Here is a 55,231-nt window from a genome sequence, read left to right on the forward strand (position 1 = left end):
TGTCGTGGGACGCGGTTGTCGAGGAAGCCCTGTGTTTTGGCTGGATCGACAGTCAGCCGCGCAAGCTGGATTCTGACCGGTCGATGATCCGGCTGTCACCCCGCAAGCCCGGCAGCGGCTGGTCCGGCGTCAACAAGGCACGGATCGAGCGGTTGATGGCGGCCGGGCAAATGGCCGCGCCGGGGCTGGCGAAGATCGAGGCGGCGCGGCAGGACGGAAGCTGGGCCGCCCTGGACGGGGCCAGTGATCTGACGGTTCCCGAAGACCTGGCGCAGGCCTTCGATCGCCATCCCGATGCCCGGAACAAATTTCAGGCTTTCCCGCCATCGGCGCGACGCTCGATCCTCGAATGGATCGCCCTGGCGAAACGTCCAGAGACGCGGGCCGGCCGCGTCAAAGAAACGGCAGAACGCGCAGCGCTTGGCCAGAGGGCCAATCAGTGGTCCAAGCGACCATCCGGCAAGGAGTGAGAGGTCGATGGAATTTCGCAAGGCAGGCGTGATCGGGGCAGGAGCCTGGGGTACGGCGCTGGCCCAGGTCACAGGCTGGGCCGGACTCGAGACCCTGCTGCACGCCCGGGAAGGCGATGTCGTGGACAGCATCCGCGACCACCGGATCAATGCCGCCTTTCTGCCCGACGTGGTGCTGGACGATCACGTGCAGGTCACAGCCGATCTGGCCGATCTGGCGGGATGCGACCTGATTCTGGCCGTCCCGCCCGCCCAGTTCATGCGGCCGACGCTCGAAGCCTTCGCGCCGTTCTGGCGGCCCGGCGTGCCGGTCGTGTTATGCTCCAAGGGGATCGAGCGCGGGTCCTTGAAGCTGATGACCGAGGTGCTGTCCGAGACGCTGCCGGACGCACCGCAGGCGGTCCTGTCCGGACCGAGCTTCGCCGCCGAGGTGGCGCGGGGCCTGCCGACGGCCGTGACCCTGGCCTGTAGCGACCCGGTGCTGGGCGAGGCCTTGATGCGGACGCTGTCGGCCCCCGGTTTCCGGCCCTATCTGGCGACCGACCTGATCGGCGCCGAGGCCGGCGGGGCGATGAAGAATGTGCTGGCGATCGCCTGCGGCATCGTCGAGGGCCGGGCGCTGGGCCGCAGCGCCCAGGCCGCCATGATCACCCGAGGCTTTGCGGAGATGACCCGGTTCGCCGTCGCGCTGGGAGCGGAGGCAACCACGGTGGCCGGCCTGTGCGGGCTGGGCGATCTGGTCCTGACCTGCTCGAGCCCCCAGTCGCGAAACATGAGCCTGGGTCTGGCGCTCGGCCAGGGCCAGTCCGTCGAACAGGCGCTGGCAGGCAAGCGCTCGGTCGCGGAAGGGTATGAGAGCGCCCCAGCGGTGCGCGACCTTGCCCGCTCGCTCGGGGTCGAGACGCCCATCTGCGAGGCCGTGGCAGCTGTTCTCAACGGGGAGATCACGGTCGACGTCGCCATCGACGGCCTGTTGTCGCGCCCGCTCAAGGTCGAACGGCATTGAGCGCGGCCCCGGTATCGACCGAGCGCAAGCGCGTCTGGGCGACCCCGGCGGGGGTGGCCCTCTGTGCCGAGACCGATCTCGCCGATCCCGGATCGCGCGGCTTCGTGCTCCAGATCGGCGAGGCCTTCTTCCACGGGTTTGTCGTCAGAAAGGGCGGGGTCGTTGCGGGCTGGGTGGATCGCTGTCCCCACGCCGGGTTTCCGATCGCCATCGAACTGGACCGCTATCTGACGCCGGACGGGTCGCAGATCCTGTGCGGCTGGCATGGGGCCGTCTTCGAGCCGATCACCGGATCCTGCGTCGGCGGCCCCTGTGCTGGCGGGAAACTGACGCCCTGGCCGGTCACGGTTGCGGACGGGATCGTGCGGACGGCCTAGCGTTTCAGGCGTTTGGCATTGGCCACGGCGGTGGCGTGGATCGGCTTCATCGCATCGGCCTGGGCCTTCAGCATTTCCGTGTTCAGGGTCAGCATCTGGCTGGCCGCGCGGCTCCACCAGCCGACCGCATAGTTGAACTGGACCTGGGCCACACCCGCTGGGGTTCCTGCTGTCGCCATCGACGAGGCCGCGCGCGACGCCAGCGCCAGTTCCTCCATGGCGTTCCGGGACAGTCGTCCGCCCAGTTCGCCCATGTTCGACGAGAGCGTCGCAGCCGAGGCGGACAGGGCCTCGACCTTTTCCGAGCTCATGAGAGACATTTCGGTGAGGTCTGCCTGACCCGGATTGGCTAGACCGGCCGCCATGATCTCCAGCCGTGCGGCGATAACGTCCGAGGCGGCCTTCATCATCTCGCCGCCATTCAAAGCCGAAAGCGCAGCGGAATGAGCGTTGCTGGTCATCTGCTGACTGTCGCGCAGGGCCTTGGAGAACTGGGTCATGGGGCTGCCTTGGGCCGTATTCACCGTCCCGGCAAGACCTCGGCGGCAAAGGCCGCCACATCCTTGAGAAGCGCCGGCACGGCGGCGTCGATGATTTGCTGGCCCTTTTCCGGACTGGCCTGCCCCGGGTCGGATCCGATCCGCCCATCCGGGAACCGTGCGCGATAGTCGAGCGCATCCCGGATCGGTCCCGACGGGGCAATCTTCGGGGCATAGTCCGCCGTCTTGATCCGGTCGGGGTAGGCCGCCTGGGTGACGGCGATTTCGGACGGGGTCGCGTGCATGCCGTGACCCGTCGGGAAGATCGCGTTGCACAGGGCGTTCACGCCCGGCAGGTCCCACCAGTTCTTCAGTTTCAGCACGAAGGGCGGGGCCTCCTCGACGAAACTCCATTCCGCATAGATCTCGGCGAACGTCGCCTCGATGGTGGCGACATTGCCACCGTGACCGTTCAGGAAATAGATCCGTTCGAACCCGTGCCGGCTCAGCGAAGACACCCAGTCGGTGATGGCCGCCATGAAGGTGGAGGGCCGCAGGCTGATGGTCCCCGCAAACGCGAGGTGATGCTGGGCCATACCGATGTTGAAGGTCGGAGCCACGGTCAGGCTTTCGTCGCGCCGCTCGGCCGCATGGGCGATGATTTCCGGACACAGCCAGTCGGTGCCCAGAAGGCCGGTCGGTCCGTGCTGTTCGTTAGAGCCGATCGGCACGACGATGGCCTTGTTTGTCTTTATCCGGGCATCGATTTCGGGCCAGGACGCAAAGGGGATCAGCATGGGAAGCTCCATCGGTTTGCGGTGGCAGATAGACCGAATTGCCGCGGCTCGCACCCCGAACCCCGCTGTCTCCTGGAAGCCGGTCGCCAAAACGTCGCAGCAGATCGCCGCAACGTCACCGCAAGGCGCGGGTTGATGACCCCATGATCCGCGCCCTCTCTCTCACGGCTGTTCTGCTGATGGCAGCCCCGGCCTGTTCCGAAACAAACCGGGCGGGAAACCCGCCCGTCCAGGCACGATCATCCACGACGGGCCTGGACGCCGGCCTGCTGGCAGAGGCGTTGTCCGAGGCCGAGACCCTGCCGCGTCTGCACAGCGTCATCGTGGCCCGGGACGGTGAGGTCGTGGCGGAACGGGTCTATCGCGGACCCTCACTGGACACCCCGGTCAACATCAAGTCTGCCTCCAAGTCCGTGCTCGCGGCCCTGGCCGGAATTGCCATCGGCCAGGGACTGATCGAGGGCCCGGATCAGCCGATCTCGGACTTCCTCGGCGAGCGCTTTCCGACCAATCCCGACCCACGACTCGCGACGATCACCGTCGGCCATCTGCTGTCGATGCAGGCCGGGCTGGGGTCAACCTCGGGGGGCAACTACGGGGCCTGGGTCTCGAGCCCGAACTGGGTCCGGTATGCGCTGGCCCAGCCGTTCGAGGCCGAGCCGGGCGGGCGAATGATCTATTCCAGCGGCACCTCGCACCTGCTGTCGGCGGTCCTGACCGAGGCCGCGGATCGTTCCACCCACGCCAGCGCCGTGGCATGGCTCGGCCAGCCGCTGGACATCGCCATCCCCCAATGGCCGGCAGACCCCCAGGGCATCTATTTCGGTGGCAACGACATGCTGATGTCGCCACGCGGCCTGCTGAAGTTCGGCGAACTTTACCGCAACGACGGCGTCCATGAGGGCCAGCGCGTCTTGCCTGAAGGCTGGGTCGAGGCGTCGTGGAACGGCCGCGGCACCTCGCGCTGGAGTGGCAACCCCTATGGCTATGGCTGGTGGATTAAGACGGTGGGTGATCGACCGGTCTATTTCGCCTGGGGGTATGGCGGCCAGATGGTCTTCGTCGTGCCGAGCCTGGACATGACCGTGGTCATGACGTCGGACCCGTCACCCGTCAGCGAGAGGACCGATCATGTCGACCGGCTGCACCAGTTGCTGGATCGGACCCTGATCCCTGCGGCCGAACGCGGAGCCTAGTTGCCGCGTCCGGCTTCCATGAAGGCCTTGATCGACGGGAACACAGGCGGATTGGCACGCTCGCCATCACACGCCACCTGCTTGACGAAGGCATCCAGGGTGTCGGGCCGGACCGTCTCCCAATCTCCGCCATCCTCGAACCGGCTGGTTTCGGTGCCGTCCTCGCCATACTCGACCGACGCCCCGGGCCGGACCTGATTGGAAGCGCAGCGGTAGGCGTATTCATCGGCCGTGTAGCTGAAATCGGTTGGCGACGCGGGCCTGCGCGAGACGCGTGCCACCATGATGGTGGTCACATCATCGACCACGCCCATCCCCCCGACGTCGGCCAGATAGACCCGCTCGGCATTGCGGGATATGGCATGCCACTCCTGGGCGGCCGCCACTCCGCCGGCTGCCAGGCTTGCCGCGACACCCCATAGAATTGCTGATCTGAATTTCACCCGCCAGTCCTCCCCGGAACAGCCCCATGCACGATGGCGCGATATCATCAGCGACCGGATGGCTTGGCAAGGGTGTGGAGCACCCTTGTGCGACTTCTGACATGATCATGCATTAGGTACGGATGATGTTGCGCTTTTTCGTTGTTCTGGCGGCGGTGTTCGCCTTCGCTCCCCTGGCACAAGCCCAGACTCCGACCGCATTCCGATCCGACCGGATCGTGGTCGAGACCCGCGGACGCGGCCCGGATGTGATCCTTATTCCGGGTCTGGCCTCGACCCCCGAAATCTGGAAACGGACCGCGGACCGGCTGGACGATCGTCACACCGTGCATCTGGTCAGCATTCGCGGGTTCGGAGACGTGCCGGTCGCAGCCAACGCCCAAGGCGAGATTGCCGGCCCTGCCGCTACGGAGCTGCGGCGCTACATCACCGCACGTCGGTTGTCTGCGCCTGCCGTGATCGGTCATTCGATGGGTGGGCTGATCGCCTTGCGCCTGGCAGCCGATGCGGGTTCGCAGGTCGGACGGGTGATGGTGGTCGACGCCTCGCCCTTCTTCCCGGCCCTGGTTTCGCCCGGGGCCACCGTCGGTGACGTCGAGCCGATCGCGCGCATCGCCTACCAGGCCATACTGTTCCTGGGAGACGAAGCCCTGCGCAGCCAGGGGACGATGCTGGGCCAGTCATTGGGCGGTGCCGCCGACAGCGTGTTCGGATCGCTGGGCTGGCAGGGCGGGGATCGCGGGACCCTGGCCCAGGGTCTGTACGAGGTCATGACGACCGATCTGCGCTGGCGCCTGCCCGAGATCACCGCTCCCGTCACCGTGGTCTATGGCTGGTCCGAAGACGCTGCGTCGCCGCGGGCGCGGATCGACCAGCTGTTCCGATCCAGCTTCGCCAGCCTTCGCGAGCCGGCCCGATTCGAGCCGATCGCAGGGGCCGAGCACATGGTCATGATCGATCAGCCCACGCGGTTCGAAGCCGCCGTGACCCGGTTCCTGTCCTAGCGCACTGAATTCCAGGCAAGGGCGTGAACCCGGTCCCGGCCCAGCGCTGCCAGCATGGGCGGCTCGGCAAACAACCCCGAAAACGCCGCGTGCCGCACATCGAGTCCGCCCGTGAAGGCGCCGAAGGCGGGCAGGATGATCCGCCGTCCGTCCGTGACGAAACACGCCCGCCGGACCCCGCGATTGTGCGCCACGACCGTTGCGCAGGGATGCAGGTGGCCGGCCACCTCGCCCGGACGATCGCCCGCTTCGGGTTCATGAACGAGTGTCAGCGCACCGATGTCCATCGCCTCGACCACCCTGCCCGGCAGCGGCCAGTCCGGATCAGCGGCCCCGTTGAGGGCTTCATGGTCGTGGTTGCCGGTCAGCCAGATCCAGTCGCAGGATGCGGTCAATGCCGCGATCTCGAGCCTGTCCGCCTGCGCCAATCGCGCCAGTGATCCCCGGTCATGAAAGCTGTCGCCCAGCAGAATGACCTGTCGGGGACGCAGATCTTCCACTTCCGCCCGCAGTTTGGCGAGCGTGACGCGGCTGTCGTAGGGGGGCAGCATCTGGCCGCGGCGCGCATAGGCAGACCCCTTTTCCAGATGCAGGTCCGCCGCGATCAGGGTTCCTGTCTCGGGCAGCCAGAGGGCCCCGGAGCAGCGCAGGACACAGGCCTCGCCCATGATGCGGACATTCAGCGACCCGCAGGCGCGCCGTGTGGGTGAAAGGGTCTGCTGCAACAGGGCATTCATGCCGCCACGACCCCGGGTTCGGCCTCGTTCATGACCTCGGCGATCAGGTCCTCGGCCGCGTTCTCGAGGATCATGTCGGCCGCATCGCCCCCCACGCGCTCCCGCCCGATCTGGACGAGAACCGGCACCGAGAAGGGAGAGGCCCGGCTCAGGGCAACAGGACGGATCTGGCCGGCGATCCGCGTCAGCAGCTGTCCCAGCCTTGCGACGTCCAGCAGGCCGGCCGCCGCATCGGCCCGGGCTGTCCTGAGCAGAAGATGGTCGGGCTGGTGGCGGCGAAGCACGTCGTAGATCAGGTCCGTGGAAAAGGTCACCTGCCGGCCTGACTTCTCGGCTCCTGGCTGGCGACGTTCGATCAAGCCCGAGATCAGGGCGCAATTGCGGAAGGTCCGCTTCATCATGAAGCTCTCTTCCAGCCAGGCTTCCAGGTCGTCGCCCAGCATGTCCGGCTGGAAAAGCGCCTCGAAATCCAGCCCGTCCATCGGCTTGATGGACCAGATGGCCAGGGAATAGTCGGTGCAGACGAAGCCAAGCGGTCCCACGCCCGCCCGGTCCAGCCTTCGGGTCAGCAGCATGCACAGCGTATTGTGCGCCAGCCCGCCCTCGAACGGATAGGCCACGAGGAAATGCCGGGTGCCGCGCTGGAAGGTCTCGACCAGCATCGAAGCCGCATCCGGTATGGCTGATCGCGCCTCCTGAAGTTCCAGCCATTCCTGGACGTCGGCCGGCAGAACCCGCCAGTGATCCCGGTCCTGGATCATGTCGCGGACCCGCGTGGCCAGCGACGTCGACATCGGGAATTTCGACCCGCCCCACGATGGGATCTTGGGATCCTTGTCCTGGGCATGAGTGACCAGGGCGTCGGTGCCGGTAATGCCCTGGAAGGCCCAGACCTGACCGGCGAAGACGAAGGTATCGCCCGGTGACATCTGCTCGAAATAGTTTTCCTCGGCCTCGCCCACCTTGCGGCCCGAGACCATCAGCTTGCCGCCGGCGCGACGAGACCCGACGCGCACGTTCAAGGTCGCCGCCGTGACGATCGTCCCGACATTCATTCGGTGGTGCTGGGCGATCTGCGCCGTGCGCACCTTCCAGCGCCCCTCCTTCGTCCGGACGATCCGGGCGAACCGGTCGTAGGTGCGGAGCGCATAGCCCCCCGTCGCCACCAGATCGACGACCTCCTCGAACGTCTCCCAGCTCAGGCCCCGATAGGGCGCGCAGCCCCGGATCTCTTCATAAAGGACCTCCATGTCGAAGGCCTCGGCACAGGCCACGCCCATGATGTGCTGGGCCAGGGTGTCCAGTGTCCCCGCATGATGTGGCTCCCAGTCGAAGGCATTGTCGGCCACGGCCTCGCGCGCCGCCTGGCATTCCAGCATCTCGAACCGGCTGGCCGGCACCATCAGGGCTCGGGAAGGCTCGTTCAGCCGGTGATTGGCCCGACCGATCCGCTGCACCAGCCGCGACGCCCCCTTCGGCGCGGCCATCTGGATCACCAAGTCGACATCCCCCCAGTCGATGCCGAGATCCAAAGTCGAGGTACAGACCACCGCCCGCAGATCGCCGCGCGCCATGGCCGCCTCGACCTTGCGGCGCTGTTCGGCGGCCAGCGACCCGTGATGCAGGGCGATCGGCAGGTCATCGTCATTGATGGCCCACAGGGACTGGAACACGAACTCGGCCTGCCAGCGGGTGTTGACGAAGATAAGCGACAGGCCGGCCTTCTTGATCGTGGCATAGACCTCGGGGATGGCATGCTGGCCGGTATGCCCGGCCCAGGGTACCTTGCCCTCACTGATCAGGACATCGACGATCGCGGGCGCTCCCGGGTCCCCCTTCACCAGCCGGACAGCCTCGGGCTCGACCGGGCTCAGCCACCCCCGGATCAGGTCCGGATCGTCGATCGTGGCCGAAAGCCCTACGCGTCTCAGGCCGGGCGAGAAACTCTGCAGCCGCGCCAGGCCGAGGTTCAGCAGATCGCCGCGCTTGCCGCTCCAGATGGCATGGACCTCGTCCAGGACGATGCATTTCAGGTCGGAAAAATAGGCCCGCGACCCTTCCCAGGCACAGAACAGGGCCAGCTGCTCCGGCGTGGTCAGCAGGATGTCGGGCGGAAACTCCCGTTGTCTCTGCTTCTTGGACTGTTTGGTGTCGCCCGTCCGGCTTTCGACATGGATGTTCAGCCCGATCTCGCGGATGGGCGTCATCAGATTGCGCTCGACGTCGGTGGTCAGGGCTTTCAGCGGCGAGACATAAAGGGTGTGGACCCCGCTGCCGGGTCCGAACTCCGGCCTCGTACCGCGTTCGGCCAGATCAATCAGCGAGGGCAGGAACCCCGCCAGCGTCTTGCCCCCGCCGGTCGGGGCGACAAGCAGGGCATGCGAGCCGGCTTCTGCCGCAACGATCATCTCGAGTTGATGCCGACGCGGGGCCCAGCCGCGCGATGCAAACCAGTCGGCAAAGAGGGGCGGCAGGGCGGTCAGGGAAAACTCCGGCACGTCCCCTTCGCACACAAAGGGGACAGGACAAGGATAGGGACGCCGGAGCCTGCTGACCAGATGTTCCCGTTCCGTTTCGGACCAGGACCCGCTATCTGTGATCCGTGTCCGATGAATCCCTTCTTGTAACGACGACGGTCCGGAGTGGTGCCGAGCCCTGGGCGGCCCTCCCGCCGGCCCTGGCCGTGCCGCCGGGCGCGGGCGCCGTGTGCGACGATGAAGGTCCGCGCAAGATCGGACGCGGTGCGGCGGAAGGAGTCTTCACGACCGGTCCCGTCATGGTGGCCCACGCCTCGCTGACGGCGCGGCGTCTCGGCCTGTCTCCCCCGGCCCGGTCGCCGGACCTGCTGGATGTGCTGGAACTGCATGCCTTCGTGCGACCCGCCCGGTTCTGCGCACCCTCGCCCAGTGGTCTTGCCCTGGCCCTCGGTCAGCCGGAGCCCAAGGGGGCGGAGGAACAGGCGGCGGCCCTGCGCCATGCGGCGGAGGCCCTGTTGCGTGAACTGACCGATCCGGCGTGGCCGGGTCGCGAGGAGGCCTATACCCTGGCGATGACGCTGCAACGCGGGGGCTGGGCCTGGGCCCCGCGCGTGGTCCAGGCCCTGGAGTCGCAACCGCTGAAACCGCGGCGCGAGCGGGGGTCGGGCCTCGATGCCTGGTCCCGTCTGCCAGAGTGGGAGGACGAGGCGCCGCGCGGTGAGGCCGGGTCATCCCCGGTCGATTCCGAGTCCGCCCGGATCCGGCTGGCCAAACTCCTGGAGGCCTCGGGCCTCGACGAGACCCGTCCGACCCAGTCGGATTATGCCGCCGAAGTCGCCTTTGCCTTCTCTCCACGCAACGAGGAAGGGCGACCGCGCGTCCTGCTGGCCGAGGCCGGCACGGGCACCGGCAAGACTCTGGGGTATCTGGCCCCTGCTTCGGTCTGGGCCGAGCGCAATCAGGGTGCGGCCTGGGTGTCGACCTACACCCGCGCCCTGCAGCGCCAGATCGACCGCGAGAGTCAGGCTCTTTGGCCCGATCCAGCTGTGCGCAAGGTCAAGACAGTGGTCCGAAAGGGGCGCGAAAACTACCTGTGCCTTCTGAACCTGCAGGACATGGTCCAGGCGGCACAACTGGGGAATGGCGACCTGATCGGCCTGGCCCTGACCAGCCGATGGGCCCTGCATTCGCGCGATGGCGACATGACGGGCGGCGACTTCCCTGGCTGGCTGCCCGGCCTGTTCGCGACCCCCGCCAGCCAGCAGGCATCGGCTGGCAATCTGGTCGATCGGCGCGGGGAGTGCGTCCATGCGGCCTGTCCCCACTACCGGACCTGTTTCGTCGAAAAGACCATTCGCGCCAGTCGTCGGGCCGATCTGGTCGTTGCCAACCATGCCCTGGTCATGACCCAGGCAGCCTTTGACGGGGCCCGCTCGGCGCGAGGGCTGAAACAGGATGGCGAGACCGCCGCCCTGAAACGGATCGTCTTCGACGAGGGTCACCATCTGTTCGACGCCGCTGACAGTGCCTTTTCGGCCTGTCTGTCGGGTCAGGAGGCCGCCGAACTGCGGCGCTGGATCCGGGGCCCGGAAGGCCGCGGCCGACGCGGGCGGGGACTGGAACAGAGACTGGGCGACCTGTGCGCCGACAACGAACCCGCGCAGAAAGCGCTGAACGACGCCATTCGCGCTGCCGCCGCCTTCCCGGGCGAGGGCATATCCGGACGGATCGCGCCGCCCTCGGGCGAGGTCAACCCGGTCGGGCCGATCGAACAGTTCCTGATGGCCGCACTGGAGCAGATCCGGGCGCGGACCTCGGAAGCCGCGTCATCGGCCAGTTCGGAATTCGGCACCGAATGCGCGGTCCGGCCGGCGACCGAGCCGCTGCTGGAGACGGCCCGGGCAGCGGCCCAGGCGATCGCATCGGTCGAGGCTCCGCTGCTGGCGCTCGCCCGGCATCTGGAAGACATTCTGGACGACGAGGCGTCGGAGCTCGACGGCTCCGCCCGGGCGCGGATTGAAGGCGCGCTCCGGGGCCTCGATCGCCGGGCCCGAATGACCCTGCCGGGCTGGCGGTCGATGCTGGCGGCGCTGCAGGACGGCGGCGACCAGCCGGATCCCGATTTCGTCGACTGGCTGTCGGTCGAGACGGCGTTCGGGCGGATTCACGATGTCGCCCTGCGTCGCCACTGGATCGACCCCACCGTGCCGCTGGAGGCCGCCGTCATCCTGCCCGCCCATGGCGTGCTGGTCACCAGCGCGACCCTGTCGGACCCGCTGTCCGAGGATTCCTTCGACATGGCCCGGATGCGGACCGGGTCCAGCCGGTTGATCGAACCGCCGCGCACCCTGAAGGTCGAGAGCCCCTTCGACTATGCCAACCACAGCCGGGTCATCGTGGTCACCGATGTCGGCAAGGACGATCCGCGCCAGACGGCCGCCGCCATGCGCGAGCTGTTTCTGGCGGCTGGCGGCGGTGGGCTGGGGCTGTTCACGGCCATCCGCAGGCTGAAGGCGGTCTATGAGCGGCTGGGACCGGATCTCGCCAAGGCGGGGTATCCGCTCTACGCCCAGCACGTCGATCCTCTGGAGGTCGGGGCCCTGGTCGACATCTTCCGGGCCGAACAGGACAGCTGTCTTCTCGGGACGGATGCGGTCCGCGATGGCGTGGACGTGCCGGGACGGTCCCTGCGGATGCTGGCCTTCGACCGGGTACCCTGGCCGCGACCCGACATCCTGCACCGGGCGCGGCGCGAGAAATTCGGAGGCACGGCGGCGGCAGGGCGCGGCTATGACGACAGCCTGGCCCGGGCCCGCATCGCACAGGCTTTCGGCCGGCTGATTCGCCGGGCCGACGACAAGGGGATTTTCGTGATGCTGGATGCCGCGACGCCAACCCGGCTGTTCGCCAGCCTGCCGCCGGGCGCCGAGGTCCAGCGGATGAGCCTGGTCGAGGCGATCGACCTGACCCGGGAATTTCTGGCGTAAAAAAGGGGTTCCGGCGACCGTGAACCGGACGCCGGAACCCCGTCTCGTTGGCCTAGCTGGCCAGGTTGCGCAGGACGTAGGGCATCACGCCCCCGGCCTTGAAGTAGTCGAGCTCGGTCTGGTTATCGATCCGGCAACGGACCGGGAAACGGGCCATCTTGCCGTCCGACGGACGGAACAGCTCGACCCAGAGGTCCTGACGGGGCCGCAGGCGACCGACGTTGACGTCGGACAGGCCGCGAATGGTGACGATTTCCTCACCCGTCAGGTTCAGCTTCTGCCAGCCGTCCGCCTTGAACTGCAGCGGCACCACGCCCATTCCGACGAGGTTGGAGCGGTGGATCCGCTCGTAGCTCTCGGCGATGACGGCGCGGACGCCCAGCAGGCGCGTGCCCTTGGCCGCCCAGTCGCGCGACGATCCCGTGCCGTATTCCTTGCCGGCGAAGACGACCAGCGGACGGCCTTCCGACTGGTAGCGCATCGCCGCGTCATAGATGGACATCGTGTCCTGCGACGGGAAATGCCGCGTCACGCCGCCTTCGATCTCGGGCGTGATCTTGTTGCGGATCCGGATGTTGGCGAAAGTGCCGCGCATCATCACCTCGTGGTGACCGCGACGGGCACCATAGGAGTTGAACTCGGCGGATTCGACACCCCGGCTGTTCAGATAGACCCCGGCGGGCGAGGTCGTCTTGATCGAGCCGGCCGGCGAGATGTGGTCGGTGGTGATCGAGTCCCCGAAGATCGCCAGCACGCGGCCCTCGACGATATCTGTGACCGGCGTCGGCTCCATCGACAGGCCCTCGAAATACGGGGGATTGGCGACATAGGTCGAGGTCTCGTCCCAGGCATAGGTCTGGCCGCCCGTGACCTGGATCGCCTGCCAGTGCGCATCGCCCTTGAAGACATCGGCATAGCGTTTGGCGAACATGGCCGGTGTGACCGACTTCTTCTGGATCTTGGCGATCTCGGCCGAGGTCGGCCAGATGTCCTTCAGGAAGACATCCTTGCCATCACGGTCCTGGCCGATCGGCTCCGAGGTGATGTCGATCCGCATCGATCCGGCCAAGGCATAGGCCACGACCAGCGGCGGTGAGGCCAGGTAGTTGGCCTGGACGTCCGGATTCACGCGGCCCTCGAAATTCCGGTTGCCGGACAGGACGCTGGTGGCGACGATGGCGTTATCGTTGATCGACTTCGAGATCGCCGGGTCCAGCGGACCCGAGTTACCGATACAGGTGGTGCAGCCATAGCCGACCAGGTTGAAGCCCAGTGCATCGAGATCGGCCTGAAGGCCGGCGTCCGTCAGATAGTCGGTGACGACCTGCGACCCCGGAGCCAGCGACGTCTTCACCCACGGCTTGACCGTCATGCCGAGCGCATGGGCCTTGCGGGCCACGAGGCCGGCCGCGATCAGGACCGAGGGGTTGGAGGTGTTGGTGCAGGAGGTGATGGCCGCGATCACGACATCACCGTCGCCGACCGTGAAGTCATGGCCTTCGACCGGGAAACGTCCGGCGTCAGACGCACGGTTGAAGACGTCGGTCAGGGCGGTTTCGAACTGCGGGGCCGCGGTGGTCAGCTCGACCTTGTCCTGCGGACGTTTCGGACCGGCCAGCGAGGGGACGACGGTCGAGATGTCCAGTTCCAGAACATCGGTGAAGACGGGGTCTTCCGAGTTGGCGTCGATCCACAGGCCCTGGGCCTCGGCATAGGCCTTGACCAGGGCGACACGCGCCTTGTCACGGCCGGTGGCGGTCAGATAGTCGATCGTGGCCTGGGACACGGGGAAGAAGCCGCAGGTCGCGCCGTATTCGGGGGCCATGTTGGCGATGGTCGCTTGGTCCTCGATGGTCATGTTCGGCAGAGCGTCGCCGAAGAACTCGACGAATTTGCCGACCACGCCCTTCTTGCGCAGCATCTGGGTGACCGTCAGCACCAGATCGGTCGCGGTCGTGCCTTCCGGCATGGAGCCCGTCAGCTTGAAGCCGATGACTTCGGGGATCAGCATCGGGATCGGTTGGCCCAGCATGGCCGCCTCCGCCTCGATGCCGCCGACGCCCCAGCCCAGAACAGCCAGGCCGTTGATCATTGTGGTGTGCGAATCGGTGCCGACCACCGTGTCCGGATAGGCGACGGTCTTCTTGCCCTCTTCCAGCGTCCAGACGGTCTGGGCCAGGTTCTCGAGGTTCACCTGGTGGCAGATGCCGGTGCCGGGGGGCACGACGCGGAAATTATTGAAGGCCGACGAGCCCCAGCGCAGGAAGTTGTAGCGCTCGATGTTGCGTTCGTACTCGCGCTCGACGTTCTGGCCGAAAGCGGCGGCCGTGCCGAAATTGTCGACCATGACCGAGTGGTCGATGACCAGATCGACGGGCACCAGCGGATTGATCTTGGCCGCGTCGGCACCGAGCGCCGACATGGCATCGCGCATGGCGGCGAGATCCACGACCGCAGGAACGCCGGTGAAATCCTGCATCAGGACGCGGGCCGGACGGAAGGCGATCTCGTGCTCGACCGAGCCCTTGTTCTCGATCCAGGCGGCGACCGCTTTCAGGTCATCCTCGGTGACGGAGACGCCGTCCTCGTTGCGCAGCAGGTTCTCCAGCAGCACCTTCATCGAACGGGGCAGACGGGAAATCCCGGTCAGGCCCGCTTCCTCGGCGGCCGGAAGGCTGTAGAAGGCGTATTTCTTGCGCCCGACGGAGAGATCCTGGCGGGTCTTGAGGCTGTCAATCGACGGCATGGGAGAGTCTTCCTCTGATGTACGCCGCCCGACCATCCGGTTGCGCCCTCGCGCGACGAACGCCAGGGCACACAGGTCCATGGCGCGCGCGCAGAGAGCCTGCTGCGGCTGCGGCGTTCATAGTGTGCCGCAGCGCTGGCGTCCATGTACCCGCATCGACCGTGGGGACATTGAGAACCGGTCGCATAACCCGATGATCCAGACGCTGGGCATTTCGGGTCTGAGACTCACCCGCGGGGAGCGCACCCTGTTCCGTGATCTGACGCTGGTGATCGAGGCCGGCGAGGTCCTGGCCCTGACCGGCGCGAACGGATCGGGAAAGACCAGCCTGCTTCGGGCGATCTCGGGATTTCTGACACCGGCGGCCGGGGACATCGTGTTTCACGACGCCGACGCCAATGTGATCGACCCGGGTCTCGCCCGCAGTCACCAGCTGCACCATCTCGGCCATCTCGATGCCCTGAAGGGTGCCCGCACCGCCCGAGAGGAACTGATGTTCCAGTCCGACTGGCTCGGCCATTCCGGACTCGATTCCGCGTCGGGTATCACCGAAGCGATCGAAACCCTGGGGCTCAAACCCTTGCTGGACCTCGAGGTCCGAAAGCTGTCGGCTGGCCAGCGCCGCCGCCTGGCCATGGCCCGGCTGATCGGAGCGCCCCGTGCCCTCTGGCTGCTGGACGAGCCGCTCAGCCCGCTGGACTCCCGCTGGCGTGAGGCTGTCGGCGCGATCATGCAGGCGCATCTGGCCAGTGGCGGACTGATCATTGCGGCCGTGCATGATCCCTTGCCGATCCCGACCCGGTCGCTCGATCTGGGTCTGGTCGGATGAAGGCTGTTCACATCCTGTTTCGCCGGGAGCTGGCCCTGGCCTGGGGCGGGGGCGGGGGCCCCCTGCTGGCCTGCGGATTTTTCGCCTGTCTGACGGCCATATTGCCGCTTGCCGCGGGCGGAGATCCGGCCGTGTTGAAGCCTGTGGCTTCAGGGGTGGCCTGGCTGGCCCTGGCCCTCGCCAGCCTGCTCTCGCTCGAACGGCTCTTCGAGCGTGATCTGGAGGATGGTGCGCTGGATCTGCTGGCGACAGGCCCGTTGCCGCTCGAAGCCGTGTTCGTCGTGAAGGCCATGAGCCAGTGGCTGGCAACCGGCCTGCCACTGGCGCTGACAGCCCCTGTTGCCGCCCTTGCGCTCGGACAACCTGTAGCCCTTCTGCCATTGACCACGGCCGGGGCCCTGATCGGAGGCCTCGGCTTTGCCTTTACCGGAGCGCTGGGCGCGGCTCTCGCCCTGGGCGCCAAGCGCGGCGGCCTGCTGATCGCCGTCGTGGTCCTGCCGCTGTTCATTCCGCCGGTCGTGTTCGGATCCGGTGCCCTGGACCGCGCCGCGGCCAGTCTGGACCCATTGCCCGCACTTGCGCTGCTCGGGGCCTATGTCCTGTTCGCCTGTGCCATCGCTCCCATTGCCGGCGCTGCAGCCATCCGCAACGCCCAGGGATGAAACAACGGGGCCGTTCGATGCCGGATGAGGCCGGTGGGGCGGGAACCGCTTGACGTCGCGGACGGCCCGCTCCAACGCTCAGCTTCGTATCGGAGCCGTTTCATGAAGCCGTCCCTCGCCATCCTGACCCTGCTACTGAGCAGCACAGCCTCTTTTGCTGTCGCCCAGGACCTCGTCATCCGGGGCGGCAGGATCCACACAGGGGTTGAAACGGCACCGTCGGCGGAGGTGATCGTCGTCATGGACGGCCGGATTGCCTATGTCGGCGAGGATCGACCTGATCTCGCCGCCCCGGAGATCCCGGTCGTTGATCTCGCCGGTGCCACCCTGTTCCCGGGGTTTACCGACGGACATGCGCATCTGGACGGAATCGGCCAGCGCGAGCTGACGCTGAACCTGGAAGGCTCGACCTCCGTGGCCGATGCCATGGCCCGGCTGAAGGCCTGGGCCGAGGCGCATCCAGAGGGCACGATCGTGGGACGGGGCTGGATCGAGACCCAGTGGCCAGAAGCCCGGTTTCTGAATGCCACGGATCTGGACACGGCTGCGCCTGGACGGATCGTCATGCTGGGCCGGTCGGATGGACATGCGGTCGTGGTTTCGACCCCGGCCCTGCGGGCTGCAGGCATTACGGGTGGTACCGAGGCTCCGTCAGGCGGTGAGATCCTGAAAGGGCCCGACGGTCAGCCAACGGGTCTGCTGGTCGATGCCGCCGAGCAGCTTGTCGCAACCCTGATGCCGCAGCAGGACCCGCAGGCCATCTATGATGCCTACCGCGCCGGCTTCCGGGTCGAGGCCGAGTATGGCTGGACGGGCCTGCACTTCATGAGCGCCCCCTGGTCGCACGTGCCCCTGATGGAGGCGATGGCCGAGGCCGGTCAGGCCCCGATAAGGGTCTACAACTCGATCACGCCGGACGGCGCGGCCCAGCTGATCGCCGGCGGTCCCCGCAATGCCTCGGACGGGCGGATCATCACCCGGGCCATCAAATACTATGCCGATGGGGCCCTGGGGTCCCGAGGGGCTGCGCTGTTCGACCCCTATTCCGACCGGCCCGACACGTCAGGCCTGATGCAGATCGACGAGGCGACGATCCTGCCCCTGTATGAAGCGGCCCTGCGGGGCGGGATCCAGGTCGCCACCCATGCCATTGGTGATCGCGGCAATGCCTCGGTGGCCCAGTGGTTCGAAAAGGCCTTCGCCGCCATCCCGGCCTCGGAACGTCCAAATGGCGAGGACGTGCGCTGGAGGATCGAGCATGCCCAGATCCTGAGGCCATCGGACTACCACTATTTCGAGGACCTGCCGATCATCGCCTCGATGCAGCCCAGCCATGCCATCGGCGACCTGTATTTCGCACCGGCCAGGCTCGGCGACGCGCGGCTCGACGGGGCGTACGCCTGGAAGAGTCTGGTCGATCGCGGGGTCATCGTGGTCGGGGGGTCGGATGCTCCGGTCGAGCGGGGTTCGCCCCTGATCGAATTCTATGCGGCTGTTGCCCGCCGCAGCCTGGACGGGTTCCAGGGCCCGGACTGGCGGCCTCGGGAGGCGGTCTCGCGGGAGACGGCGCTGAAGATGTTCACCCTCTGGCCCGCCTATGCCAGTTTCCGGGAGTCTGAACTGGGCACGATCGAGGTCGGGAAGCGGGCCGATTTCACGGCCTTCGACATCGACCTGATGACCGTCCCCGAGGCCGAGATCCTTGAGGGCAAGGCGGTTCTGACCATCGTGGATGGCGAGGTCGTTTACCGCGCCTCCGGAGCCTCGACCGAGACGCCATAGCCTTCCCAGAGCGACAGGTCCTTCAGCGTCGCCGTCAGGAAGGCCTGATGCGCAGCGCGCTCCGCATCGGTGGATCGGGGGGCCAGTGGCCTCGATCGCGGCCGGTGCCCCCCGGTGGCAGCAAAGGCGGCTGCGGCCTCGACACTGCGGCGGCTGGTCAGGTCCAGGACTCGCTCCTTGCCGCCGCGCAGTTCCAGATAGACTTCGGCCAGCAATCGGGCATCGATCAAGGCCCCGTGCAGACTCCGCTCGACCAGCGAGACCTTGAATCGCTTGCACAGGGCATCCAGCGAGTTCGGCATCCCCGGAAACCGGGTCTGGGCCAGTTTGAGCGTATCGATCCAGCGGGTTTCCGCCAGTAGCGGGTGACCACAGCGACCGCATTCGTGATCGATGAAATTGCGGTCGAACTGGGCATTGTGGGCAATCACCGGCGCATCACCGATGAATTCCATCAGATCGCCGACGATCGCCGAGAACAGCGGCGCATCCTTGACCTTGTCGTCGGTGATCCCGTGCACCCGGATGGCGTCTTCCGGGATCAGCCGCTCCGGATTGACGAAGCGGTGAAAGGTTCGTCCGGTCGGCAAGAGATCGTTGATCTCGATACAGCCGACTTCGATCAGCCGGTCGCCCGTCCTCGGGTCAAAGCCGGTGGTCTCAGTATCCAGAACGATTTCGCGAGCCATCCCGGACTATTGAAGCGCTTCGTCCGGTTGGGAAAGAGGCTTGCGAGGGGATACCCAGCCGGGTGACAGGACCGTCCGCACGATCTCGGCGACCCTGGACCGCGCCGTGGCGAGCCCATCCCCCGTCTCGACGATGAAGTCCGCCCGGCGGCGCTTCTCGGCATCGGGCATCTGGCGCGAAAGGATCGCCTCGAACCGCTCCCGGGTCATGCCCGGACGGGCCAGAACGCGCTCTGCCTGAAGGCCGGCAGGGGCACTGACGACAACAACGGCATCAACGCCCCTGTCTCCGCCCGTTTCAAACAGCAAGGGGACATCCAGAACCGCAAGCCGGGTCCCGGCAGCCTCGGCGCGAGCGAGGTCTTCGCGACGGCTCTTCGCCACCAGCGGATGAACGATCGCCTCCAGTCGCTGGAAGGCCGTCTCTTCACGGCCCAGAGCCTGCGCCAGACGCTCTCGGTTCACCGCCCCGTCAACCACGACGCCCGTGAAGGCTTCGCCGACCGGCCCGACGGCCGCGCCTCCATCAGCATACAGGGCATGCACCGCCTCGTCGGCGTTCCAGACCATCGCCCCGAGATCGGCGAACATCGCCGTCGTGGTGGACTTGCCCATGCCGATCGATCCGGTGAGGCCCAGCAGGATCATCCCGCTTCTCCGAGGCGGGCCAGAGCCAGGGCCCTGACGTCGATCGCGGGCGGGTCGATATCAAAAAAGGCTCTGAACGACGGTCGGGCCTGTCCGATCAGCATCGCCAGTCCATCGACTCCGATGAGGCCTCTGGCGCGTGCGGCGCGAAGAAACGCGGTTTCCAGGGGTCGGTAGGTCATGTCCATCACCACCGCATCATCGGGCAGTTGATCGAGATCGAGCGTTGGAGGCACACTGAGCGCATTGACCACCAGACTGGCGGACCTGAGGTCGCGGTCATCCCCCAGCCGCCCGCCAACATCCCTTACCAGGGCCTGTGCCCTCTCCCGCGTTCGGTTCAGAACCACGACGTCTGCGCCGCGAGCCAGCAAGGCAGCGACCGCCGCACGGGCAGCACCACCGGCCCCCAGAACGGCCACGACCCTGTCCGACACAGACATCTGAGGAGCCTGTTCATTGAGCGCACCGATCATGCCGAGACCGTCCGTGCAGTCGGCCATGACCCGGCCTTGCTGGAACACAATCAGATTCGCCGAGCCAGCCCGGGTCGCGGTTTCCGAAACGGAATCAGACAGTTCGAGGGCCAGTTCCTTGTAGGGCGCCGTGACATTGATCCCGCGCAGGCCGCCGCTTCGTCCTTGTTCGATCAGTTTCCGGAAAGCCGCCGGGTCCTCCGGCCCCATGGCTTCATAACGGGCGTCGAGCCCCAGGGCTTCGATCCAGGCGGTGTGCAGAACCGGACTGAGGGAATGGGCGATCGGCCAGCCGACGACCCCGGCCACCACGGTCATGTCAGCAGCACGCCTGCGCGCCTCAGTTCCTCCAGAACCGGCCACAGAGGCAGGCCCAGGACCGTGAAATGATCGCCATCCACCGCTTCGAACAGTTGTGAGCCCATCCCTTCGATCCTGTATGAGCCGACACAGGCCAGCAGGCTTTCGCCTTCGGACGCGAGATAGGCGTCGAGGAAGGGGTCGGAGAAATTCCGCATCCGCAGGGTGACACTGTCGACGCCGGACCAGACGACCTGACCGCGTCTTGCCAGGGCTGCCCCCGAGTGAAGCTGATGGGTCTGACCGCGCATGGACTTCAGCCGGTCCCGCGCCTCGTCCAGGGTTCGGGCCTTGGAGACGAGTCCACCGTCAAAGGCGAGGGTCTGGTCCGCACCAAGCACCCAGGAATCGTCATGGTGACGGGACACCGCCAAGGCCTTCATCCGGGCGAGATCCACGGCCAGTTCGGCCGGATTTGCGCCGGGCGTCTTCAGAGAGTCCTCGTCCACATCCGCGACCTGCACCGAAAATGGAACGCCGGCATCGGTGAGCATGGCCTGTCGCGCCGCGCTTTTTGACGCGAGAATCAGGATTTCGTCTCCCGGCTGCCCGTGAAGACGGCCGAGCAAAGGGTCGCCGGAGGCCCGCATCACCATGGAGCCCCCAGCCGCCGGGTGCGGCGCTCGCTCAGCAGGTTGACGATCGCTGCCGCCGTCTCCTCCACTGACCGGCGCGTCACATCGATGGTCGGCCAGCCGCGGCGCTCAAAGGCCCGGCGTGCCTTCACCGTCTCGTCGCGGACAGCGTCGTGGTCGACATAGGCCGAGGCCCGATCGGCATTCAGTCCATCGAGACGATTGCGCCGAATCTGGATCAAACGGTCCGGCGAGACGGTGAGCCCGACCACCAGCGGATTCTTCAGCGTCACCAGTCGCTCTCCGTCCTCCTGGCCCGGCACGAGGGGCACGTTGGCCGCCCTGATGCCGCGGTGCGCGAGATAGATGCAGGTCGGCGTCTTTGACGTCCGCGATACGCCGACCAGAACGACATCCGCCCCTTCCAGCTGCTCGGCCGTACCCTGTCCGTCGTCATGGGCCATGGCATAGTCGAGGGCCCCGATCCGGTTGAAGTAATCATGGTCGAGCGTGTGTTGTGCCCCCACACGGGTCGACAGCGCGGCACCCAGATAGCGCGACAAGGCGCCGACCAGAGGATCGAGCGCTCCGATCTGCGGCATATCCAGCGATCGGCATCCGTCCTCGAGCTGGGCCCGGAGATCGCGGTCGACGAGTGTATGCAGAACCACGCCCGGCGCGACGGCGATCTCCTCCAGAACCCGTTCCATCTGTTTCGGCGAGCGGACCAGGGCATAGATATGCTCGATCGGGATCACCCCATCGAACCGGGCGGTCACGGCCTTGGCCATGGCATTCAGGGTCTCACCGGTCGAGTCCGACACCAGGTGGACATGGAAATAGGTGGCCAGCCTGACTCCGGTAGGACGAGGGGGACTCATGGTTGGGAAACTCTCGATGACAGACTCATAACGACCGCTCCGCCTGGGGACAGACCTGGGCATCGACCCGGGCTGCTGGGCAGCAAAGGGTATAGCGACCGGTGTGAGCGTCGGCGAGTGGGGAGACAGAGGGACAATCGGGGCCGTTCGCCGGATGGCTGTCCATCGGTGGAAACGGCTGACTCGCGTGCCTGGGGAAATCCTTAACCAAACGTTAACAATCCCTCGGTCAGCCAAGACCATCAAAAGCGACAGAGCCTTGTCCGTTAGGGTCTTGTTAAGACTTATCCCCGGCATCTACAGGCTGTTGTCACCCCGGCGACACCGACCTGACAGCCCCGTGGAAAAGCCGTTTTTCACGCGGGATGACCGGTAATCTATCCCCGTCGTCCCGGGCCCTACCTGCCTTCTTCCAAAGACTTAATTCTTTTGAACAGAACAAGGTTGGATCGTGGGCTTGAGGCGAGACCGGTCCACCCGTAAAGCCAGTCCATGATCGAACCTTTGCTTCTCCAGGCCCTGAAGGGTCAGACCACAGCCCGCCCCCCTGTCTGGTTCATGCGACAGGCCGGTCGTTATCTGCCGGAGTACCGTGAACTCCGGAGCCGGGCACCGGACTTTATCGCCTTCTGCCTCAATCCGGAGATGGCCGCGGAAGCGACCCTTCAGCCCATGCGCCGGTATGGCTTCGATGCAGCCATCGTGTTCGCCGACATTCTCCTGATCCCCCAGGCCCTGGGACAGAAGGTGTGGTTCGAGACAGGGGAGGGACCACGTCTCGGAGCGCTCCCGTCCGTCGAAAGCATGTCTGCCCTGACATCCAATGCTGGCGACGCGCTCAGACAGGTGGGCGAAACCCTTTCGATCGTGCGCGCCCAACTCGAACCCGAGCGGGCCCTGATCGGGTTTGCCGGTGCTCCCTGGACGGTGGCAACCTATATGCTGGACGGGGAGGCCCGCACCATTGGAAAAGGCGAGCGTGCAACGGCCCGGACCTATGCCTATGCCGAGCCGGAGAAGGTCGATGCGGTTCTGGCGGTTCTGGTCGAGGCCACGGCGCATTATCTCAAGATGCAGGCGGATGCGGGTGCGCAGGTACTCAAGATCTTTGAGAGCTGGGCCGAGGGTCTGCCGGACGATCTGTTCGAACGTCTGGTTCTGAAACCGCATCAGGCCCTGGTCGCCCGCGTAAGGGAACTGGGCGTCACGGTACCCCTGATCGGCTTCCCGCGGGGTTCGGCAGCGCTGGCCGAACGCTATGCGGCCGAGTGCGATGTCCAGGGTGTGGCGCTGGATACGGCCTGTCCGCTGGCCGTCGGTCAGCGTGTGCAGGCGATCAAGCCCATCCAGGGAGCGCTTGACCCGCTTCTGCTCCGAGTTGGCGGTGCGGCGCTGGACCGCAGGGTCGATCAGCTTGTCGAGGCGTGGGGCAACGGTCCATGGATCTTCAACCTGGGTCACGGCATTCTGCCGGATGTGCCGATGGCGCACGTCGACCAGGTCTTGAAGCGGATCGGAGCCCAATGAGCCATCACGCAGCACCGTCCCCTGTCGGACGCCGGATTGCTGTCGTGCTGTTCAATCTGGGCGGGCCGGACGATCAGGCGACGGTCAAGCCCTTCCTTTTCAACCTTTTCAACGATCCGGCCATCATCGGTCTGCCGGGTCTGTTCCGGACACCCCTGGCCAATCTGATCTCCTCGCGCCGTGAGGCGAGCGCTCAGGCCAACTATGCCCTGATGGGAACGGATTATAACGGCGGCTCGCCGCTGCTGCCGGAGACCCGCAAACAGACGGACGCACTGGATGCCCGTCTGGCCGAGGCCTTGCCCGGAGATACAGTCCGGTCCTTCATTGCCATGCGGTACTGGCACCCCTTGACCGAAGAGGCCGCAACCGATGTCGCGGCCTTCGCGCCAGACGAGATCGTCGTGCTGCCGCTGTACCCGCAGTTTTCGACCACCACGACCCGCTCGTCCCTTCGGGCCTGGAACAAGGCCTATCGCGGTCCAGGACGGTCGCGAGTGGTGTGCTGCTATCCCCAGGCGGACGGTTGGGTGGAAGCTCAGGCCCAGCTTATCCGCAAGGGATTGGCGGAAATTGGGGACCACCCTGTTCGGGTCCTTTTCTCTGCCCACGGCATCCCGGAAAAGCTCGTCACCAAGGACGGCGACCCGTATCAGGAACAGGTCGAGGCCACGGTTGCCGCCGTTGCCGTTCGTGCGGGTCTGAAGGACCATGCCCTTTGCTATCAGAGCCGCGTCGGGCCGCTGAAATGGCTGGGGCCGTCGACGCCTGAAGCCATCGACCAGGCTGCCGAGGACAAGGTGGGTGTGCTGATCGTGCCCATCGCCTTTGTTTCGGAACATATCGAAACCCTGGTGGAACTCGACCAGGAGTATGCTGAGCTGGCCGAGGAGAAGGGTGTCCATCCCTATGTCCGCGTGCCGGCTGTTGGGACAGCGGAACCGTTCATCGCGACCTTGTCCGATGCGGTGGTGGACGCGCTCGGTCGCGACGGGATTCGCCCCTACGGCCCCGGCTGCCAGGGTCGCTGGAAAGCCTGTCCCTGCCAGAATCCGCGCATGGCCGCCTAGGAGGGCAAAGCGATGAACCTTTATGATCTGGCGCGCGGCCTTCATATCCTGGCCGTCATCGCCTGGATGGCAGGGTTGCTCTTCCTGCCTCGGCTCTATGCCTATGACGCCGAGCAACGCGACAAGGCCGAGCCCCTGCGCTCGGAGATGCAGGCGTTGCTGCGTGCCTGGCAGACGCGTCTGGTAAAGATCATCCTCAATCCGGCGATGATCCTGTCCTGGGTCTTCGGCCTTTGGCTGATCCATATCGACGTGCAGACACGGGGCGCGGCGTTCTTGGGCGAGCCCTGGATGATCGCCAAGCTGGTCGGAATCCTGCTGTTGAGTGGCTGGCACGGTTATCTGTCCGCAGAAAAAAAGCGGATCGCGGCCGGAGCTTCTGTTCGAACGGGCAAGTTCTGGCGCCTGACCAACGAAGTGCCGTTCGTGCTGGCGATTGTGATGGTGCTCTCCGTCACGACCGAATGGCAGCTCTAGGTCCAGAGGCAGGGTTATCCCGCTAGCGGTGGCTGGACAGTCACGCTTGACCTGAACTCCCCCATGTGGTTCCGCTGACAGCGAGGCGCGGTTTTTTCGCGCTGCCCTTCTCTCGCGGCGCCGGTCGCTGAGGACGTATCGTCCCGCACCGGATCCCGTCGCATCTCCATGCCGGTCGAAAGACCAAGACACGACCCATATCCACACGCCCGCGCGATCCACGATCGTGCGGCGATGACGCTGATTGTACGCCCATGACCGATCCGATCCACGATGCCGCCGAGGCCGACACTCAGGCACCTGACACCGATACCCATCTTCAGGAGCCGATCGATACCTCGATCGTCGATCAGGAGGCCGAGGGCGACGATGAAGAGTCGATTGTCCCGTCCGGCCGGATCACCCTGCAGGAACTGAACGACAAGACGCCGGTGGAACTGGTGGCCTTTGCCGAACAGCTCGAGATCGAGAACGCCTCCAATCTGCGCAAACAGGATCTGCTGTTCGCCATCCTCAAGACCCTGGCGGACGAGGAGGTGGAGATCATCGCCTCTGGGACGCTGGAAATGCTGCCCGACGGCTTTGGCTTCCTGCGCAGTCCGGACGCGAATTATCTGCCGGGTCCGGACGATGTTTATGTCTCGCCGTCACAGATTCGGCGGTTCGGGCTACGGTCCGGGGACACCGTTCACGGGGCTGTCCGGGGTCCTCGCGAAGGCGAGCGCTACTTCGCTTTGCTCAAGGTCGACACCATCAATTTCGAGGACCCCGAGACGGTCCGCACCAAGGTCAATTTCGACAACCTGACTCCGCTCTATCCCAATGAGCGGCTGATCATGGAGATCCAGGATCCGACCCTGAAGGATCGCTCGGGTCGGGTGATCGACATCGTGGCCCCGCTCGGCAAGGGTCAGCGGTGCCTGATCGTCGCGCCGCCGCGCGTCGGCAAGACCGTGATGCTGCAGAACATCGCCAAATCGATCGAGGCCAATCATCCCGAAGTCGTGCTGATCGTTCTCCTGATCGACGAACGTCCCGAAGAAGTGACGGACATGCAGCGCACGGTGAAGGGCGAAGTGGTCGCCTCGACCTTTGATGAGCCGGCGACCCGCCACGTCGCGGTGGCCGAGATGGTCATCGAGAAGGCCAAGCGTCTGGTCGAGCACAAGCGGGACGTCGTCATCCTGCTGGACTCAGTCACGCGTCTCGGTCGCGCCTATAACGCCACGGTCCCGTCATCGGGCAAGGTCCTCACCGGGGGCGTGGATGCCAATGCGCTGCAGCGGCCCAAACGCTTCTTTGGTGCGGCGCGGAACGTGGAGGAGGGCGGCAGCCTGACCATAATCGCCACGGCGCTGATCGACACCGGCAGCCGCATGGACGAGGTGATCTTCGAAGAGTTCAAGGGCACCGGCAACTCCGAGATCGTGCTGGACCGCAAGGTCGCCGACAAACGCATCTTCCCGGCCATCGATGTGCTGAAGTCCGGGACCCGGAAGGAAGAGCTGATCACGCCGAAGGATCAACTGACCAAGACCTATGTCCTGCGTCGCATCCTGAACCCCATGGGACCGCAGGATGCGATCGAGTTCCTCCTCGACAAGATGCGCCAGTCCAAGAACAATGGCGACTTCTTCCAGTCCATGAACACCTGACGCGCAGTTCGGATCGGCCTATGTTTCACGTGAAACAGGGAGAGCACCATGAAGGTCAATATCGAGATCGAATGCGAGCCGGCCGAAGCGCGAGCCTTCCTTGGCCTGCCGAACGTAGAGCCGTTGAACGATCACCTGGTCGCGGAAATGAAGCGGCGGATGGACGAGAACATGGCGCTCATGCAGCCGGAAGAACTGCTGAAGAACTGGACCAGTTTTGGTCTTCAGGCGCAGGACCAGTTTCGGCGTCTGATGGAAATGGCGGCGACCTCGACGAAGCCCTGAGACTCGCCGGATCCATCGGAGCGTTGATGCCACCCTGGCATCCGTTGCAGTGCCCGGCATGACGGAGACGATCTTCGCCCTCGCCACGCCCCCCGGTCGGGGTGCCATTGCCGTGATCCGGGTGTCGGGCCCCGGTTCGGCGGACGCCTTGGGCGCATTGGGTGTCAGGTCCATCGCGCCCCGGCAGGCGGCGCTCAGGACCTTGAGGCATGCGGGCCGAATTCTGGACCAGGCGCTTGTGCTGCGGTTCACCGCACCGAACAGTTATACCGGCGAGGACAGTGCGGAACTCCACTTGCACGGCGGTCGGGCGGTCATCGAAGGTGTGGTGGACGCATTGAGCGCGCTTGGGCTCCGTCCTGCCGAACCCGGAGAGTTCACGCGACGGGCTTTTGAAAATGGCCAGATGGATCTCGCCCAGGCCGAGGCCGTGGCGGATCTGATCGACTCCGAGACCGCTGCACAGGCCTCTCAGGCCCTGGGGCAACTGGGCGGCACCCTTTCTCAGGCCTATGCCGGGTTTCGGCGGGACCTACTGACGGCGCTGGCGCTGGTCGAGGCCGAGATTGATTTTGCGGATGAGGACATCCCCGACCAACTGGCCCGGGCGGCCGGGCCGATCCTCGACAGGCTTGCCCGGGACCTGAACGTGGCCCTGTCCGATGCCGATCGCGGCCAACGGGTGCGTGAAGGGTACCGGATTGTCCTGATCGGGGAAACGAACGCGGGCAAGAGCACGCTGTTCAATGCTCTTGTAGCGCGCGAAGCGGCCATTGTGACCCCGATCGCCGGGACAACACGGGACGTCCTCGATGCCGAGCTGGTCATCGGCGGCTTTGCCGTAACCCTGTCCGATACGGCTGGGCTGCGCGAGAGCGATGATCCCATCGAGGCTGAGGGCATCCGCCGAGCCAGGATGCGAGCGAAGGACGCGGACCTCAGGATCTGGGTTCGGGCTCCAGGTGACGATGGGGGAGCGGCCGCAGAGTTCATTCGGCCGACGGACCTCGTCATCCTGAGCAAGGGTGATCTCGGACGTGCGACACCTCCCGAGGACATGATGGCCATCGCCACAAGCACCTCCGAAGGGACGGGCCTCGCTGAGGTTCGGGCGTGGATCGAGCGTCGGATATCCGAAGATCTGTCCGGCGCAGACTTTCCAGCCGTCACGCGCGAGCGGCACAGGCGACGGCTCACGGAAGCCCTTGGGTCGGTGGAGGCGGCGCGCTTTGCCCTTTCTACGGCACCCGAGATGGCTGGTGACGATTTGCGGCGGGCAGCAGAGGCTCTGGGCCGCGTCACTGGGGCCATTGGCGTGGAAGACATTCTCGGCGAGGTCTTCGCGACGTTCTGCATCGGGAAATAGTCGCGCCCGCGCGGTCACGTGTTTCCCGTGAAACATCGATGGCGTGGAAATCTTCCCGCCTTTCGACTATGACCCCCCGATGCAATCTCCCCAGGCCTTTGATGTCATCGTGATCGGCGGCGGCCACGCCGGCTGCGAAGCTGCAGCTTCTTCGGCCCGTGCCGGTGCACGAACGCTTCTCCTGACGCAGACGCTCGAGACCGTGGGCGAGATGTCCTGCAATCCCGCTATCGGTGGTTTGGGCAAGGGCCACCTCGTGCGGGAGATCGATGCCATGGACGGCATCATGGGTCGGCTTGCGGATCAGTCCGGTATCCAGTTCCGACTGCTGAACCGCTCCAAGGGGGCAGCCGTCCGCGGTCCCCGCAGCCAGATCGATCGCCGACTGTACCGTGAGGCGATGCAGGCCGAGTTGGCGCAGACACCCAATCTGACCCTGATGGCGGGGACAGCCGAGGGTCTGGTCTTGTCCGGCGATCGGGTTTCTGGGGTAACGACCGGAGACGGAAAAATCCTGCGAGCGGCGGCCGTCGTCCTGACGACGGGCACGTTCCTCAACGGTGTGATCCACCGGGGGGATGAGCGCACGCCTGCGGGTCGGCACGGCGAGGCACCGTCGACCGGGATGGCCTCCGACCTCTATGGAGCCGGGCTCGGCATGGGTCGGCTCAAGACAGGCACGCCGGCGCGGCTGGATGGCCGGACGATTTCCTGGGACCAGCTGGAGATGCAGGCCGCCGACGCCGAGCCGGTCCCTTTCAGCTTCCTGACCGATCGCATTGATGTGCCCCAGATTGCCTGTGGAATCACGGCGACCAATGCGGAAACCCATCGGATCATCGCAGAGAATATTGGCGAGAGCGCCGTCTATGGCGGGCATTTGACCGGCAAGGGTCCGCGCTACTGTCCTTCGATCGAGGACAAGGTTGTCCGCTTTGCCGACAAGACCTCACACCAGGTGTTTCTGGAGCCCGAGGGGCTGGATGATCCAACGGTCTATCCCAATGGGATTTCGACCTCGGTGTCCGCAGAGACCCAGATGGCCTTCCTCCGCACCATGCCGGGCCTTGGGGCGGTCGAGGTTTTCCGATTCGGCTACGCGATCGAGTACGACTACGTCGATCCGCGCGAACTGACCCTTGCTCTGGAGGTCAAGAAGCGTCCCGGGCTTTATCTCGCGGGCCAGATCAACGGCACGACGGGCTACGAGGAGGCCGCGGCACAAGGCCTGATGGCCGGACTCAATGCCGCCCGGGCCGCAGCGGGCATGGACCCGATCATCCTCAGACGCGATCAGGCGTATATCGGCGTGATGATCGACGATCTGGTCACACGTGGTGTGACCGAGCCCTACCGGGTGTTTACCAGCCGCGCGGAATACCGACTGATCCTGCGCGCGGACAATGCGGATCAGCGGTTGACGCCCCTGGCATCGACCGCCGGGATCGTCTCGCCCGAGCGGCAGGCGCGGTTTGCGAAAAAAGCCACCCAACTTGCCGCGGCCGCCACGCTTGTGCGCGAGACGCGTTTCACGCCCAAGGAGGCCGCCGCGCTGGGCATACCCGTCAATGCAGATGGTCAGCGGCGCTCCATGCGGGACCTTCTGGCCTATCCGGACGTGGATCTCAGGACCTTTTTGCCCGCCTATCCGGTGATCCAAACCTGGGCTGCGGATGTTCGTGAGCAGGTGGAAATCGACGCTGGGTATGCGGGCTATCTCGATCGCCAGACGGCCGATGCCGAGGGGTTGCGGCGCGAGGAAGATCTGCAACTCCCGCAGGACCTCGACTTCACGCGGATTGGAGGGCTGTCGAACGAGGCCCGTGAGAAGCTCGCCCTGGTCAGGCCTTCGACGCTTGGACAGGCGGGCAGGATTGAAGGGATCACGCCGGGGGCCCTGACAGCCTTGCTGGCGCATGTGAAGCGGAACCGACCGACGGCGGTCGCTGCCTGATGTCGCTCGACGACGCAAAGGCAGCGTTCCAGACAGAGAGCGGCACGTCCCCCGCCCAGATGGCGGATCTTCAGGCCCTTCTGGAGCGGCTCACAGAAACGAATGCGGTGATGAATCTGGTGGGACCCGACAGTCTGCCTGAGTACTGGACGCGCCATGTCCTCGACTCGGCGCAGCTTCTCGATCACGCACCGGCCGCCCGGACGTGGGCCGATCTGGGGGCGGGAGCCGGTTTCCCGGGTCTGGTTCTCGCGATCCTGCTGAAGGGTCAGCCCGATGCTCACATCTGGCTGATCGACAGTCTTGGGAAACGATGCCGGTTTCTGCAGGGGATTGTCGACCTTCTGTCCCTGCCGGCCACCGTGATTCATGGGCGGGCGGAGGACCAGAAGCTTCGGGTCGACATCGTTACAGCCCGGGCGCTCGCGCCTATGGATAAGTTGCTGGGTTACGCACAGCCGTATTTTACACGGGGCGCGCAGGGGCTGTTCCTCAAGGGTGAAAAAGCCGAAATGGAACTGCAGACGGCCTGGGCCTCCTGGTCGTTTGAGGCTGATCTTTCCATTTCGCGCAGCGACCCGCGTGGGCGCATCGTGTCCGTCCGGAGCCTTCATGCCCGCTGAGAAGCCCACACGCATTCTTGCCGTCTCCAACCAGAAGGGCGGAGTGGGAAAGACGACGACGGCGATCAACCTCGGCACTGCCCTGGCCGCCATCGGCGAGCGTGTCCTGCTGGTCGATATGGATCCCCAAGGTAATGCCTCGACAGGTTTGGGTGTTCCACGTGAAACACGTCGTATCACCATCTACGACGTCATCGTCGATGGGCGTTCCGTGGATGATGCCGCCGTCGAAACAGCCGTACCCGGCCTTCATATCATTCCCGCAGATGCCGATATGTCCGGCGTCGAAATCGAGCTCAGTCAGGCGGACAGGCGCTCCTATCGCTTGCGCGACGCCCTGGCCCTTCAGGGCAGCACCGGTAAGCCCCGGTATGACTACGTCCTGATCGATTGCCCGCCGTCGCTCAACCTTCTGACCCTCAATGCCATGAGCGCCGCAGACGGCGTTCTGGTCCCCCTGCAGTGCGAATTCTTTGCGCTGGAAGGCCTGACACAGTTGATGAAGACGATCGACATGGTCCGGCAGAGCCTGAACCCGGCGCTCGAGATCCAGGGTCTTGTTCTGACCATGTATGATCGTCGGAACGCCCTGTCCGGCCAGGTTTCGGCCGATGTTCGCCAGCATTTCGGCGACAAGGTCTACGAGGCCGTAATTCCCCGCAACGTCAGGGTTTCCGAAGCCCCGTCGTTCGGAAAACCTGTCCTGATCTATGATCTGAAATGTACTGGCAGCCAGGCCTATCTGCGGCTTGCCAAGGAAGTGGTCGCGCGCGAACGCCATCGCCGCGCCAAGATTGCCGCCTGAAGGAATACGCATGTCGGAACGTCAAAGAGGTCTGGGTCGCGGTCTTTCGGCGTTGCTTGGAGAACAGGTGGATGCCGCGCCCGTCGTCGCAACCGGATCCATGCCCGCTGGCGTGATGCTGGTTCCGATCGAGACCGTCAAACCCAATCCGGACCAGCCCCGAAAGATCTTCCTGCGAGAGGACCTGGAGGAACTGGCAACCTCGATCCGGGACAAGGGTGTCCTTCAGCCCATCCTTGTCCGGTCGCAGCCCGGCGGTGACGGCACCTGGCAGATCATCGCTGGCGAACGTCGCTGGCGTGCGTCACAGATCGCGCGCCTGACCGAAGTGCCGGTGATCGTCAACGAGATGGACGACCTGGCCGTCTTCGAAGTCGCCATCATCGAGAATGTCCAGCGCGCCGACCTCAATCCTCTCGAGGAAGCGGACGCCTACCGGATGCTGATGGAGCGGTTCGGGCGGACCCAGGACGCGGTTGCCGGCATCGTAGGCAAGTCGCGCAGTCATGTGGCCAATACCCTGCGACTGCTGCAACTGCCTGAAGAGGTGCTGTGGTTCGTCCGGCATGGCAAGCTGAGCGCAGGCCACGCCCGGGCGATGATCACCGCCCCTGATCCCGTCGCCCTCGCCCAGCAGGCCGAACGCGAAGGCCTGAACGTGCGTCAGGTCGAGCGTCTGGCGCGTCAGGCCGCCGAAGGACAGGGCAAGGCGCAGGCTCGCCCGAAGGGTCGCCTCGATGCCGGAACATCGCCCGATATCGCGGCGCTCGAACAGGATCTGGCGGACGCGCTCGGCCTGAAGGTTTCGCTGGTCGATCGGAGCGGGAAGGGGGAGCTGACCCTGTCCTACGCTTCGCTGGAGCAATTGGATGACCTCTGTCACCGGCTGATGAAGCTCTGAGGGCTTTGCTGTGCTAGGGTGCAGGAATGACAGACAAGACCGAAACTGCCGCTGAAGCCCTGAAACGCGTCCTCGCGGCCAAGAAGGCGGCATCGCCCGCCCATTCCGGCATGGGTGGCGGCAAGACCGAGGAGCGTGCGGTTGCGGCCAAAAGCGCTGCGCTGGCCAAGCCCGCGTTTCGTAAGGCCTCGAAACGCGGCTGATCGACGACTGGCGCGCTCAAAGGCCCAGTCTTCGGGCCCTTGCAGAAATCTCCAGGATCAATCGCTCGGCAATCAACTGGTCGGGCATGCCGGTCGTCTTCGTCGCGACGTCGGCCGTGTTCACACTGTCCAGAACGGTGTCGAGATCTTCGAGCCGCCAGGCCCGGGCCTGCCGCAGCATTTCGGTCTCCTGCTTCCAGAATACCCCGGCCGCCTTTGCCGCTTCCTTGGCTCCGGCTCCACTGGCCTGTAGGATATTGATTCGTTTCAGCTTTCCGAGGTGAATCGAGGCCTGGCGAACGGCCATGACCGAAGATTCCCCCTCTGCAAACGCGCGTCTCAGCCCGGCCTGGGCGGGGGCCGCGCGACCCCCGAAGGCCTGGAGCGCGGCATCCTGCAGCGAGGCATCGGGCTCGACTCCGAGATGCTGCTCCAGCTCCTCGACATCGATCGAACGGCCCGATCCGGGACCGATATAGAGGGCCAGCCGCTCGATCTCCTGTCGCATCAAGCCGCGCTCGCGCGGCAGGCGGGACACGAAACGGTCCAGTGCGTCCGATGTCAGCCCGACCTTGTCAGCCGCAAGAGCATCGCGGGTCATGCGCGCGACGTCGCCGGTCTCGTCCTCATAGCAGACGATGGCGGCAGAGCCCTTTCCAGCTTCGGCGGCCTTTCGCAGAGCAGAATCCCGTCCGAGGGCTCCCGCCTCGATCACGAGCATGGCGTCCGGGTTGTAGCCGCCGTCGCCGTGAACCTTCACGGCAGCGGCCAGCATCTTGTCGATCGACAGTTTCTCGGAGGTCAGCCGGATCCGCACCAGTCGCCGGCCCCCGATCATGCTGAGTGCGGTCAAGGCCTCTTCGAGCCTCGCGGGGTCACCGTCGATGTCGCTGTCGGTGAGGGATGAGACATTGAACGGGTCGTTCAGGTCCGGCGTGATGGTCTTGCACAGCATCACGGCACGCTCGGAAACACCGGACCGATCCTTGCCGTGGATGACGACTGCACGGATGCCCGGATCAGGCCGGGCCAGGAAGCGGTCGATCTCGGGACGCTTGGCCAGGATCATCCCGTGCTCACGACGCCGAAAGCGCCCGCAGAATATCGATGCGGATCAGACGCGAAAGCTCCGCTGCTGCCCGATCCTCGCCGTCCTGCTGGGCCGCGATCGCCGCATAGGGCTGATCGGCGGCAGCATAGGTCAGGATGGCGGTCTCGACACCGGAGAGCGGGGCACCACCGGCCACCGGCGTGAGCACCCAGGCCGCCTTGACGGTCAGTTCGTAGCGGGTCGCGGTATCATCGATCCGACGCCCCAGTGGACGGCGGTTCTGCTCGATCTGAGTCTGAAGGCGATAGAGCGGAGCTGTACCGCGATCCCAGCCGAGCGAGTCTTCAAGCTGTTCGCGCAGGCGATAGCCCAGACGATCGTCCTGGGTCTGGACCGCAATCCGGGACAGGGCCGGAGAGCCCGCGGCCGTTCCGTACAGGGGGGTAAAGCCGCACCCGGCCAGCAAGGTTACAGACATGACCGCGCCTGCACGTAAGAGCCCGGTCCATGTCCGCATCATCAGTTGGCCACCAGATTGACGATTCGATCGGTCACGACGATCACCTTGCGAACCGTCAGGCCGTTGGCCGACAGATAGGCCTGAACCTGAGCATTGGCGAGGGCAGCGTCTTCGACGGTCTTCGGATCCGAACCGCGGGGCAGGGTGACCTCGCCACGTCGCTTGCCGCTGATCTGGATGGGCAGGACGATCTCGTCGTCGGCCGCGAGGGCGGGATCCCACTCCGGCCAGGGCGCATCGAGGATAAGCCCGCTGTGACCCAGGGCGGCCCAGCACTCCTCGGCCAGATGGGGTGTAAAGGGGGCAATCAGCCGCGCCAGAGCCGACAGGGCCTCGGTCCGGGCCGCGCTGCCGGCCTGTTCGTGATCCCGGACGGTGGCGACGAAGGCATACAGTTTGGCAATGGCCGAGTTGAAACGGAAACCGGCCACACCTTCGGTCACGGCCTTGATGGCCTTGTGGGTTTCCCGGATCAGGGCTGTGTCGATGTCCGGGTTTGCCGGCGCCGAGGCCTCGAACCCGTCGAACAGGGCCCAGACGCGCTGGACGAAACGGCTGGCGCCCTCGACGCCCCCGGGCGTCCACTGCACGTCGCGCTCGGGCGGGCTGTCGGAAAGCACGAACAGGCGACCGGCGTCCACACCGTGGGTCGACAGGATTTCCTGCGGGGCCACGACGTTCTTCTTGGACTTCGACATCTTCTCGATGTCTCCGATCACCAGGGTTTCCCCCGTGGACAGCTGGCGGGCGCTCCGCTTGCCGGCATCGTTCGTCAGATCGACGTCCGTGGGTTCGACCCACTGGCCGTCCGCACGGCGATAGGTTTCGTGAACCACCATCCCCTGGGTGAACAGACCGGCGAAAGGCTCGCGGACGGACATCAGCCCGGCATCGGACAGGGCGCGGCTGATGAAGCGGGCATACAGCAGGTGCAGCACGGCATGCTCGACCCCGCCGATATACTGGTCGACGGGCAGCCAGCGATCGGCGGCAGCGGAATTGATGGGCGTCGCTGATGTCGGATCGGTGAAACGCGCGAAATACCAGCTCGAATCCACGAAGGTATCCAGCGTGTCTGTCTCCCGGACCGCGTCCGTGTCGCACGTCGGGCATCTGACGTGTTTCCAGGTCGGGTGCCGGGCCAGGGGGTTGCCCGGCACGTCAAAGGTCACGTCCTCGGGCAGGACGACCGGCAGCTGATCGCCCGGGACCTCCTGTGGCCCACATTTCGGGCAGTGGATGATCGGGATCGGGCAACCCCAGTACCTTTGACGGCTGACGCCCCAGTCGCGCAGGCGATAGATGGTGGCCCCGACACCCTGTTCGGCGGCCTCCAGTCGGCGGATGGCCTCGGCCTTGGCGTCCTCGATCGACAGACCGTCCAGGAATTCCGAATGGAAGGCGGTGCCGGGTCCGACATAGGCTTCGGTCCCGACCTCGAAGGTCTCGTCGGCCCCTTCGGGTCTGACGACGGGGATGACGGGCAGGTCGTATTTGCGGGCGAAGTCCAGGTCGCGCTGGTCATGGGCCGGGCAGCCGAAGATGGCCCCCGAGCCATAGGTCGACAGCACGAAATTGGCGCTCCAGACCGGGAGGGTCCGCGCCGGATCGAACGGATGGCGAACGCGCATGCCCAGATCGACACCGTGCTTTTCTGCCTTCTCGATCTCGGCCTCGCTGGTCCCGAGGCTGGCGCAGGCCTCCATGAACGCCGCCACCTTCGGCTCTTGGGCGGCGATGGTCTTCGTCAGGGGATGATCCGGCGCGAGCGCAATGAAACTGGCTCCGAACAGGGTGTCGGGGCGGGTCGTATAGACCTCGATCGGATCGCGCGCGTGATTGGGCTCGCCTTCAGGCGAAGCGGAAAGATAGGCCGGTGCCTCGGCGATGTCCCACCAGACGGTGGCACCGCGGCTCTTGCCGATCCAGTTTTCCTGCATCAGCCGGACCTTGTCGGGCCAGCGGCCTTCCAATTCCTTGAGCCCGTCGATCAGGTCGTCCGCATAGTCGGTGATCCGCAGGAACCACTGGTTCAGCTTGCGCTTCTCGACCGGGGCCCCGGATCGCCAGCCCTTGCCGTCGATGACCTGTTCATTGGCCAAGACGGTGTTGTCCACCGGGTCCCAGTTGACGACCCCGTCCTTGCGATAGACCAGGCCGCGCCGGTACAGCTCCAGGAACCAGGCCTGCTGCTGGCCATAGTATTCCGGGTCGCAGGTGGCGAACTCGCGCGACCAGTCCAGCGAGAGACCCAGCAGCTTCAGCTGCTCGCGCATGTTGGCAATATTGTCGTAGGTCCAGCCCTTGGGGTGGATGCCGCGCTCCATGGCAGCGTTCTCGGCCGGCATGCCAAAGGCGTCCCAGCCCATCGGATGCAGGACGTCAAAGCCTTGGGCGCGTTTGGAACGCGCCACCACATCGCCCATTACATAGTTGCGGGCGTGGCCCATGTGGATGTTGCCGGACGGGTAGGGAAACATCTCGAGGACGTAGTATTTCGGACGTCCCGTATCCTTCGTCACAAAGGCGTCGGCATCCGCCCAGCGGGCCTGCTGGCGAGGTTCGGCGGTCTTGGGTTCGTAACGAGCCACGGCGGTACTTTCTTGGCGCTGATGCCCTTCGGGCTACTTGAGCGCGGGCCTGGCGCCAAGGCCAGCGTCAGTGGTTTGGAGCGGTCAGACGATGACCGGCCGCCGCAGGGGCGGCCTGGCCACCTAGCCGGCGTTGGACAGATTCAGCTGGCGAGCACGGGTCAGGATGGCATTCTCCAGATCCGTCTCGGTCTGGGCAGCCACCGGTGCTGCCGTCCAGCCCCCTGTCGCGTCCCGCATTTCCTTGGTGACCGTCACGTTCAGGGCGTCGGCGCGAAGGCGGGTATCCAGGATGAAGACGGTTGCCTTGAAGCGCTCGTTCGGCGTCTGGGGGTTGGTATACCAGTCGTAATTGATCACCCCGCCCCAGGGGTCGGCGGTCGTCAGCGGCATGAAGCTGAGTGTGTCGAGTGTGGCACGCCAGAGGTAACCATTCACGCCGATGCCCTGCTGGACGTCGACCTTGCGGGCCTCGTCGCGTCCGCCAACGAACGGCAGGCTGCTGCAGGCCGAAAGCATCAGACCGGATGCGATGGTGAGGATCGCAACACCGCGAACTGACGCACTCTTGAGGGCCATCTTGGAATTCTCCGTATCCATTCGGGACGCGCACCTCACACATGCCGCCGTGCTTCGGGCACGGTTATCGATGCGCGAGCGTATACGCCGCATAAACCCTATAACACGGTGAAAAGGGGCGATGACAAGGCGAAGCATGATGCAGGTGCCCTTGTCAGGTCTTCATACCGGAACGGTGTGATGCGGCCTCGCAAGCCGCCCGACCGTCATGAGAGCATTTTCGCCCCAATCCCGTGACGCCTGCGCCACAGGCAACGCGCAGAGTCGAAGGAACCGGGGTCAGCGGACGACGTTGCGTTGACCTCGCGATCGATGGGTGTCTTATCGCTGTGTTCATCGGTGCATACACCGGGTTGGGTATTGAGGCAGGGCCGGAAGGGTCTGCGAAGGGTTGGAAATGACGTTGCGTCTCCACATCGCCGGACTGATCGGGGCGGTTGCCCTGACGGGCGTGGCTGCTGAAGCCTCCGCCCAGACGACGCGCGCGCGTGCGCCTGTCATTTCGCTGTCCGAAGCCTCTGCCGCCCAACGCAATGCTGCCGTGCCCCAGACCCCACGTCGCGGGTTGCGCTGGAACGAGAACGGGCGTTGGGGTCTCAACTTCAACGCCAACGAGCCGGTCGGACGCGACGCCGACTGGGGCGACGTCGAAGCCGGAGCCTATTACCGACTGAACCCGCGCCTCAGCGTCGGAGCCGCCGCCGGTCTGGGACGCGTCGAACAGGATCCCGCCCGCGCACCGGAAACAGAACGCCGCGCGCAACCGCGTATCCGGCTGGAATCCATCTTCAAATTCTGACCGGGTTCGGGCTGAAGGCTCTGGCGAAGGCACCGATTCCGGCCATGCCACAGGCACCGCTGTCGATCAGGCTTTCGCCGGCGTCCGCGTCGATCCCTCCAAGCGCATAGACGGGTGCTGCAGACAGTCGGCAGGCCTCGACCAGGCGCTGCAGACCGAGCGGTGGTTTCGTTGCGGAGGCTCCACCGGCCTGAAAGATGGGCGACAGGACCACGGCATCCAGATCGCGAGCCGTTGCGGCCGCCTCCAGTGAATGAGCCGCGCCGGTGATCAGCCAGTCGGGTCGACGACCACCCAGGGCATAGGCGGCCGACAGGGCCCGCTCGGGCAGATGCACGCCATCAGCGCCAACGCCATCCGCCAGGTCTGCATCCTGTCCGATCAAAAGCACGACCCCGCGTTCTCGCGTAATGGCCCTCAGACGGGAGGCGACCTCGAAGGACTCCGGAGCCCCGAAGGCCCTGTAGACCAGCCCCGCCCCTGCAGGCAGACACGACGCCACCTCCCACGGTCGGGACAGGCGTTCCGAATCGGTAAAGAGCAGCAGCGGCGGCAGCGCGGCCTTGCGCCACGCGCCGGATGCCCTGACATCCAGAGCGGCGCGCGATAGAGCGTGGGCCTTCATCTGCCGGGCGGCGTTCCAAAGCCGCCGTGCGTCGCTGGACAGGATCATGACCCTCTCATCCACCGCTTCTGCTGACGCGTCCATATCCGAGCGCTTCGCCGCAGTGCGTGCCAGCATCGAGACAGCCGCGCATGCTGTCGGACGCGATCCCGCGTCGGTGACCCTGGTGGCGGTGTCGAAAACCCAGGAGCCTGTCGCGATCGATGCCGCTCTGGCGACAGGTCAGAGAATATTCGGCGAAAACCGGGTTCAGGAGGCGCAGGGCCGCTGGACCCCGCGCCTTGGCGATTTGCCAGGCCTGCAACTGCGCCTGATCGGACCGCTTCAGACCAACAAGGCTGCGGACGCCGTCGCCCTTTTCGATGTCATCGAGACGCTCGACCGGCCCAAACTGGCCCGTGCTCTTGCCGAGGCCATCCAGAGGACGGGTCGCGACCCCTCGGTCCTGATCCAGGTCAACACGGGGGCCGAGCCCCAGAAGGCCGGGGTCCTGATGGCGGATCTGTCGGGCCTGCTGACGCTGGCGCGAAACGTCCTTGGGCTCCGGGTCGAGGGACTGATGGCCATTCCGCCCGTCGACGAGCCGGCGGCCCCCCATTTCCAGCGACTTCGCCGCCTTGCCGCCGATGAGGGTCTCAGCGTTCTCTCGATGGGCATGAGCAGCGACTATGCTGCGGCGATTGCCGAGGGCGCGACGCACGTCCGCGTTGGATCCGCGCTGTTCGGGGAACGAAAAGCTTGGCAGGGGCCTCTATAAGGCCCAGCCCGGCACGTTTTTTCGGGCGCGCGCCTTGGCGCGGAGCCCAAGCCCCATCATTCTGTACCCATGGCCACTTCCAAGACAATCCTGATCATCGATGACGATGACGACCTGCGTGAAGCCCTGGCAGAGCAACTGGCGCTGCACGAGGAGTTTCGCCCGGTGCAGGCTGCGACGGCGACCGAGGGGCTCAGGCTGGGCCGGGAGATCCGGGCCGAGCTGATCCTGCTCGACGTCGATCTGCCCGACATGGATGGTCGCGAGGCGTGTCGCCTGCTCCGTCAGTCGGGGATCACCACGCCCGTCATCATGCTGACCGGACAGGGATCGGATGCCGACACGGTTCTGGGGCTCGATGCGGGGGCCAACGATTATGTGACCAAACCCTTCCGGTTCGCCGTCCTGCTGGCCCGCATCCGTGCGCACCTGCGCAGTCACGAACAGTCAGAGGACGCGGTCTTCCAGATCGGCCCCTATGAGTTCCGGCCGGCCACCAAGTCGCTCGCCGACGAAAAGGGCAAACGGGTCCGGCTGACGGAAAAGGAAACCAGCATCCTCAAATACCTTTTCCGCTCCGGCGGAAAGGCGGTGTCGCGCGAGGAACTGCTGACCGAGGTCTGGGGCTACAATGCCGGTGTGACGACCCATACCCTGGAGACCCACATCTATCGTCTCCGCCAGAAGATCGAGCTGGAGCCGGGGCAGGCGCGCCTGCTGCTGACCGATGCCGGGGGATACCGGCTTCAGGCCTGATCGAGGACTACGGAGCGAGACGCGATCGGCTTCGTTGCGGCGCTATTCGACGACGTTGAAGCGGCGGCTGTCGAAGACGCGCAGGACCTGTGCCAGATCGCGACCGCGTTTCAGGACGATGCCGCCCTCGCCGATCACGGCCCACTGACCCTGCCGCGCCTGCAGCGCCGGGCGTTTTTCGATCCGGTAGGCCGGTGCATCGCCGTGACGGCGGAAGACCGCGAACTCTGCGAGGTCCTTGTGACCGACCATCGCATAGTCGCGCCACTCGCCCTGGGCGACCATCCGCCCGTAGACCCGCAGGATCAGGTCCAGGTCGCGGCGATCAAAGAAGATCGGACCCGCAAGGGGTAAGGGGCCTGCGGGTGAGGAAGGGTCCATCGACATCGTGGCCAAAACCTAGGCGCGCTGTGAAAAATAGCCAGCCAATAGCCAGCCTCCGGTCGAAATTGATCACGACACGAAATGGCCCCGTTTCGGTCCTTTGCCCGCCCGGTTGGGGCAGGAAAACATCACCTGTCGGCCTTTCGGAGTTCGGACGCGTCCGGGACCCTGAACAGCCCCCCCAGCCCCCCTGGATGTGTCCAGTACGGGCTTCGACGGGCCGGCGCTTCCTCCAAGCGAGACGCCCGCCTGCCACCCTCCCCCTCCCGGCATGCGGGCGTTTTGCTGTCTGGAGCGGACGTCAGGCTCTGGAGCTTGGGCTCAGTCTCCCAGGGTCACGACCAGCATTTCCCCGTTGCGTTCTGCGCCGAGTTCGAAAGCTTCTGACGACGTCCCGAGCGCCAGTCCGAGCGCCGCGAGATCGGCAACAGGGGTCTTGTCGACGGACCGGACGCGATCGCCGGCTCTCAATCTCTGTACGGCGGCCTGCGACCCCGCTTCGACCGACGCCACGATCACGCCGTCGGCGTCGTCACGGAACTGGGCACCGGAAACCTGGATGGCAGCGGGACCGACAACCAGACGCGGCACCGAAGGATCGGCCACGATCATCGATGTGGTCAGGTCTCGGCCGTCGCGCATGAAGGTCAGCTCAAGCCGTGTTCCGGGCGGGGCGATGCCGACTGTGGCCAGCACGGATCCGGCATTGGCGACGGGCCGGTTCTGGATACGGGCGATGATATCGCCGCTGCGCAATCCGGCGCCCTCGGCGGGCGAGCCGGGCGCGACATCCTCGACAATGGCACCCCGGACGATGCCGAGGCTTAGATCCCGCGCGCGTTCGGCCGTCAGCGACCCCAGGATCGCGCCGATCTGGCCCCGGCTGACCGCACCGTTCTCACGGATCTGGTCGACGACAAAGGTCATGATCCGGGTCGGCACGGCAAAGGCGATCCCATCGTTGCCACCGCTTCCGCCCAGAAGGCCGCCCCCGCCGGAAAGGATTGCCGTATTGATGCCGATCAGTCGTCCGCGACTGTCCAGCAACGGCCCGCCCGAGTTGCCCGAGTTCACGGCGGCGTCGGTCTGGATATAGTCCTCGACCGCATCGCCGAGGCCGGATCGCCCAAGGCCCGAGATCACGCCCATCGTCAGCGTCTGGTCCAGGCCCAGGGGATAGCCGACGGCAAAGGCCAGGTCGCCGGTCCTCAGTGTGTCCGAATTGACGGTCTCGACCTGCGACAGGCCCTCGGCCTCGATCTTCAGCACGGCGATGTCGGTCGCCTTGTCCGTACCGACCAGGACCGCATCGAACAGCCGGCCATTGGTCAGATCGACGGTGAATTTCGTCCCGTTCTCGACCACGTGATTGTTGGTGACGATGATGCCCTGGGCCGCGTCGATGATGACGCCCGACCCCCCGGAGATCGGCTTGGGCTCGGTCTCGCCGGTCGTCGGTCCGCGTGACTGGCCCAGGGTGGTGACCTGAACCACAGCGGGAAGGGACCGTTCCAGCCCGGCGGCAAAGGTGAATACGCCCCGCTGGGCGTCATAGGGGAAGGGGGCCGGAGGCGTCTGCGCCGCCACCGTCCCGGACTGGGCCAGCAGCAGGACAACGCCGGCCGCGCCGCTCAGGAGATGGAAAGCCCGCATGGTCTGCTCCCGGATCATTCCGCCGGGCAACGAGCCCGGTGTCGACCAAGCCTAGCGGTAGAATTCGTCGATGACGACGGTGAAGATGAACTGTGCGATCCTTTCTGCCCCAGATGCGTTGTGAGACGCTGGATCACGGATAGCCTCCGGCCAGATCACACTCAAAGGAACAACCATGAAGGCTCTTGTGCCCCTCGTGCTGGCCGGAACGGCCATGGCAGCCTGCCAGACCGCACCCGCCGCCAATGCGGGATTTCTAAGCCAGTACGACGGCCTGGCCGTTCGCGAGGGCACGCTGCGCGCATCGATCCGGGAACGGCGCGACGACGCGGCTGCCGCCCGGATCGATCGGGTCTATCTCGAGCCGGCGGTTCTTGTCGGCCCGGTTGGCGCCGACCTGTCTGACATGGAAAGACAGGCCGTATTGCGCGAGGTTGATCGCCAGGTCTGCTATGAAGTCAGCGAGCGTTTTGGTCTGAGTACAGTCGCCAATGGCGCGGCACGGGTGCGGGTCGGCGTGGTCGGGATCGATGCGACCGGACAGGCGGGATCCGGCGTTGCAGCCGTGGCCAATATCCTGATCCCCGGTCCGGGGACGCTGCGGGTCCCCGGGACGACCGGCGGCCTTGCGGCGGAGGCGGAGCTGGTGAGCGCTCAGGGGCAACAGGTCGCCGCTCTCGCCTGGGCCCGAAACGCCAATGTTGTCGGGACGGACTCGCCCTCCCTTTCGCGCGTCGGCGATGCGCTTCAGATGGCCGAGCCGTTTGGTGACGCCGTGGGGGATGCGATCTCTACGGCAGACCGACCTGTGCGCCCGATCGGAGAGCCCGACCCGTGCGCCGTCTATGGTCCACGCACCCAGGCAGCCGGGTTCCTGACCCGCCTGGTGACCGGGGTCTATGTGCCGGAGGTCAATACCGGCAGCCGGCCGGCGCCCGAGCCAAAATAGACATCGCCAACGGGCGGTCGGCCGGCGTCAGCCAAGGTCGGCCGCCATGCGTCTGGCCATCTGTGCGCCTGATTGCCAGGCATCCTCCACCCTCGGTCCGATCAGCCAGTCCCCGCAAGCCCCCAGACCGATGTCCGGTTTCCAGAGCGAGCCCCTGCCGGCATGTCCCGACCGGGCGAAACGCCAGCGGTGGGTCATCCGGATGGAAGGTTCGGGCAAGGCGATCCCGAGCCGTGCGGACAGCGCCGCCATCATGCGGGTTCCAACCCCGTCGGGCAGGGCCTCCAGATGTTCGGCTGACCAGGTCGCACCGGCCTGAATGACCCAGGTTTCTGTCTCGCCACGCCCCGGTTTGCTGCTGTTGCGGGCGGCCCATCCGAGCGCATCCTCATCCCTGCCCCGGATACAGTCCTCTCCCGTTGCCAGCGGCTCCGAAAAGGCCAGCATCAGGGTCCAGCACGGTGCGCTGAGTGTGGCGCGGGCGAGGGCGGCGAAAGGATCGTTGACCGCGTCAAGCAGGTCCGCTGTCTGCTCGGCGGGCAGGGCCGTGACGACGGCATCGGCGGAGACGACACTGTCATCGTCCAGCCCGGCGGCCCAGCCCGTCGCCGTGCGTGATAGGGCCGTGACCCGGGTACCCCAGTGGACCTCCAGGTCACTGGCCATGGCCTTCAGCGGGGCGTTCATCGCGGGCATCCCGACCCACGCCTCTTCGCCCGCTGCGGCCCAGGGTGCGACGATGCCTGCATCCGCCCATCGCCGGACCTGCGCCTGAAAGTCGGGGTCTCTTGCGGAGAAATACTGGGCACCGTGGTCGAAGGTGACGTCGCCCATCGGCGTGGTGATCCGGCGCGCCGCCATCCGTCCACCCGCACCACGGCCCTTGTCCAGCAGGACCACCTTGTGGCCTGCCGACTGAAGCCCCTGCCCGCAGGCCAGCCCGGCCATTCCGGCCCCGATGATGATGACTGATGCCAAGGCGGGTTCCTGCACCGATGCCAGGAGACGGGCGTTCTATTGGGTAGAGGCTGTGCAGGAAATGGCGCACCCGAGAGGATTCGAACCTCTGACCCCTGCCTTCGGAGGGCAGTACTCTATCCAGCTGAGCTACGGGTGCGTCGGCCGACCGCAAGGCCGGGACGGAGGTTCCTACAGCAGGACGACCCCCGTCTCAATCCGGATCGGCAAGAATCCTTCCTGTGCCGCGGTCTACTGGACGGCGAGGCGGACCAGCTTGCCGTCTTCCTCGTCCGTGATGGCCCAGACGGCTCCATCGGCGCCGACGGCGACGTCGCGGATGCGCGATCCGAGACCGACCAGCAGCCGCTCCTCGCCGACCACCCGGTCATTCTCGATCACCAGCCGGGCGATATGCTTTTCCTTGAGCCCGGCGACCAGCAGATTGCCGGACCAGGCGGGGAACATCGAACCCGTGTAGAAGGTCATTCCGCCGGGCGCGATCACCGGATCCCAGTAATAGACCGGCTGTTCGGTGCCTTCCTTGGCCGTCACGCCGGCATTGATGGCACCGCCGCGATACTCGATCCCGTAGGCGACGTCCGGCCAGCCGTAGTTGGCCCCGGCCTTGTCGAGATTGACCTCGTCGCCGCCGCGTGTGCCATGCTCGACCGTCCAGGCCGCACCGGTCCCGGGCTGGATCGCGACGCCCTGCGCATTCCTGTGCCCGAGCGACCAGATTTCCGGCAGGGCCCCGGCCTGGCCGACGAAGGGATTGTCACGCGGCACGGAGCCATCGGCATTGATCCGGATCGTCTTGCCCATGTGCGAGCCGAGATCCTGGGCCTGCGGGCGCATCGGGGCATCGGAGCGTTCGCCCAGGGTGATGAACAGGTGCCCGGCCGGGTCGAAGGCCAGCGAGGATCCGAAATGCTTGTCCCCGTCATAGGCCGGCAGGGCGCGGAAGATGACGCTTGCGTTCTGGACGCTGCGGCCGTCGGCCGACAGGACCCCGCGTGCTACCGAGGTCGCATTGCCGCCCGTGCGGGGCTCGGAGAAGCTCCAGTAGATCATCCGGTCCTGGGCGAAGTCAGGGCCGATGACGACGTCCAGAAGCCCGCCCTGCCCGCGGGCCACAACCGGCGGCAAGCCCGTCACGGGCTCGCTGATCTGGCCCTGGGCCGTGACGATTCGAAGCCGTCCGGGTTTTTCGGTCACCAGCCAGGATCCGTCCGGCATCTGGGCCAGGCCCCAGGGATCGACGAGGCCCGAAGCCACGATGCTGTGAGCCATGGAGACGTCCGACTGGACCGAAGGTGCCCGGGTCTGGTTCGCGAAGGCCGGAGACTGGCCTGCCCCCTCGGGCGGACGGGTTTCGAGCGGGGCACCGGTGGATCCACCGCGTGCGTCCTGAGGGGCACTGCTGGCACCGCAGGCGCTTGCCAGAACCAGGAGGGAGGCGGAGGCGGCGAGGATGATCGGGCGCATGAAAGCTCCAGGGGTCAGGGTCGAAACCGGTTCGTGCGAAAACGCGACAGTGCGGGTTACCGTTCCCGCTGGCGGTCGTCCAGCTTGCGCGCCATCAGACGGGGATTGGTGCGACTTGAACCCGGGCCCCAGCCTCTGTATAGGCACGCCTCTCTTGCGCGCAGGTCCGTATGGCCGCGTGCCGGGGCTGGGTAGCTCAGATGGTTAGAGCGGTGGATTCATAACCCACAGGTCGGCGGTTCGATCCCGCCTCCAGCCACCAAAAACTTCCGATAATTCATCAGTCTGAACGACCCCGCTGGGCGAGCGCAGATCTCGAGCGATCCGGGTGAGACGCCGGTACAGACGGCCTTCAAGGTCTCGATCAAGCCCGTCTCCCTGACTTCGATCCTGACCGTCATCGATCTGATCGTGGGAACGGCGCAGGGCGATGACGCTGTTGCTTTGCCCCGGACCTTTTACGCCGCCGGACAAGCTTGCGCGCAAGATGGCCTGGTGTCGACGGAGCAGCGACTTTCTACCTATTCCGCCGGTAAGGATTTTTTACCGCATCTCGACCCAAAATGGGGACGTTGGCACCGCTTCGTTCGGGTCGACCTTTAAGCTGGGCATCGTCCTGTCCGACCGCCCGACCAGTACGCTTGCGTTTGAAAATCAAAACCGCCGTTTGTGAGGTCTTTGCCGTGAAGCTGCTCGAAGACTCGAAGATTGCCGCCAAGATCCTGACCCTGATCGTCATGGTATCCCTGATCGGCTTGGCCGGGGTGGCCTACTGCGCCCTGAAGATGAAGGAAATTGACGCGCAGTATACGGTGCTGCTCGACAACAATGCCGGGTCGCAGATCGCGATGGCCAGGGTCGCAGGCAACCTCGCGGGAATGAGCTACGCGACATACAAGGCGCTGAACTACGAAGGTGACAGCCCACAGGCGCGGGCGTCGGCAGAGTGGTTCAACAACATGAAGTCGCTCACGGACGAAAGAATTGCGACGGCGAAAGAGCTCCGCCCCGAACTGGCGAGCGAGATCGAGGGCTTCTCGGATCGGGTAACGAAGATCGAGGCCCTGCTGGTCCCCGCCATGGCCGCCGGTCTTCGCAACGAGAACGATGCTGCGTTCAGCCTGCTGCAACAATCGGATCCGGAAGTCGTCAAATTCGACTCGGACATACGCGCCTGGATCAATGAACAGGTCACCGTGAACCAGGCTGCCTCCGATGCCATGACGGCCGACATCAACACCACGATCATGACCACGATGATCGGCATGCTCGCTGCGCTCGCTACGGGCATCGCCGGAGGAATCCTGGTCTCGTCCAAGGGCATCACGGGCCCGCTGAACCGGCTGGGCGAGCGGATGAAGGCCCTCGCGGCCGGCGATCTGACCGTTGAGGTCGAAGGCCAGCACCGCAAGGACGAGGTCGGGATCATGGCCAAGGCCGTACAGGTGTTCAAGGACGCCGGCATCCGCGCCCGCGCGGTCGAAGCCGAAGCCAAGGCCACCCGTGAAGCCGCCGAAGCCGAGCGTCTGCAGAACCAGCTTCTGTCCGAGGAAAGCGCCGAACGTCAGGCCGCCGTGGTCGAAGCCCTGGCCGTCGGTCTGGACGGCGTGTCCAAGGGCGATCTGACGGTTCAGCTGACCCAGGCCTTCCCCGCCGACTATGTGAAGCTGCAGCAGGACTTCAACGGTGCCATCGGCCAGCTGCGCGAAGCCATGGCGGCGGTGGTGACCAATGTCTCGGCCATCCGCGCCGGTTCAGAAGAGATCGCCTCGGCCTCGGACGACCTGTCCAAGCGGACCGAACAGCAGGCCGCAAGCCTGGAGGAGACGGCCGCCGCGCTGGAACAGATCACGGTGACCGTCAAACGCACGGCCTCGGGCTCGCAACAGGCGGCCCAGGCCGTGGCCTCCGCCAAGGGCGACGCCCAGTCGTCCGGAGAGGTGGTGCAGCGTGCCATCGCGGCCATGGGCCAGATCGAGAAATCCTCGTCCGAGATCAACCAGATCATCGGGGTGATCGACGAGATCGCCTTCCAGACCAATCTTCTGGCGCTCAACGCCGGTGTGGAGGCGGCCCGGGCAGGCGATGCCGGTCGCGGCTTTGCGGTGGTGGCCCAGGAAGTGCGGGCGCTGGCCCAGCGCTCGGCAGAAGCCGCCAAGGAGATCAAGGGCCTGATCTCGACGTCGGGTCAGCAGGTCAGCCAGGGCGTGTCGCTCGTCGGTGAAACCGGACAGAGCCTCAACCGCATCATGGAACAGGTCGTAGCGATCGATGGACTGGTCTCCGAAATCAGCGCCTCGGCCCAGGAACAGGCGTCGAGCCTCAGCCAGGTCAATACCGCCGTCAACCAGATGGACCAGATGGTCCAGCAGAACGCGGCCATGGTCGAGGAATCCACCGCTGCCTCCCATTCGCTCAAGAGCGAGGCCGGAGAACTCGACGCGCTGGTGTCGCGCTTCAAGGTCGGCAACGCCAGCGTCGCCGGACGGTCGAACCCGGTGCACGCTGCCCAGGCCCGTATCGCGGCCTATGCCCGGCCGGCCGGCAATGCAGCCGCTGCGTCCCGCCCGGCTCTGCGCTCGGTCGGAAACGCTGCCGTCAAGGCTGACGAATGGGAGGAATTCTGACCATGACGCCTTTTGAAACCGAGGTCGCTGGTCCGGGAACGGGCGGCATGCTGGAGCTGATTTCGTTCGAGATCGGGGGGCAGGAATACTGCATCGACGTTCGCTCGGTGCGCGAGATCCGGGGCTGGACCGCGACCACGCCCATGCCTCAGACGCCGGATTACATCCTCGGGGTCATCAACCTGCGCGGCGCAGTGATGCCGGTCCTTGATCTGCGCTGCCGCCTGGGTCTGGGCCGGACCGAGCCCTCAAGCCGCCACGTCATCGTCGTGATCCAGCACGGCCCCCGCATGGCCGGTGTTCTGGTCGACGGCGTGCAGGAGACCTTCCAGCTGGACGCAAGTCTGCTCCAGGCCCCGCCCGCCATGGATTCCGATGCCAACGACCGCTTTGTCGATGCGATCATCCCCCTCGAAGGCCGCATGCTGAGCCGCCTGGTCGTCGGATCGCTCTTGCCGCTGGAAGCCCACGCCGAAGCGGCCTGACGATCGAAGGGCATGTTCGCCCGAACATCAGCGAGGTCGCATGTCTGCCGGAGCCAAACGCCTCGCGGGCCTGCGTCTGATTTCTGCCCGCTCTGCCGACGGCTATCAAATACCGGCGTACCACTCGTAACCGCGGTCGGGCCAGTAGCCGCCATTGCCGCCCTGGATGTCGGCGAAACTGTCGACCACCTCGATCCGGCGGATGTATTTGGCCTGTTTGTAGCCGAGCTGGCGCTCGACCCGCAGGCGCAGCGGGGCCCCGTGGGGGACGCCCAGGGTCTGGCCGTTCATGTCATAGGCCAGCAGGGTCTGCGGATGCCGCGCGTCGATCAGGTCGATGCTCTCGTAGTAGCGCGGGCCATCCTCGGTCTGGGTCAGGGCGTCGAAGCAGTGGAAGACGACGTACCGCGCTTCGGGCCTCATCCCCGCCTCGTCCAGCAAGGTCTCCAGCCGGACACCGGTCCATTCCCCGATGGCAGTCCAGCCTTCGACGCAATCGTGTTTGGTGATCTGGGTCCGGCTCGGGCGGGTGCGTAGCTCGTCCAGCGAAAGCGACAGGGGCCGCTCAACGAGACCGTCGACCACCAGCCGGTAGTCGGCAAAGTCACCGTCACGCAAGGCCACATAGTCGGCAGCAGCGGGCGAGATCGACCCGTTCGGCTTGAAGTCCGGCGAGATCTCGGCCCGACTGTATTCGGGGGCCAGGGCGTCGCGGGGCAGGATGAGCCTTTGTGCGCGATAGGTCAGGGCCTCGGCCGAAATCTTGAGGCGTTCGCCAAACGCGATGCCGCGTTCGCAGCCCGCGAGGGCCAGGACGCCGGCCGTGGCCATGGCGCGACCCAGCCAGGACCGGCGCGAGAGCAGGGCGTCTGTCATGACTGGCCTCCATCATGGGGTCGGTTGGGCTCGATCACGAACCAGCCGGTGATCATCGCCCGCATGTTGTTGAACAGCCCGGTCCAGATCACCAGGCCCACGTGGATGACGATGAAGCCGACGATCAAGGCCGCTGATATGAAATGCAGGGTGCGGGCGGACTGTCGGCCCCCCATGAGGTCGAGGAGCACCCCGCCGATCGCGTTGAAGCCCGGTGACATCGACAGACCGGTGATCAGCATCATCGGCAGGATGACGAGGATCATCGTCACATAGGTCAGCTTCTGGATGACATTATAGGTCCGGGCGTGGTCGTCCTTGGGGAAGTCGAAGCGGGCATGTTCGACGACCGAGGGCCAGAACCCCTTGAGATCGGACAGGGTCGGCCAGAGCCGACGTCCGAAACGGCCTGTGACGAAGCCATAGATCAGGTAGGCGAGGCCGTTCAGCACGAACAGCCAGGCGAAGAAGAAGTGCCAATGGCGGGCCTCTGCCAGGTTGCGACCCTGGGGGATCAGCAGCCAGTTCGGGATGGTCGGGATGCTGACCCAGGGATCGGCAAAGGTGGACCGGATGCCCCAGTAGAGATGTGGATGGGCCAGCAGGATGTTCAGCCCGCTCATGATCAGGATGACGACGGCGATGACGTTCAGCCAGTGGCTGACACGAACCAGCGGCGGATGACGATAGGTCAGGCTGCGCCCGCCTGGCAGGGGCTTGTCCGCGCGCCGTCCGGTATCGGGGACGGAATTCGGCGTCTGGTCTGCTGCCTGGTCGGTCATGCCCGTTCCCCCCGGTTCGCCCACGGTCTCATGTCAGAGCCCCGTCTTCAATAACGCTCCAGCGACGGATACGGTTACAGACCTGATGCATTGATCCGATGACACCGATCGACAGGAGAGGCCTTGGCCCAGCAGACCCCCATCAATGTCGGCCTCATCGGCTTTGGCTATGCCGGACGCACCTTCCATGCCCCGCTGATCGCGGCGACCGAGGGGCTGCGACTGCATTCGATCGTCTCGTCTCAGCCCGAGGCCGTCGGCCGTGCCTGGCCCGGGGCGCGTGTGATCGCGGACATCGAGCGCCTGTTTGGCGATGGAGGCGTCGATCTGGTGGTGATCGCGACGCCCAATGACCTCCATGCTCCCCTGGCGCGACGGGCACTGCAGGCGGGCCGGCATGTGGTGGTGGACAAGCCCTTCACTCTGACCGTCGCCGAGGGCCGGGACCTCGCAGCCCTCGCCCGATCGGCAGACCGCCTTCTGTCGGTCTTTCACAATCGCCGATGGGATGCCGATTTTATCGCCGTTCGGGCCCTGGTGGAGGCCGGTACGCTCGGAACGATCGGGCGGATGGAAAGCCGGTTCGACCGGTTCCGACCCGAGCGCCGTGACCGATGGCGCGAGCGAGACACGCCAGGGGCGGGCCTCTGGTACGATCTCGGCCCGCATCTGATCGACCAGGCGCTGGTCCTGTTCGGTCGGCCGCTGGCCATCACCGCCGACATCCAGACCCAGCGGGCTGGCGTCGGGGCCGACGACTATGCCCATGCCGTTCTGCGCTATGCGCGTCGTCGGGTCGTCCTCCACGCGGACATGCTGAGTGCGGTCCAGCCGTTCCGGTTTGCGCTCCATGGCGACCAGGGCAGTTTCCTCATCACCGGCCTCGACCCTCAGGAAGATGCCCTGAAGGCGGGTGAAATGCCCGGTGGTGAAGGATGGGGCGTGGATCCGACGCCGGGCACTCTGACGCGCGCAGACGGTAACGCGGCCTTGCAGCCCGGTCCGCCGGGCGACTATCTGGCCTATTACCGCGCGATCGAGCGGGCCATCCGGGGTCTTGGCCCCAACCCTGTGCCGCCGGATCAGGCCGTCGCGGTGATGGAGGTGCTGGAGGCCGGCTTCCGGTCGAGCCGGCTGCGCATGGAAATTCGCCTGTCGTGATTCCCGGCTTTCCGGATCAACAGGCCTGACATAGGGTTGCCCCCATGATCCTGACCACGTCCGCCGGTGACTACCCGATCCCGCCCGAGGTTGCGCAGAAGCTGCCGACCGTGCCGCCCCTGCCTGACCAGGGTGCGTCGGACTATCGCCAGCAGGTCAGGGATTTCGAACACTGGCTGGACGCCGAGCCCTCGCATACGATCGATTTCGAACGGCTGCGCCGGTGGCATACGGTGCAGGAAGAGCGGGCCGTTTCAGCCCGGACCGAAGGGCGTCCGTTTGTCGTGACTGATGACGGTCTGGAATAGGGTCACGTCCCTGCGTCATCGTCCCGTCGTCATGGCCGGGCATGGAGCGCCGATGCGCATTCGCCTGTCGATCTTGATGCTTGGATCAGTTGCGGTCTTCGCCGTGTCAGACGGCTCGCACGCCCGGGCCGCAGCCACGGTCGCGCCTGCGCCGGTGGTCACACCTGCAGCCCAGTTCTACGTGCTCAGCTTTAACGAGGCCCCCATCGCCGAGGTCGCAGAGGCGGTTGTGGGCGGCGCGCTTTCGCAAGATCTGGCCATCGACCCGGCACTCGACGGCACGATGAGCTTTTCGGCAGAGGGGCGCTTTACGCCGGACGCCCTGTTGCAAGAGTTCGGCACGGCCGCGCTCGACCAGGACGTCGCCCTGATGCGATCCCGAGCCGGGGCCTTGTCCCTTGTTCCGAGATCCAACATGGCGGCCGAACTGGCGCGCGGGTCGCTTCTGGTCGCCCTTCCGCCATCCGGACCCGCACCCGCAACCCCGGCGTTGCCGGCCGTCACGCCGCCCGTCATCTATGGCGCGGCGCGATGGTGGGAAGGACCGGTCGGCGGGCTGCTGATCTTCCTGACCGGAGCCGCATCCGGAGCCGCCGCGCTGTTCGCCGCTCAGCGTCTGCTGCAGCCGGCCGGACCGGCTTCGTCCACGCTGGTGAGGATCTCGCACGCGGTAACGGTTCCTGATCCGGCCGCAAACCGCTCAGCTCCGGAGGATACCGAGCTGACCATCCCGCGTTTCGAGCCCCGCTCGAGGGACGAACAGGTCTGAAGGCGCTAGGGTGCCCAGTCCTCGTAGCTGACGAAGGCACGGCCTTCCTCGTCGATTTCGCCACGGGTCTTGCGGACCTCCTGCCAAGCGGCGCGCAGCAACTCAGGCACGCCCTCGCCCGAGACCCCGGAAACCAGCATCGGCGTCTTGCCTGAGGCTTTTGCCAGGACCGCAGTCTTCTCGATGCGCAGTTCGGGCGACAGGGCGTCGATCTTGTTGAGGGCAACGATCTCGTGCTTGTCGGCAAGGCCCTCGCCATAGGCGTCCAGCTCATGGCGGATGATGCGATAGGCCTCGGCAACGTCGTCCTGCGTGCCATCGACAAGGTGGATCAGCGACGCTGACCGTTCCACGTGGCCCAGAAACCGCGTTCCCAGTCCGGCACCGTCCGAGGCCCCTTCGATCAGCCCGGGGATATCGGCGATGACGAACCGCTCGCCAGGGCTGAGGTCCACCATGCCCAGATTGGGGGCCAGGGTGGTGAAGGGATAGTCGGCGATCTTGGGCCGGGCGGCCGAGGCGGCGGCCAGGAAGGTCGACTTGCCGGCATTCGGCAGGCCCGCCAGTCCAATATCGGCGATCAGCTTGAGCCGGAGCCAGATCCATTTTTCCTGGCCTTCCTGGCCGGGATTGGCGTGTCGGGGGGCCTGGTTGATCGGGCCCTTGAACCGGACATTGCCCCAGCCGCCGTTACCGCCGCTGAGCAGAAGCTCCTTCTGGCCGACCTCGACCATGTCCAGCACGACGGTTTCCTTGTCCTCGGACAGGACCTGGGTACCGACCGGAACCTTGAGGACGACGTCCTCGCCCTTGGCTCCGTGCATCTGGCGGCCTTGCCCGTGGGCACCGGTCGGGGCCTTGAAATGCTGCTGATACCGATAGTCGATCAGGGTGTTCAGCCCTTCGACCGCCTCGATCCAGACGTTCCCGCCATGGCCGCCGTCACCCCCGTCCGGCCCGCCGTTGGGAATGAATTTCTCGCGCCGGAACGAGACGGAGCCCGCCCCGCCGTTTCCGGAACGAATGTAGATCTTGGCCTGGTCGAGAAACTTCATCGCGGGCTTATGCCGCAAGAGGCGTCAAAGTGCGAGCGTTGCGGGCTTCACGGTGGATTAAGCCAGGCTGTGGCAGGGTTCTCGATCCTGTTCTGGAAGAGGATTCATGTCCCTCGCCGTTGCCTCAACACGCCTCGCGCCGGTCGAGCTTCGCGATGCCGGAGTGCGTCGTCTGGAGTCGCGCGACGCTGAAAAGCTGAAAGCGATGAAGGCGGCTGTGGCTGTGGTGAAGAGCCAGCCCCAGGAAGCCGCGGCAGCCCGCAAGGCGGCAGCCCGCGCGAAAGTCGAGCAGATCCGGGAACGCATCCGCCTGCTGGCCGTGTCTGCCGGGATCGACCCCAGGGCCACGGCGCGCCAGGCGGCCCAGCTGGCGCGCGAGCTCGGCCAAGCGGTCAAGGATTATGTCGCCGCTGGCGGCAAGGAAAAGCTGGCATCATCAGTGGCCGTGCCGGCGCAGGCCTCAGGAGTGATGGAAGAGACGACGCCCGCCAACGATGGCAGGACGGCGGATGATCCAGACGCTGCTGCAGCGGACGCTGAAACGGACACGCCGCCGGCAGCCGCGTCCGCATCGCTTGATCCCTATCGAAAGACCCTGTCCAGCCTTCAGGATCAGGGCCGCGACCTGCGCGCCCTGCGCGAGGCCCAGGACACGGACGGGCGGCAGAACAAGGATTTCCTGGATCAGGTGCGAGGTCTGGCTCGCAAACTCAAGGACATCCTCCTGGAATCGCGCCTGAAGAATCCCCAGGGCCGCGATGCCCGGCTCGACGAAGAGGCCGATGTAGAGATCAAGGCGATGGACGCCGAGATCAGCCAGGCCACCCGGAGCCTGAACACCTTCACCGGCGCGAGCGTCTCGGCCTGACCGTGGGCTGGCGTCCGGTCAGGCCTGCTCGCCCGTCCCATGGCCGTATCGCAACGGAGGAAGGATCTCAGTCCTGATCCTCGATCGAGTCGATATCGTCGTCTGTGAGACCGAAATGATGGCCGATCTCATGGATCAGCACATGGGCGATCAGGTCCGACAGGGTCACGTCCCCGCGTTCGCACCATTCGTCCAGAATGGGTCGGCGGTACAGAAAGATGCGCGAGGGCTCCGCGGCAGGACCGAGGCTGTCACGACTTCCAAGGTCGACTCCCTGATAGAGGCCCGTGAGCTCGAACGGATCCTCCAACCCGAATTCGGCCAGGATGTCGTCGGCGGCGAAGTCGTCGATACGGATGACGACCTCCCCGGAAGCAGCGCGGAATTCGGAGGGCAGCGCGTCGAAGGCAGCCCGTGCCAGTGCCGCGAAGTCATCCAGTGAAGGCGCCAGCGTGGCGGTCCAGTCAGTCATGCCGGGTTTGTACCAAAGCCATTCATGAAAGTTGCCTCCTATCTGGCCCGATCCTGTGGGCAGATGTTGCTGCGAGACAATGCGGACCATCATGGGATTCAGGCGAATACGACAACCCAAAGACGCAAGCGCATTCGCTTGGCGAGGCGTCGAGGCCCAGCAAAATTCTTAGCGGGCGGTTGTGCCCTTGTCCCGTGTGGCTGTATCGATGACCGTCAAGGGATCGTATTGG

Annotated in this window: 55 protein-coding genes and 2 tRNA genes (1 of these 57 cut by a window edge); 32 read left to right on the forward strand and 25 right to left on the reverse strand. The window is 65.7% G+C overall.

Features of this window, described 5'->3' with window-relative positions; genetic code table 11:
- The 3 genes in view from GGR13_RS04085 to GGR13_RS04095 are tightly spaced (at most 7 nt apart) and all read left to right on the forward strand, a layout consistent with a single transcriptional unit that may run on beyond the window.
- Positions 1 to 470, forward strand: partial view of a YdeI/OmpD-associated family protein gene (locus GGR13_RS04085; RefSeq protein WP_183212149.1) — the 3' portion only. Its footprint begins 127 nt before the window's first position; 470 of the gene's 597 nt are visible here — the last part of the coding sequence; its start codon lies off the left edge, out of view; it ends in the stop codon at positions 468 to 470.
- Between the two features lie 7 nt (positions 471 to 477).
- Positions 478 to 1,476, forward strand: coding sequence for an NAD(P)H-dependent glycerol-3-phosphate dehydrogenase (locus GGR13_RS04090; RefSeq protein ID WP_183212150.1), 999 nt, complete (start codon positions 478 to 480; stop codon positions 1,474 to 1,476).
- Positions 1,473 to 1,853: a Rieske (2Fe-2S) protein gene (locus tag GGR13_RS04095; protein ID WP_183212151.1), complete on the forward strand. Its 381-nt coding sequence runs from the start codon at positions 1,473 to 1,475 to the stop codon at positions 1,851 to 1,853. Before GGR13_RS04090 ends, GGR13_RS04095 begins: the two co-directional genes overlap by 4 nt.
- On the opposite strand, the gene GGR13_RS04100 is transcribed toward GGR13_RS04095, so the two are convergent.
- Both GGR13_RS04100 and GGR13_RS04105 read right to left on the reverse strand, forming a co-directional pair.
- Positions 1,850 to 2,353, reverse strand: coding sequence for a phasin family protein (locus GGR13_RS04100; RefSeq protein WP_246347652.1), 504 nt, complete (start codon positions 2,351 to 2,353; stop codon positions 1,850 to 1,852). The two genes, GGR13_RS04095 and GGR13_RS04100, sit on opposite strands and share 4 nt — an antisense overlap.
- A 20-nt stretch (positions 2,354 to 2,373) precedes the next feature.
- On the reverse strand, positions 2,374 to 3,129 hold the full coding sequence (locus tag GGR13_RS04105; protein WP_183212152.1) for a creatininase family protein: 756 nt from the start codon (positions 3,127 to 3,129) through the stop codon (positions 2,374 to 2,376).
- Between the two features lie 143 nt (positions 3,130 to 3,272).
- Here GGR13_RS04105 and GGR13_RS04110 point away from each other — a divergent pair, with 143 nt between their 5' ends.
- Positions 3,273 to 4,325, forward strand: a complete 1,053-nt coding sequence (locus GGR13_RS04110; protein WP_183212153.1) for a serine hydrolase domain-containing protein — start codon at positions 3,273 to 3,275, stop codon at positions 4,323 to 4,325.
- Here the strand turns inward: GGR13_RS04110 and GGR13_RS04115 are convergent.
- Complete coding sequence (locus GGR13_RS04115) at positions 4,322 to 4,768, reverse strand: surface-adhesin E family protein (protein WP_183212154.1); 447 nt, start codon at positions 4,766 to 4,768, stop codon at positions 4,322 to 4,324. The two genes, GGR13_RS04110 and GGR13_RS04115, sit on opposite strands and share 4 nt — an antisense overlap.
- Positions 4,769 to 4,890: 122 nt before the next feature.
- Between GGR13_RS04115 and GGR13_RS04120 the strand changes: the two genes are divergently transcribed.
- Entirely contained in the window at positions 4,891 to 5,772 is an 882-nt protein-coding gene (locus GGR13_RS04120) for an alpha/beta fold hydrolase (protein WP_246347653.1), read from the forward strand.
- Here GGR13_RS04120 and pdeM read toward each other — a convergent pair.
- Together pdeM and GGR13_RS04130 are read right to left on the reverse strand one after the other, a co-directional pair.
- On the reverse strand, positions 5,769 to 6,509 hold the full coding sequence (gene pdeM / locus GGR13_RS04125; RefSeq protein WP_183212155.1) for a ligase-associated DNA damage response endonuclease PdeM: 741 nt from the start codon (positions 6,507 to 6,509) through the stop codon (positions 5,769 to 5,771). The two genes, GGR13_RS04120 and pdeM, sit on opposite strands and share 4 nt — an antisense overlap.
- Positions 6,506 to 9,007, reverse strand: a complete 2,502-nt coding sequence (locus tag GGR13_RS04130) for a ligase-associated DNA damage response DEXH box helicase (protein ID WP_343060291.1) — start codon at positions 9,005 to 9,007, stop codon at positions 6,506 to 6,508. Before GGR13_RS04130 ends, pdeM begins: the two co-directional genes overlap by 4 nt.
- A gap of 278 nt (positions 9,008 to 9,285) precedes the next feature.
- Between GGR13_RS04130 and GGR13_RS04135 the strand changes: the two genes are divergently transcribed.
- Positions 9,286 to 11,973, forward strand: a complete 2,688-nt coding sequence (locus tag GGR13_RS04135; protein WP_246347695.1) for an ATP-dependent DNA helicase — start codon at positions 9,286 to 9,288, stop codon at positions 11,971 to 11,973.
- Positions 11,974 to 12,025: 52 nt separating this feature from the next.
- Here GGR13_RS04135 and acnA read toward each other — a convergent pair whose 3' ends face one another.
- Complete coding sequence (gene acnA, locus GGR13_RS04140; RefSeq protein ID WP_183212157.1) at positions 12,026 to 14,719, reverse strand: aconitate hydratase AcnA; 2,694 nt, start codon at positions 14,717 to 14,719, stop codon at positions 12,026 to 12,028.
- 193 nt (positions 14,720 to 14,912) lie between these two features.
- Here acnA and ccmA point away from each other — a divergent pair, with 193 nt between their 5' ends.
- From ccmA to GGR13_RS04155, 3 genes are all read left to right on the forward strand, one after another.
- Positions 14,913 to 15,548 carry a heme ABC exporter ATP-binding protein CcmA gene (gene ccmA / locus GGR13_RS04145; RefSeq protein WP_183212158.1) on the forward strand — a complete coding sequence of 212 codons (636 nt, stop codon included), beginning with the start codon at positions 14,913 to 14,915 and terminating at the stop codon, positions 15,546 to 15,548.
- Positions 15,545 to 16,210, forward strand: a complete 666-nt coding sequence (gene ccmB, locus GGR13_RS04150) for a heme exporter protein CcmB (protein WP_183212159.1) — start codon at positions 15,545 to 15,547, stop codon at positions 16,208 to 16,210. The genes ccmA and ccmB overlap by 4 nt, the downstream gene beginning before the upstream one ends.
- A 102-nt stretch (positions 16,211 to 16,312) precedes the next feature.
- Entirely contained in the window at positions 16,313 to 17,992 is a 1,680-nt protein-coding gene (locus tag GGR13_RS04155; protein ID WP_183212160.1) for an amidohydrolase, read from the forward strand.
- On the opposite strand, the gene dnaQ is transcribed toward GGR13_RS04155, so the two are convergent.
- The 5 genes from dnaQ to GGR13_RS04180 all read right to left on the reverse strand — a co-directional run bounded on the left by dnaQ (position 17,956) and on the right by GGR13_RS04180 (position 21,621).
- Positions 17,956 to 18,681 (reverse strand): DNA polymerase III subunit epsilon, encoded by a 726-nt coding sequence (gene dnaQ, locus GGR13_RS04160; protein WP_183212161.1) that lies wholly within the window; start codon positions 18,679 to 18,681, stop codon positions 17,956 to 17,958. The genes GGR13_RS04155 and dnaQ overlap by 37 nt on opposite strands.
- Before the next feature lie 6 nt (positions 18,682 to 18,687).
- Entirely contained in the window at positions 18,688 to 19,329 is a 642-nt protein-coding gene (gene coaE / locus GGR13_RS04165) for a dephospho-CoA kinase (protein ID WP_183212162.1), read from the reverse strand.
- On the reverse strand, positions 19,326 to 20,123 hold the full coding sequence (locus tag GGR13_RS04170; protein WP_183212163.1) for a shikimate dehydrogenase family protein: 798 nt from the start codon (positions 20,121 to 20,123) through the stop codon (positions 19,326 to 19,328). Before GGR13_RS04170 ends, coaE begins: the two co-directional genes overlap by 4 nt.
- The gene (locus tag GGR13_RS04175) at positions 20,120 to 20,659 is read right to left on the reverse strand and encodes a Maf family protein (RefSeq protein ID WP_246347654.1); all 540 of its coding nucleotides are present in this window, start codon (positions 20,657 to 20,659) and stop codon (positions 20,120 to 20,122) included. Before GGR13_RS04175 ends, GGR13_RS04170 begins: the two co-directional genes overlap by 4 nt.
- Positions 20,660 to 20,754: 95 nt before the next feature.
- On the reverse strand, positions 20,755 to 21,621 hold the full coding sequence (locus GGR13_RS04180) for a pyruvate, water dikinase regulatory protein (protein WP_183212164.1): 867 nt from the start codon (positions 21,619 to 21,621) through the stop codon (positions 20,755 to 20,757).
- Positions 21,622 to 22,113: 492 nt separating this feature from the next.
- Between GGR13_RS04180 and hemE the strand changes: the two genes are divergently transcribed.
- From hemE to GGR13_RS04235, 11 genes are all read left to right on the forward strand, one after another.
- Positions 22,114 to 23,148: a uroporphyrinogen decarboxylase gene (gene hemE / locus GGR13_RS04185; protein WP_183212165.1), complete on the forward strand. Its 1,035-nt coding sequence runs from the start codon at positions 22,114 to 22,116 to the stop codon at positions 23,146 to 23,148.
- A complete protein-coding gene (gene hemH, locus GGR13_RS04190; RefSeq protein WP_183212166.1) occupies positions 23,145 to 24,218 on the forward strand; it encodes a ferrochelatase in 1,074 nt (357 codons plus the stop codon). The genes hemE and hemH overlap by 4 nt, the downstream gene beginning before the upstream one ends.
- Before the next feature lie 12 nt (positions 24,219 to 24,230).
- A complete protein-coding gene (locus GGR13_RS04195; protein ID WP_183212167.1) occupies positions 24,231 to 24,695 on the forward strand; it encodes a CopD family protein in 465 nt (154 codons plus the stop codon).
- A gap of 254 nt (positions 24,696 to 24,949) precedes the next feature.
- Positions 24,950 to 26,350, forward strand: a complete 1,401-nt coding sequence (gene rho / locus GGR13_RS04200; RefSeq protein ID WP_246347655.1) for a transcription termination factor Rho — start codon at positions 24,950 to 24,952, stop codon at positions 26,348 to 26,350.
- Between the two features lie 48 nt (positions 26,351 to 26,398).
- The gene (locus GGR13_RS04205) at positions 26,399 to 26,635 is read left to right on the forward strand and encodes a DUF6489 family protein (RefSeq protein WP_183212168.1); all 237 of its coding nucleotides are present in this window, start codon (positions 26,399 to 26,401) and stop codon (positions 26,633 to 26,635) included.
- A 58-nt stretch (positions 26,636 to 26,693) separates the two neighbouring features.
- A complete protein-coding gene (gene mnmE / locus GGR13_RS04210) occupies positions 26,694 to 28,001 on the forward strand; it encodes a tRNA uridine-5-carboxymethylaminomethyl(34) synthesis GTPase MnmE (RefSeq protein ID WP_183212169.1) in 1,308 nt (435 codons plus the stop codon).
- Positions 28,002 to 28,080: 79 nt separating this feature from the next.
- The gene (gene mnmG / locus GGR13_RS04215; RefSeq protein WP_183212170.1) at positions 28,081 to 29,955 is read left to right on the forward strand and encodes a tRNA uridine-5-carboxymethylaminomethyl(34) synthesis enzyme MnmG; all 1,875 of its coding nucleotides are present in this window, start codon (positions 28,081 to 28,083) and stop codon (positions 29,953 to 29,955) included.
- Entirely contained in the window at positions 29,955 to 30,578 is a 624-nt protein-coding gene (rsmG, locus tag GGR13_RS04220; protein WP_221230389.1) for a 16S rRNA (guanine(527)-N(7))-methyltransferase RsmG, read from the forward strand. Before mnmG ends, rsmG begins: the two co-directional genes overlap by 1 nt.
- Entirely contained in the window at positions 30,568 to 31,383 is an 816-nt protein-coding gene (locus GGR13_RS04225) for a ParA family protein (protein ID WP_183212171.1), read from the forward strand. Before rsmG ends, GGR13_RS04225 begins: the two co-directional genes overlap by 11 nt.
- A 10-nt stretch (positions 31,384 to 31,393) precedes the next feature.
- Positions 31,394 to 32,284: a ParB/RepB/Spo0J family partition protein gene (locus GGR13_RS04230; protein ID WP_183212172.1), complete on the forward strand. Its 891-nt coding sequence runs from the start codon at positions 31,394 to 31,396 to the stop codon at positions 32,282 to 32,284.
- Positions 32,285 to 32,310: 26 nt separating this feature from the next.
- Positions 32,311 to 32,487 (forward strand): hypothetical protein, encoded by a 177-nt coding sequence (locus GGR13_RS04235; RefSeq protein ID WP_183212173.1) that lies wholly within the window; start codon positions 32,311 to 32,313, stop codon positions 32,485 to 32,487.
- Between the two features lie 16 nt (positions 32,488 to 32,503).
- Here the strand turns inward: GGR13_RS04235 and holA are convergent, their stop codons facing one another.
- The 4 genes from holA to GGR13_RS04255 all read right to left on the reverse strand — a co-directional run bounded on the left by holA (position 32,504) and on the right by GGR13_RS04255 (position 37,228).
- On the reverse strand, positions 32,504 to 33,556 hold the full coding sequence (gene holA / locus GGR13_RS04240; RefSeq protein WP_183212174.1) for a DNA polymerase III subunit delta: 1,053 nt from the start codon (positions 33,554 to 33,556) through the stop codon (positions 32,504 to 32,506).
- Positions 33,557 to 33,563: 7 nt separating this feature from the next.
- Complete coding sequence (gene lptE / locus GGR13_RS04245; protein ID WP_246347656.1) at positions 33,564 to 34,016, reverse strand: LPS assembly lipoprotein LptE; 453 nt, start codon at positions 34,014 to 34,016, stop codon at positions 33,564 to 33,566.
- A gap of 41 nt (positions 34,017 to 34,057) precedes the next feature.
- Positions 34,058 to 36,649, reverse strand: a complete 2,592-nt coding sequence (gene leuS, locus GGR13_RS04250) for a leucine--tRNA ligase (RefSeq protein ID WP_183212175.1) — start codon at positions 36,647 to 36,649, stop codon at positions 34,058 to 34,060.
- A 123-nt stretch (positions 36,650 to 36,772) separates the two neighbouring features.
- On the reverse strand, positions 36,773 to 37,228 hold the full coding sequence (locus GGR13_RS04255) for a DUF3576 domain-containing protein (RefSeq protein ID WP_183212176.1): 456 nt from the start codon (positions 37,226 to 37,228) through the stop codon (positions 36,773 to 36,775).
- Positions 37,229 to 37,625: 397 nt separating this feature from the next.
- Between GGR13_RS04255 and GGR13_RS04260 the strand changes: the two genes are divergently transcribed.
- Entirely contained in the window at positions 37,626 to 38,027 is a 402-nt protein-coding gene (locus GGR13_RS04260) for an NtrZ family periplasmic regulatory protein (RefSeq protein WP_183212177.1), read from the forward strand.
- On the opposite strand, the gene GGR13_RS04265 is transcribed toward GGR13_RS04260, so the two are convergent.
- Positions 38,017 to 38,700: a thiamine phosphate synthase gene (locus GGR13_RS04265; RefSeq protein ID WP_246347657.1), complete on the reverse strand. Its 684-nt coding sequence runs from the start codon at positions 38,698 to 38,700 to the stop codon at positions 38,017 to 38,019. The genes GGR13_RS04260 and GGR13_RS04265 overlap by 11 nt on opposite strands.
- Between GGR13_RS04265 and GGR13_RS04270 the strand changes: the two genes are divergently transcribed.
- On the forward strand, positions 38,699 to 39,409 hold the full coding sequence (locus GGR13_RS04270; RefSeq protein WP_183212179.1) for a YggS family pyridoxal phosphate-dependent enzyme: 711 nt from the start codon (positions 38,699 to 38,701) through the stop codon (positions 39,407 to 39,409). The genes GGR13_RS04265 and GGR13_RS04270 overlap by 2 nt on opposite strands.
- A gap of 69 nt (positions 39,410 to 39,478) precedes the next feature.
- Positions 39,479 to 40,165, forward strand: coding sequence for a response regulator transcription factor (locus GGR13_RS04275; RefSeq protein WP_183212180.1), 687 nt, complete (start codon positions 39,479 to 39,481; stop codon positions 40,163 to 40,165).
- A 42-nt stretch (positions 40,166 to 40,207) separates the two neighbouring features.
- Here the strand turns inward: GGR13_RS04275 and GGR13_RS04280 are convergent, their stop codons facing one another.
- A complete protein-coding gene (locus GGR13_RS04280) occupies positions 40,208 to 40,552 on the reverse strand; it encodes a DUF2794 domain-containing protein (RefSeq protein ID WP_183212181.1) in 345 nt (114 codons plus the stop codon).
- 318 nt (positions 40,553 to 40,870) lie between these two features.
- A complete protein-coding gene (locus tag GGR13_RS04285) occupies positions 40,871 to 42,202 on the reverse strand; it encodes a trypsin-like peptidase domain-containing protein (protein ID WP_183212182.1) in 1,332 nt (443 codons plus the stop codon).
- A 175-nt stretch (positions 42,203 to 42,377) separates the two neighbouring features.
- On the opposite strand from GGR13_RS04285, the gene GGR13_RS04290 reads away from it, so the two are divergent.
- Positions 42,378 to 43,151 carry a DUF3313 family protein gene (locus GGR13_RS04290; protein ID WP_183212183.1) on the forward strand — a complete coding sequence of 258 codons (774 nt, stop codon included), beginning with the start codon at positions 42,378 to 42,380 and terminating at the stop codon, positions 43,149 to 43,151.
- Positions 43,152 to 43,178: 27 nt separating this feature from the next.
- On the opposite strand, the gene GGR13_RS04295 is transcribed toward GGR13_RS04290, so the two are convergent.
- The 3 genes from GGR13_RS04295 to GGR13_RS04305 all read right to left on the reverse strand — a co-directional run bounded on the left by GGR13_RS04295 (position 43,179) and on the right by GGR13_RS04305 (position 45,596).
- Positions 43,179 to 44,129, reverse strand: coding sequence for an NAD(P)/FAD-dependent oxidoreductase (locus tag GGR13_RS04295; RefSeq protein WP_221230390.1), 951 nt, complete (start codon positions 44,127 to 44,129; stop codon positions 43,179 to 43,181).
- Between the two features lie 62 nt (positions 44,130 to 44,191).
- A tRNA-Arg gene (locus GGR13_RS04300) sits at positions 44,192 to 44,268 on the reverse strand.
- Between the two features lie 92 nt (positions 44,269 to 44,360).
- On the reverse strand, positions 44,361 to 45,596 hold the full coding sequence (locus GGR13_RS04305) for a PQQ-dependent sugar dehydrogenase (RefSeq protein ID WP_183212184.1): 1,236 nt from the start codon (positions 45,594 to 45,596) through the stop codon (positions 44,361 to 44,363).
- Positions 45,597 to 45,781: 185 nt separating this feature from the next.
- On the opposite strand from GGR13_RS04305, the gene GGR13_RS04310 reads away from it, so the two are divergent.
- From GGR13_RS04310 to GGR13_RS04325, 4 genes are all read left to right on the forward strand, one after another.
- Positions 45,782 to 45,858: transfer RNA gene (locus GGR13_RS04310), tRNA-Met, on the forward strand.
- Between the two features lie 168 nt (positions 45,859 to 46,026).
- Positions 46,027 to 46,269, forward strand: a complete 243-nt coding sequence (locus GGR13_RS04315; RefSeq protein ID WP_183212185.1) for a hypothetical protein — start codon at positions 46,027 to 46,029, stop codon at positions 46,267 to 46,269.
- A 10-nt stretch (positions 46,270 to 46,279) separates the two neighbouring features.
- On the forward strand, positions 46,280 to 48,223 hold the full coding sequence (locus GGR13_RS04320) for a methyl-accepting chemotaxis protein (RefSeq protein ID WP_183212186.1): 1,944 nt from the start codon (positions 46,280 to 46,282) through the stop codon (positions 48,221 to 48,223).
- Between the two features lie 2 nt (positions 48,224 to 48,225).
- On the forward strand, positions 48,226 to 48,708 hold the full coding sequence (locus GGR13_RS04325) for a chemotaxis protein CheW (RefSeq protein WP_183212187.1): 483 nt from the start codon (positions 48,226 to 48,228) through the stop codon (positions 48,706 to 48,708).
- 105 nt (positions 48,709 to 48,813) lie between these two features.
- Here the strand turns inward: GGR13_RS04325 and GGR13_RS04330 are convergent, their stop codons facing one another.
- Positions 48,814 to 49,584 (reverse strand): molybdopterin-binding protein, encoded by a 771-nt coding sequence (locus GGR13_RS04330; protein ID WP_183212188.1) that lies wholly within the window; start codon positions 49,582 to 49,584, stop codon positions 48,814 to 48,816.
- A complete protein-coding gene (locus GGR13_RS04335; protein WP_183212189.1) occupies positions 49,581 to 50,366 on the reverse strand; it encodes a cytochrome b/b6 domain-containing protein in 786 nt (261 codons plus the stop codon). Before GGR13_RS04335 ends, GGR13_RS04330 begins: the two co-directional genes overlap by 4 nt.
- 123 nt (positions 50,367 to 50,489) lie before the next feature.
- Here GGR13_RS04335 and GGR13_RS04340 point away from each other — a divergent pair, with 123 nt between their 5' ends.
- Genes GGR13_RS04340 through GGR13_RS04350 form a run of 3 tightly spaced genes read left to right on the forward strand, consistent with a single transcriptional unit; the run spans position 50,490 to position 52,604 of the window.
- Positions 50,490 to 51,527, forward strand: coding sequence for an oxidoreductase (locus GGR13_RS04340; RefSeq protein WP_183212190.1), 1,038 nt, complete (start codon positions 50,490 to 50,492; stop codon positions 51,525 to 51,527).
- 44 nt (positions 51,528 to 51,571) lie between these two features.
- The gene (locus GGR13_RS04345) at positions 51,572 to 51,835 is read left to right on the forward strand and encodes a hypothetical protein (protein ID WP_183212191.1); all 264 of its coding nucleotides are present in this window, start codon (positions 51,572 to 51,574) and stop codon (positions 51,833 to 51,835) included.
- 52 nt (positions 51,836 to 51,887) lie between these two features.
- Complete coding sequence (locus GGR13_RS04350) at positions 51,888 to 52,604, forward strand: hypothetical protein (RefSeq protein ID WP_183212192.1); 717 nt, start codon at positions 51,888 to 51,890, stop codon at positions 52,602 to 52,604.
- Between the two features lie 5 nt (positions 52,605 to 52,609).
- Here the strand turns inward: GGR13_RS04350 and obgE are convergent, their stop codons facing one another.
- Positions 52,610 to 53,659, reverse strand: coding sequence for a GTPase ObgE (obgE, locus tag GGR13_RS04355; RefSeq protein WP_183212193.1), 1,050 nt, complete (start codon positions 53,657 to 53,659; stop codon positions 52,610 to 52,612).
- Between the two features lie 106 nt (positions 53,660 to 53,765).
- On the opposite strand from obgE, the gene GGR13_RS04360 reads away from it, so the two are divergent.
- Positions 53,766 to 54,527 (forward strand): hypothetical protein, encoded by a 762-nt coding sequence (locus GGR13_RS04360; RefSeq protein ID WP_183212194.1) that lies wholly within the window; start codon positions 53,766 to 53,768, stop codon positions 54,525 to 54,527.
- A 67-nt stretch (positions 54,528 to 54,594) separates the two neighbouring features.
- Here the strand turns inward: GGR13_RS04360 and GGR13_RS04365 are convergent, their stop codons facing one another.
- Complete coding sequence (locus tag GGR13_RS04365) at positions 54,595 to 54,999, reverse strand: metallopeptidase family protein (RefSeq protein WP_183212195.1); 405 nt, start codon at positions 54,997 to 54,999, stop codon at positions 54,595 to 54,597.
- Positions 55,000 to 55,231: the final 232 nt, after the last annotated feature.

This window comes from Brevundimonas variabilis, from assembly GCF_014199945.1.
In the GTDB taxonomy this organism is placed as follows: Bacteria; Pseudomonadota; Alphaproteobacteria; order Caulobacterales; family Caulobacteraceae; genus Brevundimonas; species Brevundimonas variabilis.

Bases quoted from the DNA above. Each gene is read 5' to 3' on its own strand.
- GGR13_RS04180 (WP_183212164.1), bottom strand. From the start codon at position 21,621: ATGAGTCCCCCTCGTCCTACCGGAGTCAGGCTGGCCACCTATTTCCAT.
- GGR13_RS04090 (WP_183212150.1), top strand. From the start codon at position 478: ATGGAATTTCGCAAGGCAGGCGTGATCGGGGCAGGAGCCTGGGGTACG.
- rsmG (WP_221230389.1), top strand. From the start codon at position 29,955: ATGTCGCTCGACGACGCAAAGGCAGCGTTCCAGACAGAGAGCGGCACG.
- GGR13_RS04365 (WP_183212195.1), bottom strand. From the start codon at position 54,999: ATGACTGACTGGACCGCCACGCTGGCGCCTTCACTGGATGACTTCGCG.
- GGR13_RS04105 (WP_183212152.1), bottom strand. From the start codon at position 3,129: ATGCTGATCCCCTTTGCGTCCTGGCCCGAAATCGATGCCCGGATAAAG.
- mnmE (WP_183212169.1), top strand. From the start codon at position 26,694: ATGACGGAGACGATCTTCGCCCTCGCCACGCCCCCCGGTCGGGGTGCC.
- GGR13_RS04135 (WP_246347695.1), top strand. From the start codon at position 9,286: ATGGTGGCCCACGCCTCGCTGACGGCGCGGCGTCTCGGCCTGTCTCCC.
- obgE (WP_183212193.1), bottom strand. From the start codon at position 53,659: ATGAAGTTTCTCGACCAGGCCAAGATCTACATTCGTTCCGGAAACGGC.
- GGR13_RS04110 (WP_183212153.1), top strand. From the start codon at position 3,273: ATGATCCGCGCCCTCTCTCTCACGGCTGTTCTGCTGATGGCAGCCCCG.
- GGR13_RS04325 (WP_183212187.1), top strand. From the start codon at position 48,226: ATGACGCCTTTTGAAACCGAGGTCGCTGGTCCGGGAACGGGCGGCATG.
- hemH (WP_183212166.1), top strand. From the start codon at position 23,145: ATGAGCCATCACGCAGCACCGTCCCCTGTCGGACGCCGGATTGCTGTC.
- GGR13_RS04305 (WP_183212184.1), bottom strand. From the start codon at position 45,596: ATGCGCCCGATCATCCTCGCCGCCTCCGCCTCCCTCCTGGTTCTGGCA.
- GGR13_RS04290 (WP_183212183.1), top strand. From the start codon at position 42,378: ATGAAGGCTCTTGTGCCCCTCGTGCTGGCCGGAACGGCCATGGCAGCC.
- GGR13_RS04100 (WP_246347652.1), bottom strand. From the start codon at position 2,353: ATGACCCAGTTCTCCAAGGCCCTGCGCGACAGTCAGCAGATGACCAGC.
- GGR13_RS04350 (WP_183212192.1), top strand. From the start codon at position 51,888: ATGCGCATTCGCCTGTCGATCTTGATGCTTGGATCAGTTGCGGTCTTC.
- dnaQ (WP_183212161.1), bottom strand. From the start codon at position 18,681: ATGGCTCGCGAAATCGTTCTGGATACTGAGACCACCGGCTTTGACCCG.
- GGR13_RS04225 (WP_183212171.1), top strand. From the start codon at position 30,568: ATGCCCGCTGAGAAGCCCACACGCATTCTTGCCGTCTCCAACCAGAAG.
- GGR13_RS04345 (WP_183212191.1), top strand. From the start codon at position 51,572: ATGATCCTGACCACGTCCGCCGGTGACTACCCGATCCCGCCCGAGGTT.
- GGR13_RS04235 (WP_183212173.1), top strand. From the start codon at position 32,311: ATGACAGACAAGACCGAAACTGCCGCTGAAGCCCTGAAACGCGTCCTC.
- pdeM (WP_183212155.1), bottom strand. From the start codon at position 6,509: ATGAATGCCCTGTTGCAGCAGACCCTTTCACCCACACGGCGCGCCTGC.
- GGR13_RS04155 (WP_183212160.1), top strand. From the start codon at position 16,313: ATGAAGCCGTCCCTCGCCATCCTGACCCTGCTACTGAGCAGCACAGCC.
- GGR13_RS04120 (WP_246347653.1), top strand. From the start codon at position 4,891: ATGATGTTGCGCTTTTTCGTTGTTCTGGCGGCGGTGTTCGCCTTCGCT.
- GGR13_RS04335 (WP_183212189.1), bottom strand. From the start codon at position 50,366: ATGACCGACCAGGCAGCAGACCAGACGCCGAATTCCGTCCCCGATACC.
- GGR13_RS04260 (WP_183212177.1), top strand. From the start codon at position 37,626: ATGACGTTGCGTCTCCACATCGCCGGACTGATCGGGGCGGTTGCCCTG.
- GGR13_RS04360 (WP_183212194.1), top strand. From the start codon at position 53,766: ATGTCCCTCGCCGTTGCCTCAACACGCCTCGCGCCGGTCGAGCTTCGC.
- GGR13_RS04280 (WP_183212181.1), bottom strand. From the start codon at position 40,552: ATGTCGATGGACCCTTCCTCACCCGCAGGCCCCTTACCCCTTGCGGGT.
- GGR13_RS04265 (WP_246347657.1), bottom strand. From the start codon at position 38,700: ATGATCCTGTCCAGCGACGCACGGCGGCTTTGGAACGCCGCCCGGCAG.
- GGR13_RS04255 (WP_183212176.1), bottom strand. From the start codon at position 37,228: ATGGCCCTCAAGAGTGCGTCAGTTCGCGGTGTTGCGATCCTCACCATC.
- GGR13_RS04275 (WP_183212180.1), top strand. From the start codon at position 39,479: ATGGCCACTTCCAAGACAATCCTGATCATCGATGACGATGACGACCTG.
- GGR13_RS04270 (WP_183212179.1), top strand. From the start codon at position 38,699: ATGACCCTCTCATCCACCGCTTCTGCTGACGCGTCCATATCCGAGCGC.
- rho (WP_246347655.1), top strand. From the start codon at position 24,950: ATGACCGATCCGATCCACGATGCCGCCGAGGCCGACACTCAGGCACCT.
- ccmB (WP_183212159.1), top strand. From the start codon at position 15,545: ATGAAGGCTGTTCACATCCTGTTTCGCCGGGAGCTGGCCCTGGCCTGG.
- GGR13_RS04170 (WP_183212163.1), bottom strand. From the start codon at position 20,123: ATGACCGTGGTGGCCGGGGTCGTCGGCTGGCCGATCGCCCATTCCCTC.
- GGR13_RS04230 (WP_183212172.1), top strand. From the start codon at position 31,394: ATGTCGGAACGTCAAAGAGGTCTGGGTCGCGGTCTTTCGGCGTTGCTT.
- GGR13_RS04205 (WP_183212168.1), top strand. From the start codon at position 26,399: ATGAAGGTCAATATCGAGATCGAATGCGAGCCGGCCGAAGCGCGAGCC.
- acnA (WP_183212157.1), bottom strand. From the start codon at position 14,719: ATGCCGTCGATTGACAGCCTCAAGACCCGCCAGGATCTCTCCGTCGGG.
- GGR13_RS04195 (WP_183212167.1), top strand. From the start codon at position 24,231: ATGAACCTTTATGATCTGGCGCGCGGCCTTCATATCCTGGCCGTCATC.
- ccmA (WP_183212158.1), top strand. From the start codon at position 14,913: ATGATCCAGACGCTGGGCATTTCGGGTCTGAGACTCACCCGCGGGGAG.
- GGR13_RS04315 (WP_183212185.1), top strand. From the start codon at position 46,027: ATGACGCTGTTGCTTTGCCCCGGACCTTTTACGCCGCCGGACAAGCTT.
- coaE (WP_183212162.1), bottom strand. From the start codon at position 19,329: ATGATCCTGCTGGGCCTCACCGGATCGATCGGCATGGGCAAGTCCACC.
- lptE (WP_246347656.1), bottom strand. From the start codon at position 34,016: ATGTCTGTAACCTTGCTGGCCGGGTGCGGCTTTACCCCCCTGTACGGA.
- mnmG (WP_183212170.1), top strand. From the start codon at position 28,081: ATGCAATCTCCCCAGGCCTTTGATGTCATCGTGATCGGCGGCGGCCAC.
- hemE (WP_183212165.1), top strand. From the start codon at position 22,114: ATGATCGAACCTTTGCTTCTCCAGGCCCTGAAGGGTCAGACCACAGCC.
- GGR13_RS04285 (WP_183212182.1), bottom strand. From the start codon at position 42,202: ATGCGGGCTTTCCATCTCCTGAGCGGCGCGGCCGGCGTTGTCCTGCTG.
- holA (WP_183212174.1), bottom strand. From the start codon at position 33,556: ATGATCCTGGCCAAGCGTCCCGAGATCGACCGCTTCCTGGCCCGGCCT.
- GGR13_RS04175 (WP_246347654.1), bottom strand. From the start codon at position 20,659: ATGCTCACCGATGCCGGCGTTCCATTTTCGGTGCAGGTCGCGGATGTG.
- GGR13_RS04330 (WP_183212188.1), bottom strand. From the start codon at position 49,584: ATGACAGACGCCCTGCTCTCGCGCCGGTCCTGGCTGGGTCGCGCCATG.